Origin of the sequence: Pseudooceanicola aestuariicola (assembly GCF_045763785.1) — a bacterium.
Classification (GTDB): domain Bacteria; phylum Pseudomonadota; class Alphaproteobacteria; order Rhodobacterales; family Rhodobacteraceae; genus Pseudooceanicola.
Map to the genome: position 1 here is coordinate 1642977 of NZ_JBJGSF010000001.1, position 56090 is coordinate 1699066.

The following is a 56090-nucleotide window of genomic DNA, read 5'->3' on the forward strand; positions in this document are numbered from 1 at the left end:
CATCGCGTCGACATCAAGACCCGAGTCGGTTTCGTCCAAGATGCACATGCACGGTTGAAGCACGGCCATCTGTAGGATTTCGTTCCGCTTCTTCTCACCACCCGAGAAGCCGACGTTCACGGGACGCTTCAGCATCTCTGCGTCGATCTTCAGGTCTTTGGCCTTTTCGCGCACGAACTTGAGGAAGTCGGTCGCCGACATTTCTTCTTCGCCGCGGGCTTTACGCTGAGAGTTCACAGCCGTCCGCAGGAAAGTCATGTTACCGACGCCGGGGATTTCCACCGGGTATTGGAACGCCAGAAACAGGCCAGCGGCCGCGCGCTCTTCTGCTTCCATGTCCAGCAGGTCTTCGCCGTCCAGCGTCGCTTCGCCGCCTGTAACCTCGTAGCCGTCTTTGCCCGACAGCACGTAGGACAGGGTCGATTTACCCGAGCCGTTCGGGCCCATGATCGCATGTACTTTGCCCGCCTCGACCGTCAGGTCGACGCCTTTGAGGATCTGCTTGTCCTCGTCTTCCAGTTTGACCTGAAGGTTCTTGATTGTCAGCATCTTACGTCCTTTCCTAGCCCCCTTACAAAGGGGCGCACATCAGTTCAATCACCCGCAACAGACGATCCGCAGGGATCGGCAGGGGCGAAATATCAAACACGGCCAGACGGCCGATTTTCTCGGGTTGGCCAAGGAAATCCTCGACCGCGTGATACGCCTTGCGGGGCGTGTAATCGTCAAAGAGCAGCGTCACCGGTTTCTGCGTCCGAAACGCCGTCGCTAGCGCGCAGCCTGCACGGAACCGTCCGTCCACCAGCACCACGTCCGGGGCGATGTCGCGATCCCAGACCTTCAGTGGATAGGCCGGGAACTTGCGCCAATCTTCGTGTCCTTCGGGATGGCCCCAATCCTTGGTCGGGCCAATGTCGGCATGGACCATGTCCACCGCACTGGCGCCGGGGTTTTCCTCGAACCACGCCCGCATCATCGCCGCCCAGTCAGCATCCGACTCGACGCTGATGATCTGCTTGCCCGACAACTCAGATGCCAGAACGGTCGATCCGCCCGAGCCGTATTCAAGGATGCACGACGCGTCCTCATAGGCCATGCGCAGGGCGGCGGCCTCTTCTGCGGGCATCGTAAGCTCCGGGCGGGAAACGCCTTTATGCTGGGCGCTAGCAGACATTATTCGACGATCACCGCCGTGCCCGACACTGACACCATCAGCATGCTGTCGCCCACGACCTCATAGTCCAGATCGACGCCGACAACCGCATTGGCTCCGGCCGCGCGGGCGCGCTGTTCAATCTCGGCCATTGCGGTATCCCGCGCGTCCTGCAGCTTGGATTCGTAAGCGCCAGAGCGTCCGCCAATAATATCCGTGATCCCGGCAAAGAAATCGCGCACCACGTTGGCGCCCATGATCGCCTCACCCACGACAACGCCGCGGTAGTCGATGATCCGTTTGCCTTCGATGGAATTGGTCGTCGTGATAATCATTTATCCGCCTCCTGCTGCGCTTTGCGCGCCTTCCAGCCGTGCCAGACAAAGTTGAACACCAGAACAAGCCCGAAAAAGATCGCCAGAGCACTGGGTTTGAAATCCCCGACCATCCACATGAAGCCCGCATAGACCACGGTCGCAATGACCGACGCCAGCAGCACCTTTGGCAGCAACGCTTTGATCATCTTAAAACCCTTTCCGCCGGATCCAGACCATATGGGTGCCCGTGCCGATCAGTCGAAAATTTTTCAACGGCTCGGTCCCGTTCAGCACATTGGTCAACTGCCGCCGCGCGTGGGTCATCAGAACCCGGCCCAGAACGACCCAGATCACCGCGACCACAAGGATCGCCATGGCTATCCCGCCCCGCAGATCAGGCGCAATCCGATCCGCCAACAACAGCCCCATGGCAAAGCCAAGCGCGATCCGTACGAACCGCGACGCGCCGAAAACGGTGCGTGCGATCCATGCCGGACCCTCGGCCGCCCAAGGGGCGATATGACGGATCAGGCCTTGGCTCACCCCACGGACCCTTCCAACGAAATCGCCACAAGCTGTTGCGCTTCCATGGCAAATTCCATCGGCAGCGCCTGAAGCACCTCGCGGCAGAAGCCGTTCACGACCAGCGCGACCGCCTCTTCTTCGTCCATGCCGCGCTGGCGGCAATAGAACAGCTGATCGTCATCCACCTTCGATGTCGTCGCCTCGTGTTCGACACGGGACGAGTTATTCTTGACCTCGATATAAGGCACCGTATGCGCACCACATTCGGACCCGATCAGAAGGGAGTCACACTGGGTGTAGTTCCGCGAATCCTTTGCCTTGGGGTGCATCGACACCAGCCCACGATAGGTGTTCTGCGCCTTACCTGCGCTGATACCTTTGGACACGATGCGCGACTTGGTGTTCTTGCCAAGGTGCACCATCTTCGTGCCGGTATCGGCCTGCTGGTAGTTGTTTGTGATGGCGATCGAGTAAAACTCACCCTGGCTGTCGTCGCCGCGCAGGATGCAGGACGGGTATTTCCACGTCACGGCAGACCCGGTTTCCACCTGCGTCCACATCACCTTGGCCCGGTCGCCCCGGCAATCGGCACGCTTGGTCACAAAGTTGTAGATGCCGCCCTTGCCGTTCTCATCCCCGGGGAACCAGTTCTGAACGGTAGAATATTTCACCTCGGCATCTTCTTCGATGACGATCTCAACGACCGCGGCGTGCAGCTGCGACGTGTCGCGCTGCGGCGCGGTGCAGCCTTCAAGGTAGGACACGTAGGAGCCTTTGTCGGCGATGATCAGCGTGCGCTCGAACTGACCGGTGTTTTCCGCGTTGATACGGAAATAGGTCGACAGCTCCATCGGGCAGCGGACGCCCGGCGGCACGTAGACGAACGACCCGTCAGAGAACACGGCGCTGTTCAGCGTGGCATAGAAGTTGTCCGACACAGGCACGACCGAACCGAGGTATTTCTTGACCAGCTCGGGATGTTCGCGGATCGCCTCGGAGATCGAGCAGAAGATAACGCCAGCCTTCTTCAACTCTGCCTGAAACGTCGTGCCCACGGACACAGAGTCGAACACGGCGTCCACTGCGACCTTGCGGCCCTCAGCCGGCGCATCTTCGGCCCCTTCGACCCCGGCAAGGATCATCTGTTCCTTCAGCGGGATGCCCAGCTTTTCGTATGTGGCCAACAGCTTGGGATCGACCTCGTCCAAAGACTTCGGCTTTTCTTCCATGCTTTTCGGGCGCGCATAGTAATACTGCTTCTGGAAATCGATCTCGGGGTAATCGACCATGGCCCAATCGGGTTCTTCCAGCGTTTTCCAACGCTCGAACGCCTGCAGGCGCCAGTCGGTCATCCACTCCGGCTCACCGTTCTTTTCGGAAATCAGACGGACGATCGATTCATCCAACCCCATCGGGGCGTAATCCATTTCGATGTCGGTATTCCAACCGTACTTGTAGGTGCCGATGGCCTTGACCGCGTCGACCGTTTCCTGATCGACACCCTCTTTGACCTGTACGTCATCCATATTGCTCATCTCGTCATCCTCTCCGGGGGCCTGACAGCTTACGCCGCACGGGCCCGGTGTTTATTCCATTGCGCCAGCCAAGCCTCGGCAAAGCGCGTGATCTCTTCTTCGGTGGTCCGGGGCCCCAGGCTGACGCGGATCGCGCTGGCCGAGGCCTCGTCGCTGTACCCCATCGCGCGCAGCACCCGGCTGGCGCGCACCTTGCCACTGGAACAGGCCGACCCGGCCGACACGGCAAATCCCTTCAGGTCCATCTGCATCACCTGCGTTTCACCCTTCCAGCCCGCGTTGATGATGCAGGAGGTATTGGGCAAACGGGGTTTATCCTTGCCCGCATACATAATGTCTGGAACCTCCGCCGCAAGGCGATCTTCCAACTGATCACGCAGGCCTGCGATCCGGTCCCAGGTGCCGGTGTTCAACTCGTCCAGCGCGGCCTTCGCTGCCGCGCCAAAGCCTGCAATTCCGGCCACGTTTTCCGTGCCCGAACGACGGCCCATTTCCTGACCGCCGCCATGCTGCAACGCCTCGATGTCCAAGCCCTGCTTGATGATCAGCGCGCCGACGCCCTTGGGACCGCCGATCTTATGCGACGACAGGATCGCGAAATCCGCGCCCGACCACGCAAAAGACCACGGGATGCGGCCCACGGCCTGCGTAACATCCAGCAGCAGGGTCTCAGCGTCCTGCGCATTATCGTGCCACTTGCCGTCTTTGGTTTTCGCGGGTTCGGAAATCACACCGGTTTCCGAATTCGCCAGCCCCCAAGCCAGCGTGATACCGGGGCCGCCTTCGACCGGATCGCTCCAATCCGCGTGGGCGTAAAGCGCATCATGCGCAGTGGTCTGCGACCAAACCGGGCGGCGATTGTTCAGAACGCTGGCCGCTTCGGTCGCGCCAGAGGTAAAGACCACTTCGCGTGCCTGACAGCCGACCAGTTCCGCCACCTGCGCCCGAGCCTTTTCGATCAGCGACTTGGCCGCGCGCCCTTCGGCATGCACCGACGACGGATTCCCACTGATGTCGAGCGCGGCGATCATCGCCTCGCGCGCCTCGGGCCGCAGGGGCATGGTGGCGTTATAGTCCAGATAGACGCGGGTCATGTGGCCTCTGCCGGCTCATCCGCTTCATCCACCACGTCGAACAGGTTCGGCACGGCAGGGCACGGCATCAGACCGTTTTCAACCACGTCCGACAGCCGTGTTTGATGAAGAAAAACATACACATGCGCGCTAAGCGATTGCCACAGTCGGTTCGTCACCGATTGCGCCCGCGACCCCGACAACCCGCCCGAGGCCCCGGCCCCGGTGTGCAGCGCGTCAATGGTTTCGTCCACCGCCCCCAGCACGTCAATCACCCGGATGTCCGAAGCAGAGCGCGCCAGCCGATAGCCGCCGCCCGGACCGCGCACGGATGTCACGATATCGGCGCGACGCAGCTTGACGAATAGCTGTTCCAAGTAAGGCAAAGAGATATTCTGCCGCTTCGACACCTCGGCCAGCGTGACCAAAGCGCCTTCGGGCTGCAGCGCGATATCGGCCAACGCCACCATCGCATAGCGTCCCTTGGTGCTAAGTTTCATCGCGCATCACCCTTAACATGCCCGTATCAGGGCCCGAATTTATTGACGTCACCGGAACAACAGCTTATCCCCACCTGACGCCACTGATCGGCCCAAAGAGGTGCCGATTTAGAATCTTTCTAAAGTGCTTGATTAAATTCGTCAAGAAATCGAGCACAAGCAGGAGACATATATGCCCGAGGTCATCTTTCCCGGCCCAGAAGGCCGCCTCGAAGGTCGTTATCACCCGCAGAAAGAGCGTGACGCTCCTATCGCCATCATTCTTCATCCGCACCCGCAATTCGGCGGCACGATGAACAACAAGGTGGTCTACAACCTGCACTATGCGTTCCACCGCATGGGCTTTACAGTGCTACGGTTCAACTTCCGCGGCGTGGGCCGGTCGCAGGGTGAATACGATCAAGGTGTGGGCGAATTGTCCGATGCGGCCTCCGCGCTCGATTACCTGCAGTCGATGAACCAGAACTCCAAGCATTGCTGGGTCGCTGGTTTCAGCTTCGGCGCATGGATCGGCATGCAGCTGCTGATGCGTCGCCCGGAAATCACCGGCTTCATCTCGGTCAGCCCGCCTGCGAATACCTATGACTTCAGCTTCCTCGCGCCCTGCCCGTCCTCGGGCCTGATCATCAATGGTGGCGCGGACCGTGTGGCCCCTCCGGCAGACACCACCGCGCTGGTTGGTAAGCTGCAGGAACAAAAGGGTATTACGGTCACGCACGAAGAAGTTGAGGGCGCAGACCACTTCTTCAAAGACCCGTATATGGACCCGATGATCGGCACGGTGACGGATTACGTCAAACGCCGCCTGACGGAAAATTCCCGCTGATGTCAGCCAGCACCGACAAGATCGCATCGAAACTGGCGGATGAAACGCTGGTTGTGATGGATCAGACCGGGGACGAACGTTTCTACATGAAGGTCGCGCAAACCATCGGCGCGGCCTCTCAGACGCTGGAAGAGGCCTATTTGACCGAAATCCGCGTCCGCATGGCGGGCCGCAAGGCCATGGCGATGATTCAGGCTGCGAAGAAACAGGCAGAATGACCCGTCTGGATAGCCAAATGGCCTTTTTGATGGAGGCCGAAAAGCTGCGCCAAATCCTGCGCGCCACGCCCATCGGGGACGGATCGCGCAAGGAAAACTCTGCCGAACATTCCTGGCACCTCGCGCTCTTTGCCGCCGTTCTGGGCGAACACGCGCCTGATGGCGTGCAGATCGACCGCGTGATCCGCATGTTGCTGATCCACGATATTGTTGAGATCGACGCGGGCGACGTGCCGATTTATGCCCAGACCAAAGCCGGCCAGGCGGAAACCGAAGCGGCCGAACAGGCGGCAGCAGAACGTTTGTTTGGCTTGCTCCCCGACGACCAAGCCGCTGATTTCAAAGCCCTTTGGACTGAGTTCGAGGCCGCTGAAACCCCCGACGCAGTCTTTGCCAAATCCCTTGATCGCTTCCAGCCGCCAAACCTGAACCTCGCGTCCGGTGGCGGGTCGTGGAAAGATTACAAGGTTACCTTCGACGTGCTCGACCAACGTGTCGGCAAACCGGTCCGCCGCGGCGCGCCCGCGCTTTGGGATTGGATCGCCCCAAAAATCCGCGCCGTTTTGGGCTAAGGCACCGCCCAAATCTTCTTCTGGTTCAAAATACCCTTGCGGGGGTCCGGGGGTGCAAAACCCCCGGCGATCAGCCACACACGCAGACCTTAGGTCTTCTTCACCGCCGCAACATGTTTCGCCAGATCCTGCGCAATGGCAAAGGCGCCTTTGATCTTGTCCGCGTCCTTTTTCCAATCCCGCCGCACCACGATCTTGTTGTCTTTGACCTTCGCCAAGCCGTTCTGATCCTTGATGAAATCCACCAGACCCTGAGGGTTCGCGAACTTGTCGTTGTGGAACTGGATCGTCGCCCCCTTTGGCCCGCCGTCCAGCTTGGCGATACCCGCCTTCTTGCACATCGCCTTGATCCGCACGACCAGCAGCAGGGTGTTCACCTCGCGCGGCAGCTTGCCGAACCGGTCGATCAGCTCGGCGGCAAAGCCTTCCAGCTCAACTTTGGTGGTTAGCGTCGACAAACGACGATAGAGGCCCAGACGCAGATCCAGATCGGGCACGTAGTCTTCGGGGATCAACACCGGCACGCCCAGATTGATCTGCGGCGCCCATTGGTCGTCGCTTTCGGTCAGCCCTTCCAATTCACCCGCTTTGATCTTGCCAATCGCCTCCTCCAGCATGGTCTGGTACAGTTCATAGCCCACATCGCGCATGTTGCCCGACTGCTCTTCGCCCAGCAGGTTGCCCGCGCCGCGAATATCCAGATCCTGGCTGGCAAGCGTAAAGCCCGCACCCAGAGTATCCAGCGATCCCAGCACCTTAAGCCGTTTTTCAGCCCCCGGTGTCAGACGCATCCGCGGCTTCGTCGTCAGATAGGCATAGGCGCGCGTCTTGGCGCGGCCGACGCGCCCCCGGATTTGGTACAGCTGCGCCAGGCCAAACATATCGGCGCGGTGCACGATCATCGTGTTGGCGCGCGGGATGTCGAGGCCGCTCTCGACAATCGTCGTGGCCAGCAGCACATCGAACTTACCGTCGTAGAAGGCGTTCATCCGCTGATCCAGCTCTCCGGCCGCCATCTGCCCGTGGGCGATGACATAAGAGACCTCGGGCACCTCGCGTTTCAGGAAATCCTCGACCTCGTCCAGATCGCTGATGCGTGGCACGACATAGAAGGATTGCCCGCCGCGATACCGTTCGCGCAGCAGCGCCTCGCGCACGGTGACGCCGTCAAACTCGGAAACATACGTTCTGATCGCCAGACGATCGACCGGCGGCGTGCCGATGATCGACAGATCGCGCACACCGGACAGCGACAGTTGCAGCGTCCGGGGGATCGGCGTCGCGGTCAGGGTCAGCACGTGCACATCGGACTTCAGCTGTTTCAGCCGTTCCTTGTGGTTGACGCCAAATCGCTGTTCTTCGTCCACGATCAGCAGGCCAAGGTTCTTGAACCGCACGGATTTCGCCAGCAACGCATGGGTGCCGACGACGATATCCACCGTACCCTTGGCCAGCCCTTCGCGGGTCTTGTCGGATTCCTTCGCACTAACAAAGCGTGACAAGGGACTGACCTGTAAAGGAAAACCTCGGAACCGTTCGGCGAAGCCCTGATAGTGTTGCCGCGCCAGAAGCGTGGTCGGCGCGATCACCGCCACCTGCACGCCGGACATGGCGGCGACAAAAGCAGCGCGCAGCGCGACCTCGGTCTTGCCAAAGCCCACGTCGCCGCAAATCAACCGGTCCATCGGGTGGCCAGAGCTGAGGTCGGTCAACACGTCTTCGATGGCGTGAAGCTGGTCATCCGTCTCTTGATAGGGGAATCGAGCCTGAAATGCGTCCCAAGCCCCATCCGGCGCCTCTAGCATTGGCGCGCGCCGCAGGGCCCGTTCTGCCGCGACACGGATCAATCGATCTGCCATCTCGCGGATACGTTCTTTCAGGCGGGCCTTCTTCGCCTGCCACGCGCCACCGCCCAATTTGTCCAACAGGCCTTCTTCGTGGCCGTATTTGGACAGCAGTTCGATATTCTCGACCGGCAGGTAGAGCCTTGATTGTTCGGCATATTCCAGCAGCAGGCATTCGTGCGCGGCCCCGGCGGCGGTGATAACCTCCATCCCCAGATAGCGACCGATCCCGTGATCGACGTGCACGACCAGATCACCGGGGCTCAGGCTTTGCGCTTCGGTCAGGAAGTTTTCGGCGCGGCGACGTTTGCGCGCGCCGCGGATCAGCCGGTCGCCCAGCACGTCCTGTTCGGAAATCACCGTCAGCTTGCGGTCGTTCCACGGCCCCTCAAAGCCCGCTTCCAACGCCCAGACGGCCAGATGCAGACCCGTTTTGCCGATGCCCTTGGCGTCGCGCAGGTGGACCGCGCCTTTCAGGCCCTCATCTTCGATCAAGCCGTCCAGACGTTCCCGCGCACCTTCGGAATAGGAGGCGATGACGACCGGCCCGCCTTCCATCTTTGCTTTCAAATGGGTCGCCAAAGTATCGAAAAGACTGATATTTTCCAACTGACGCTCGGGCGAGAAATTACGCCCCACACGGCCACCCGCATCCACCACACCGGGGCCAGAAGCACGCGGCAATGGCGACATCTGCACCACGCGTAAAGGCGCAATCGCGGCCTCCCACGCGTCGTCGTCCATGTACATCAGCCCCGGGGGCACGGGCTTGTAGATGGAATCCATCCGGTCACGCTTATCAAGCGCCAGCTTGCGCGTTTCGTACTGGTCCTTGACCGCATCCCACCGCGCCAAGCGTGCAGCCGCGACTTGATCGTCCAGCATGACGGACGCGCCCGGCAGGTAATCGAACAGCGTTTCAAGCCGTTCATGGAAGAACGGCAGCCAATGTTCGACGCCCTGATGCTTGCGGCCCGCGCTGACGGCCTCGTACAGCGGGTCATCAGTGCCTGCCGCGCCAAATTCGATCCGGTAGTTCTGGCGGAAGCGCGTGATCGCGGCCTCGTCCAAGATCACCTCGGACACGGGCGCCAGTTCGACGACATCCAGCTTGTCCGTCGTCCGCTGCGTGGCCGCATCAAACCGCCGCGCCCCGTCCAGAACATCGCCAAACAGGTCCAGACGGACCGGCCCAAGCTCACCCGGCGGATAGATGTCAACGATGCCCCCCCGGATCGCGTAATCCCCCGGCTCCGTCACCGAATGGCTTTGCGAAAACCCCATGCGAACCAGAAAATTACGCAACGCAGCTTCATCGATACGTTGACCGACGCGGGCGGTAAATGCGGCCTCTTTCAGCACCGCACGTTCGGGGATCCGTTGCGTTGCGGCATTCACGGTCGTCAGCAAAACAAACCGTTCTGGCATCCCGTGAACCAGAGCCGCCAAGGACGCCATCCGCGAGGCAGAGATATCGGCATTGGGCGACACGCGATCATAGGCCAGACAATCCCACGCGGGAAAATTCAGCACCGGCATGCCGGGATCGAAGAACCGCAGCGCATCCGCCATAGCGGTCATACGCTTATCATCCAGCGCCACATGCACGACCGGGCCGCCGGATTTGGCGACCTCTTTCAGCACTAATGCCGCGTCGAACCCTTCGGGTGCGCCCCCAAGGGTGATCCGATCCGCTTTGGCCGCCATGTCAGCCTCCTAGTACGCCTAGTGAGAAGTTGGTGAACATACCCCACATAGTCGTAATGAAGATCGAGGCCATACCAATGAACTGAACGCTCATCCGGTGGATCTGCAACCGACGGTACAAATCCTCGCCCAAGGGTTCTTCGCGCCGAATGATGCGCGCCGACCGGATCGACAGCAGCCCGACGATCGTCATGGGCGCGGCCAGCAGAAACAAAGCCTGCGCAAATTCAACGCCATACCCGAAGCCAAGGATCGCCAGCATAGTCAGGACAAAGCTGACCAGCACGATCAGAACCAGCCCCGAGACCTCCGTCACATGCAGGATACGGCGGACATAAACGCGGCACAGATCTTCGACGTCCTGTTCTGCCTCACCGCCTTTGCGCTTGGCCCGCGTGACCAGATCCCACGGCACGCCCAGCACCCAATGGCTGGCGGTGGACCAGACCACGGCCAAAGCGATCCAGAACCAGAGGTTCGAAAAGCTTCGCATGTCGATGACTTCGAATATCGTGTCTGCCAGATCCAACGTGCTACGCCCCTTGTCAGGGGCCTTTGGCCCCGGTCATGTCGCGCTCAGGGATCGGCCCACTTGTGATACAGGCCATTCCATGCCACCCAATGCGGGCCGGATCAAGACAAGGATGGCCCTCATGCCCGCTCTGACAGCCCCGTTCCCCGCCGCACGCTTCCGCCGCGCCCGAAAATCGCCCGCGCTTCGGGCCTTGATGCAGGAAAACGCGCTGACGGTGAACGATCTGATCTGGCCGGTTTTCCTGACCGAAGGCGACGGCGTCGAAGAACCCGTGCCCTCGATGCCCGGCGTCGTCCGCTATTCCGTGGACCGCGTGACCGAGGCCGCGAAAGAAGCCGCCGATTTAGGCATCCCCGCCATCTGCCTGTTCCCCTACACGCCGATGGAAAAGCGCACCAAGGATTGCGCCGAGGCATGGAACCCCGAAAACCTGACCAACCGCGCCATCCGCGCGATCAAGGCCGTGCGCCCCGATCTGGCGATCATGACGGACGTGGCGCTGGACCCTTATAACATCGACGGCCACGACGGGTTCGTGGTGGACGGAGAGATCCTGAACGACGAAACCGTCGAAGCCTTGGTGAAACAGACCCTGTCTCAGGCCGAGGCTGGCGCAGATATCATCGGCCCCTCTGACATGATGGACGGGCGCATCGGCGCGATGCGGTCTGCATTGGAAAGCGCGGGCCACCACAACGTGCTGATCCTGTCCTACGCCGCCAAATACGCCAGCGCCTACTACGGCCCCTTCCGTGATGCGGTGGGCGCGACCGGCGCGTTGAAGGGCGATAAGAAAACCTACCAGATGAACGCCGCCAATTCGGACGAGGCACTGCGTCTGGTCACCCGCGACATCACCGAGGGCGCGGATTGGGTCATGGTCAAACCCGGCCAGCCCTATCTGGACATTTGCAGCCGGGTGAAGCGCGAACTTCAGGTGCCGACCTTCGCTTACCAAGTGTCTGGCGAATACGCGATGATCAAGGCCGCGGCCCAGAACGGCTGGATCGACGGGGACCGCGTGATGGCGGAAAGCCTGATGTGCTTTAAACGCGCTGGATGTGACGGGATCCTGACCTACTTTGCACCGGAGATTGCAAAAATTCTTTAATCTTCAATTGGATTTAGATGGCCAGTTTCTTCTCGCGGCTTTTCGGAACCGAAAAGCCAGACTTGCCGCAGCTTCCGCGACTAGACGACCCTGAAGACTTTTACGATATGACCTTCGCCATTACGGGCATTGTGCCCAATGGCAACATGCTGACCCTACGGGCAAGGGCCATGGTGGGTGATGCTGTTGTTGGGTTCGACGTCACGCTGCCAGAATACGTCAGCTCTGGGTTGGAGCGTGACGCAGACGGCAACGTCGGCTTGTCACGCAATGCGACCTTAAGCGATCCGGTTGTGATCAAACCCGTCCGTGATGCCTCTGCCGCACTGGCGCGCGCCCTGCCCGATCTGACCACGACCCGGCCCCAAGGGCTTGGCGCTTATCTTAACGCCCCAAAGCTGTTGCCTGCCGATCTGACCTTTGTCGGCATCCATCTGGAAGAAGGCGATCGGGTTTTGCGGGACACATGGACAAGGATCAAGCTGTTCTACGACCTTTGGATGCCTGCTGAGGATCTGGACGACGAAGACGCGCCCATTTTGTACTGGGAAGCTTTCTTGATCCCGGACCTGCCGAACGGCGTGCTGCGGCTGGACGAAAAAGACCCCACCTACCGGCAGGAAATGCTGGATACCCTGATCGCCGCTTGGACCTGACGCGGCGATCAGTGGCCTGCGCAGGGTGACGCAAGATCAATGGGCGAAGTGCTGCCCATCCTCACCACTATTGGTGACAACCCGCGCAACAGCATCTATACTTGCCTTAAGTCGGAAAACCGACGGGCCATAAGGCCGGATCGAGCACATGGGCAAAAGCCCCTTAGAACAGGCAAAACGCATGACAAAATTCTCTCGCCGCGCGCTTGGACTGGCCGCACTGGCGGCCATGGGTCTGACCGCTGCTTGCGGCAACCCGATCGGGAACACCAACCCGCAAAAGATCGACGCCCGCGTCGATGCCACGCTTGGGTTCCTTTACGAAAACTATCCCGAGGCGCGCGAAGTGCAGGCCAAATCCGTGGCCGTGCTGGTCATGCCCGTGATCACCGAAGCCGGGCTGGGCATCGGCGGGTCCTACGGGCAAGGCGCGCTGCGCATCGACGGCTATACGGTCGATTATTACTCCGCTGCTGCCGCAAACGTCGGCTTGCAGATCGGCGCGCAGCAATATGCGCATGTGCTGTTCTTCATGAGCCAGCAGTCGCTGGAACGGTTCCGCCGCAACGAAGGCTGGGCCGCAGGGGCGGATATCGAATATGCGTTCTCGCATGAGGGCGAAAACTTCCGGACCGACACCAACTCGGGCCTGTCGCCCGTGGTGGCCTATGTCTTTGCGCAGGCTGGGGCGCGGATCGGGGCGACGCTGGAAGGCGTGAAGTACACGCGCATCATTCCCTGACCACATCTCGGGGCGGCTGAGGTCGCGTGGGGGCTGTCTGCCCCCACACCCCCGAGGAATATTTGCCTGACCAAAGAAGTACAAAGTTTGACTCTCCGGTCAAATTAGCGCTGGATCTTCCCGCCGCGGCACCTGACATTGGGCGCGACTGATAGGAGGATCACATGGCAGAACAGGCTGGAAAACCGGGGGAAACGGGCGCGGACGCGCTATGCGACACGCTATTGGCAAACGACGTGGACGTCTGCTTTGCCAACCCCGGCACTTCGGAAATGCATTTCGTCGCAGCTTTGGATCGCAAGCAGCAGATGCGCTGTATACTTGGGCTGTTCGAAGGCGTCGTGACAGGTGCCGCCGATGGCTATGCACGGATGGCGGACAAACCTGCCGCAACCTTGCTGCACACCGGACCCGGTCTGGCAAACGGGCTGGCCAATATGCACAACGCCCGACGCGCCCATACGCCGATGGTAAACGTGGTCGGCGATCACGCGTCCTATCACCTGCCGTATGATGCGCCGCTGACCTCTGACATCGAAAGCCTTGCGCGGCCCATGTCGGGATTTGTGCGCCGGATCGGAAGCGCGGCGGATGTGAGCCCTGCCACGGCAGAGGCGGTCAGCGCCGCACAACGCGCGCCAGGGGCCGTGACGACATTGATCCTGCCCGCCGATTACGCTTGGGGCACCGCACCGCAGGTCGCGCCCGTAAAGGCCGAGCTGCGCGCGCCGACCGCCGCGGATCCAGACAGAGTAAAAGCGGCACATAAAGCGCTGACAAACGGCAGGAAAACTGTCGTTCTGCTAACAGGCACCGCACTGCGAGCTGAGGCACTGGAAACCGCGCAGGCCATTGCAGATGCCACCGGGGCGACGCTGATGGCGCAGCAATCCAATGGACGGATGGAACGGGGCCGCGGCCGGGTGCAGATCAACCGCGTGCCCTATCCCGTGGACCTTGCCATCGCTGCGCTGAAGGATTTCGAACAGATCATCCTTGTCGGCGCGAAATTCCCGGTGGTCTTCTTCGGCTACCCCGACAAACCGTCCTCTCCGGTGCCAGAAGGCTGCACCAGCCTGACGCTCGCGGACCCATCCGACGACCTGCCCGGCGCGCTGGAGGCGCTGGCGGATGCCGTAGGCGCCGGCAAAGCCACGATCCCTGATGCGCCTGCGATCCCAGATCTGGCGACGGGCAAGCTGGGGCCAGAGTCGCTGGCCATCACCCTTGGCCACCACCTGCCCGACAACGCCATCATCTGCGACGAATCCGTCACGACGGGGCGGGATTTCTTCCGCTTTACCTTTGGCGCGGCGCAGCACGATTGGTTGCAGGTCACCGGTGGCGCGATTGGCGGAGGGATGCCCTTGGCCGTGGGTGCGGCGATTGCCTGTCCGGATCGCAAGGTGGTGAACCTGCAGGCCGACGGCAGCGCCATGTACACCAATCAGGCGCTTTGGACGATGGCCCGAGAGAACCTTGACGTCTGCGTCGTGATCTTTGCCAACCGGAAATATCAGATCCTGCTAGGAGAGCTGAAGGGTGTCGGCGCCGGTGCGCCCGGCAAGAACGCCAGCCAGATGCTGAACCTGGACGAGCCCGCGATCGACTGGGTGTCGCTGGCCAAAGGCATGGGAGTCGAGGCCGCGCGCGCCGATACGGCCGAAGGGTTTACCGACCTGTTTGCCCGTGCGATGAAAACGAAAGGTCCGTTCTTGATCGAAGCGTCGATCTGAACTCTGCCCGGCAACATCCTGCCGGGCAATAAAAATACCGGACATTCTGTCACGGCATGAAAAAAGGGGCCTCCGCAGAGGCCCCTTAGTCTTTGGATCAAGCTCAGTCGTAAGTACCGCCCGAAATTTCTGCCTGCAGGCTTGATCCAATTAGCGCGGCGAACGAACCAGCCGCCGCGCTATTCCTTAGCTGCACCCGGACGTCGCGCCGCAGGTGTTGCATTTCATGCAGGTGCCGTTGCGCACCAGCGTGTAGTTTCCGCAATCGCCGCAGGCCTCGCCTTCATAGCCCTGCATCTTGGCTTTGGTCCGTGCGTCCATCGACACCGTTCCGCTGGCCATGGCGGTCGTGCTTTCCATCGTCACAGTCGTGGTGGACCCGGCGGTTTCCGGCACCAGCGTGTTCAGCGCCTGCACCGGATCGGTGCCCGTCATGCCACCTTGCAGAACGACCAGTTCCTGAGGAAGACGCTTGCGCAGATACCCGGTAGAGGAGATTTGCTTGAGCACTTCCAAGGACTTGGAGGCCGCAGTTTCACTTAGCTCTTCTAGGTTCGACACGCCTTCCTTGTCAGCGCCCTGACCGATGCTGTCGAAGGTCTCGCCCGAGGGTTTGACATGCGCCAGGTCGGTCCGGTCCAGATAGGACACCGCCAGTTCGCGGAAGATGTAGTCAAGGATCGAGGTCGCGTTCTTGATGCTGTCGTTGCCCTGCACCATGCCCGCGGGTTCGAACTTGGTGAAGGTGAAGGCGTCGACAAACTCCTCCAGCGGCACGCCGTACTGCAGACCAACCGACACGGCGATGGCAAAGTTGTTCATCATCGCGCGGAAGCCAGCGCCTTCCTTGTGCATGTCGATGAAGATCTCGCCCAGGGCGCCATCGGCATATTCGCCCGTCCGCAGATAGACCTTGTGACCGCCAACGACCGCCTTCTGGGTGTAGCCCTTGCGGCGTTCCGGCATCTTGGTCCGGCCAGCGGCCTTCTGAACCTCTTTGATGACGATCTTTTCGACGATCTTCTCGGCCAGTACGGCAGCTTTTTCGTGCTGCGAGCCGGATTCCAGCACCTCTGCCGCGTCGTCATCATCCTCGACCAGAGCGGAGGCCAGAGGCTGCGACAGTTTCGATCCGTCACGGTACAGCGCGTTCGCCTTGATACCCAAGGACCACGACAGTTCGTACGCCTTTTGGCAGTCAGCGATCGTTGCGTCGTTCGGCATGTTGATCGTTTTGGAGATCGCGCCAGAGATGAACGATTGTGCCGCCGCCATCATGGTGATGTGGCTCTCCGTCGACAGGAAGCGCTTTCCCTTTTTACCGCAGGGGTTGGCGCAGTCGAAGATGTTCAGGTGCTCTTCCTTCAGGAAGGGCGCGCCTTCCAGCGTCATCGTTCCGCAGACGTGGTCGTTGGCCGCGTCGATTTCCTTCTTGGTGTAGCCAAGGTGACGCAGCAGGTCGAAGCCCGGGTCGTTCAGTTTGGCCGCAGGGATGCCGAGGGTCTTGGTGCAGAAATCCTCGCCCAGGGTCCACTGGTTGAACACAAAGCGGATGTCGAAGGCCGAGGCCAGAGCCGCGTCTACCTTGTCCAGCTCGCGCTGACCAAAGCCGTGACCGATCAGGGACGTGTGGTTGATCCCCGGCGCATTGCCGATGGAGCCGTGACCGACCGCGTAGGAAATGATCTCTTCGATCTGAGCGGAGCCATAGCCCAGCTTTTCCAGCGCCGCAGGAACGGAGCGGTTGATGATCTTGAAATACCCACCGCCTGCAAGCTTCTTGAATTTCACCAGCGCAAAGTCAGGCTCGATCCCCGTGGTGTCGCAATCCATGACCAGACCAATCGTTCCGGTAGGTGCAATAACGGTCGCTTGTGCGTTGCGATAGCCGTGTTTTTCACCCAGACGCAGCGCTTCGTCCCAGCTGGATTTTGCCAGATCGATCAGTTTGGCATCAGGGCAGTTCGCATGGTCCAGCGCGACCGGCTTGATCGGCAGCTGTTCGTAGTTGCCAGTGGCATAGGCCGCTTCACGGTGGTTCCGAATGACGCGGAGCATATGCTCTTTGTTGCGCTCGTAGCCCGAGAAGGCGCCAAGTTCGCCAGCAATCTCGGCCGAGGTGGCGTAGGACACACCAGTCATGATCGCGGTCAGTGCACCGGTCAGGGCGCGGCCTTCGTCGCTGTCGTAGCCAAAGCCCATGTTCATCAGCAACCCGCCGATGTTGGCATAGCCCAGACCAAGCGTCCGGAAGTCGTAGGACAGCTGCGCGATCTCCTTGGACGGGAACTGCGCCATGGTGACCGAGATTTCCAGCGTCAGCGTCCACAGACGGGTGGCGTGGATGTAATCTTCGGCTTGGAACACGCCGTCCTTGAGGAAGGTCAGCAGGTTCATCGACGCAAGGTTACAGGCCGTGTCGTCCAGGAACATGTATTCAGAGCACGGGTTGGAGCCACGGATCGCGCCGTCTTCGGGGCAGGTGTGCCATGCGTTGACGGTGTCGTGGTACTGGATGCCCGGGTCGGCACAGGCCCATGCGGCGTGGCCGATGTTTTCCCACAGATCGCGCGCCTTGATCGTCTTGGCGACAGACCCATCGGTGCGGCGGATCAGTTCCCAGTCACCGTCGTTTTCGACGGCCTTCAGGAAGGCATCGGTGACGCGGACAGAGTTGTTGGAGTTCTGGCCCGACACGGACGCATAGGCTTCGCTGTCCCAGTCGGTGTCATAGGTCGGGAATTCGATGCTGGCATAGCCCTGCTTGGCGTAATCCAGCACGCGCTTGATGTATGTCTCGGGGATCGCAGATTTCTTCGCCTCACGAACGGCCGTCTTCAGGCTGTCGTTTTCGTTCGGGTCATAGGCACCCTCTTCGCTACCATCAAAGCTACGGATCGCTTTGAAGATCGCGTTCAGGCAACGCTCGTGCATCTTGGAACCGGCGACGATCGAAGCAACCTTCTGCTCTTCTTTGACCTTCCAGTTGATGTATTCCTCGATATCCGGGTGGTCCGCATCGACGATCACCATCTTGGCCGCGCGGCGCGTGGTGCCGCCCGACTTGATGGCGCCAGCAGCGCGGTCACCGATCTTGAGAAAGCCCATCAGGCCCGAGGATTTGCCGCCACCCGACAGCGGTTCGTTCGCCGCACGGAGGGAGGAGAAGTTGGTGCCGGTGCCGGAGCCGTACTTGAACAGGCGTGCTTCGCGAACCCACAGGTCCATGATGCCGCCGTCGCCCACCAGATCGTCACCCACAGACTGGATGAAGCAGGCGTGCGGCTGGGGATGTTCGTAGGCGGATTTCGACTTCGTCAGCTTACCGGTGACGTGATCGACATAGTAGTGACCTTGGCTCGGACCATCGATGCCATAAGCCCAGTGCAGGCCGGTGTTGAACCACTGAGGGGAGTTCGGCGCGGCGCGCTGCGTCGCCAGCATGTAGCGCATTTCGTCGTAATAAGCGCGGGCGTCGGATTCCGTGGTGAAATAGCCACCCTTCCAGCCCCAGTACGCCCAGGCACCTGCCAGACGGTCGAACACTTGGCGGGCAGAGGTTTCACCGCCGAATTCCACGTCACCATCGGGGGCAGACCGCCACAGGAACTCGGGCACGCCCTTTTCCTTCACGCGCTTCAGTTTCGACGGTACGCCGGCCTTGCGGAAATATTTCTGCGCAATCACGTCGCTGGCGACTTGGCTCCAGCTTGCGGGGACTTCGCAATCGTCCAGTTTGAAAACGATGGTCCCGTCAGGGTTCCGAATCTCGGACGAGGTCGTGGTGAATTCCACGGCGTCGTATGCATCCTTGCCAGCCTTGGTGAATTTGCGCTCGATCTTCATAATGAAACAGCCCCTGATCGCGTTTGCTTGGCCCTATTGGCCGATGGTTCGTGCCGTGAAAGGATCACCAGACAAGGGGCTGCCAGTCAGGCCCCCGGGGGGCCTGCCACATGTCAGTTGGCTGACGTTGGTTTTCTCTGTCCCTTGACCGGCGAGCCGCACCTATATGTGGTGGGTGATCCTTCCGGCCCCCACAATCTGCGGTAAAGACACCTACAAGGTCAACGTGATTTTAGGACAAGTTTCGCTTGACGATGTTCTTCACAGAATCACGTCTGACCCTACGTCCCAAGGACGGTATGGAAACGTTTGAATATCAGCGAAATTCCACCGACGCCCAAAAGTTCATCCACAGATGTACGCAGGTTAAAGCCTGTTAACCTTTGCTGGATCTCGGGCCTTATCGGGTCTCGAATCACAGAATCGCACCAAAAAGACACACAACATATCTTGTGGATAACTTGGGCGCACACCACACCTTGGGGCCACTGCCGAAGAGCACCCCCTAGATATAGTAAAAACAGCCCATCGCGGTACAAGCCACCGATCAGCCGGACGCCTCATCACGACCGCCAATAAACCCGGCAACCGCACGATATATAGTGGATGGAAGAAAGTGGTCGGGGCGGCGAGATTCGAACTCACGACCCCCTGTACCCAAAACAGGTGCGCTACCAGACTGCGCTACGCCCCGGACCGTGGCGCGTCTCTACCCTCTGATTGCGGCAAAGAAAAGGACCAAACCGATTATTCGGTGCACGACCACGCAGGAGTTTCGATCGCGGGGTGCCGAAGCTCGGTCCCCGGCGCGATCCCGATCGACTTGGCCAGCCCGCCGTTGATCTCTAGAACGTACTGGATGCCCGGTCCGCCCGGCAGCAGCGTCTCATCATATGGCACTGCCTGATGGGCAATGCGCTGCACGACGCCCGCGCGATCCATGTAGATGATGTCGAGGGGAATGCGCGTGTTCCGCATCCAGAAGGCGACCTGACGCTGCGGGCGCGGATAAACGAACAGCATCCCTGCCCCGCGCGACATCTGATCGCGATTCATCAGACCCTGCGCGCGTTCGCCCGAGTCGTCGGCGATTTCCACGGTAAAGGCCGCCTGCCCCCAGTCGCCACGCAGCTCGACCCGGTCATCACGGCACGCAGCCACGACCAGCGTGGCCGAGGCCACCAGACCCATCACCGCCAAACCGACGGTGCGCAACACTCTTACTGACTCCGCAGAGCGGCTTCCCATGTGGACACTTCCGATGCCATTTTCCCGCGACGCCCGTCGATCACACGGATCGACACCGCCTCACCGGGTTGAAGATCAGCCAGACCAGAGGCGCGCAGCACCTCGATATGGACAAAGATGTCGGCATCATCGCCGAAGATGTTGGCAAAGCCAAATCCCTTATCTTTGTTGAACCATTTGACACGCGCGGGCTGCAGCGGGGTGCTGCGGATCTCTTCCGGGGTCAACGATTGGAAATCTTCCAGACCGGGCGTGTCATTCGCGGCGACCGATTCGACGGTCACGACAGCCACAGCCTGAACGCCGCGCTGCGTCGATTGAACATCCACCGTAATCTTCGCCCCATCCGCAACCGAGCTTTGCCCAAAGTTACGCAACACGTTGGCGTGCAGCAGAATATCCGGTCCACCTTCCTCAGAAACCACGAAGCCGAAACCGCGACCCGGGTCAAACCACTTAACTATACCATCAATCCTGCGGGTCTCGTTATTATCCAGTTCCACTTTCTTCCCCGCGAGTTTCCGTTGTGTGGGCGTAAACAAAACCAACGCGAACCTACACCCCCTCTTTAGGATAGAAGGCAGTGTTTCCAATCAGTTGACAGTAAACCTTGATGTCACTTCATGGATTCAGTCGCTGAACATGCCACTCGCTACCCGCGCCATCGCGCGTCCACCGGAACCTGTCATGAAGCCGGAATGCACCGTCGGCCCAGAACTCGATCTCAACCGGAGAGATACGATATCCCCCCCAGAATTCCGGCCGGTCAGGATCCGTGCCTTTTTGCGCGGTGACCTTGGCCACCTCGGCCATCAACGCCGTCCGTGAAGACAGCGGCTCTGACTGGCGCGACGCCCATGCCCCCAACCGGGACTTGAGCGACCTAGACCGATAGTATTCATCCGCAGCAGGTCCATCTTCGCGGGTCACATGGCCGCGAACGCGAACCTGACGCCGTAATGATTTCCAGTGCATGACAAAAGCTGCTCGGCCTGACGCGTCGATTTCTTGCGCCTTGACGCTTCCGTAATTCGTGAAAAACACAAAAGCATCCTCTTCGATCTCTTTCAAGAGCACCATACGAATATTGGGCATCCCAGATACATCTATGGTTGAAAGAGCTATCGCATTGGGATCGTTGACTTCGCTGGCCTCGGCCTCTTTCAGCCAGGCGCGCGTGATCTCAAACGGGTTGTCGCCAGCAAAAATGCCTGTTCTGTCGCTCATCTTCTTTCCTCTGTCTGCCTCTGACCGACCGCCACCAGACTTGAAGCGTCCGGGGGTATCGCCTAAAGGAACCTGACGGTTAATCAATGGGCGGGATTGGCGAGATGTCAAATCAGCTGCTGGCAGGCAAGCGCGGTCTTATCATGGGACTGGCGAACGATAAATCCATCGCATGGGGGATCGCCAAGGCTTGCGCCGACGCCGGTGCCGAGATGGCCTTTACCTACATGGGCGATCAGTTCAAAAAACGCGTTGTTCCATTGGCGGAACAGCTGGGCGTCGAAGTGCTGATCGATTGCGACGTCTCGGACGAAGAAAGCATCAACGCCGCCTTTGCAGAAATCGAAGAGAAGTGGGGCAAGCTCGACTTCCTCGTTCACGCCATCGGGTTCTCGGACAAATCCGAACTGCGCGGGCGCTACATCGACACCAGCCGCGGCAACTTTGCCATGACGATGGATGTGTCGGTCTATTCCTTCACGGCCGTGGCGCAGCGCGCCGAAAAGCTGATGGGCGACGGCGGATCGATGCTGACGCTGACCTACTACGGCGCCGAACAGGTCATGCCGCATTACAACGTCATGGGCGTGGCCAAAGCCGCGCTTGAGGCGTCGGTCAAATACATGGCCGAGGACCTTGGCAAAGACGGCATCCGCGTGAACGCCATCAGTGCCGGCCCGATCAAGACACTGGCCGCCAGCGGCATCGGCGATTTCCGCTATATCCTGAAGTGGAACGAATACAACTCGCCCCTGCGCCGCAACGTGACCATCGACGATGTGGGCAAATCCGCGCTCTACCTGCTGTCTGACCTTGGCAGTGGCGTCACGGGCGAAAACCTGCATGTCGACGCAGGCTACCACGTGGTCGGCATGAAGGCCGTGGACGCCCCGGACATCGAAAAAGGCTGACGCCTTGACACTGACTGCCTTCGCGTCCGTCGTTCTGATCCACCTGGTGGCTGCCATGTCACCCGGCCCCAGCTTTGTCGTCTGTATCCGCACGGCTATTACCCAAGGGTTCCGCACCAGCGTCGGCCTTGCCGTAGGCTTTGGCCTTGGTGCGGTACTTTGGGCCACTGCCGCCATGGCAGGCCTTGCCCTGCTGTTCGAATTGGTGCCGCAACTGTTCACCGCGTTGAAACTGGTGGGCGGCGCGTTCCTGTGCTGGATCGGATTTCAGATGTGGCGCCACGCGAAAGAGCCGCTCGACATGCAAGCCAGCGCGCTGAACGCCATGTCGATACGCCGCGCGATCCGCTACGGTTTTCTGACCTTCGCCGCCAACCCGAAAACTGCTGTCTTCTTTGGCGCGGTCTTCGTGGGTCTCGTCCCGCAGGGCACGCCCCTGCCCGTGCTGGCACTGCTTGTGACGGTCATCTTCCTGAACGAATGCCTGTGGTATATCGTGGTCGCACGGCTGTTTTCGCTGTCGCACCCACGGGCGATTTATATCCGGGCCAAAACCTGGATCGACCGCGCCTTCGGGACGCTGCTGGCTGTCTTTGGCCTGAAAATCGCGCTTGGATAATAGAAAGGTACCCGATGTCCGACCTGCTGCCCCATGAGAAAGGCTTCCACGTCAGCTGGGATCAGATCCACCGCGACAGCCGCGCGCTGGCATGGCGGCTGGACAAACACGGCCCCGGCGAAGACGGCGCATGGAAAGCCGTCGTTGCGATCACCCGCGGCGGCATGGCCCCCGCGATGATCGTCGCGCGCGAACTCGACATCCGCTTGGTCGATACGATTTCCGTCAAATCCTACCACCATCAGGCGCAGGGAGAGGCCGAAGTCCTGTCCCGCCCCGATGATGAAATGATGGGCGACGGCACCGGCATCCTGATTGTCGACGATCTGGTCGATAGCGGCAAGACACTGGAATTGGTGCGAAAAATGTATCCCAACGCGCATTTCGCCACCGTCTACGCCAAACCAAAAGGCAATGCGCAGGTCGACACGTTCATCACCGAAGTCTCTCAGGATACGTGGATTTTCTTCCCCTGGGACATGGCGATGCAATACGTAAAGCCCTATCGCGGCTCCGACTAAACCAATGGCGGGGTGATCCCCGCCTCACACTGTCCCGGCATGGTGGGTTACAAACCCACCCTACGCAGGCTCATATCTTCTTCTGGTTGATAAATACCCTCGGGGGAGTCCGAAGGACGGGGGCAGCGCCCCCACCCGTCACCGCGACTTGAACAACCCACCAAGGATGCCGCGCACGATACGCCGTCCGGTCGTTCCGCCCAATTCCTTGATCACCGCTTTTCCAAGCGCCTCACCGAGTGAGTCAGACTTACGCGACCGCGACGAAGACCTCGACACGCGCGTCCCGGAATAGCGGCGCGCCGCGCGATATTCCCGCTCTGCCGCTTCCAGCTCTTCTTCCTTGCGCTCCGCCTCTTCGGCCTCGCGCGCGGCTTCCGCAGCCCGGCGGGTCAGGATTTCATAGGCGCTTTCGCGGTCCACCAGCGTTTCATACTTCCCCGCGATGGGTGAGGTGTCGACCACCTGCTTGCGCGCGCCCTTCTCCAAAGGGCCCAGCTGAGACGACGGAGGCCGGATCAGCGTGCGTTCCACAATCCCCGGCACGCCCTTTTTCTGCAAAAACGATGTGACCGCTTCGCCTACGCCGACCTCGCGAATCGCGTCTTCGGTGTTGAAGCGCGGGTTTTCGCGATAGGTCTCCGCCGCCATCCGCAGCTCTTTCCGGTCTTTCGCCGTAAAGGCGCGCAAGGCGTGCTGCACCCGGTTGCCCAACTGGCCAAGGATATCTTCGGGCACATCCGCGGGGTTCTGGGTGACGAAATAGACACCGACCCCTTTGGACCGGATCAGACGCGCCACCTGTTCTACCTTATCGACCAGTGCCTTGGGGGCGTCGTCGAACAACAGGTGCGCTTCGTCGAAGAAGAAGACCAGCTTGGGTTTGTCCGGATCGCCGACCTCGGGCAATTGTTCGAACAGCTCTGACAACAGCCACAACAGGAAGGTCGCATAAAGTCTGGGCGCGCCCATCAGCGTGTCGGCCGCAAGGATCGAGATCATGCCGCGCCCGTCCGTCTCGGTGCGCATCATATCCGACAGCTCCAGCGCCGGTTCGCCGAACAGCTTGGTCCCGCCCTGATTTTCCAGCACCAGCAGCCGCCGCTGAATCGCCCCGATCGACGCCGGAGAGATATTGCCATACCGCAGACCCAGCTCGGCCCGGTTTTCCCCGACCCAGACCAGAAGCGCCTGCAAATCCTTCAGATCCAGCAGCGCCATGCCCTGATCGTCCGCCACGCGGAAGGCGATGTTCAGAATGCCTTCTTGCGCCTCGGTCAGTTCCATCAGGCGGGACAAAAGCAGCGGGCCCATGTCCGATACGGTTGTGCGGATAGGATGCCCCTGTTCGCCGAAGAGGTCCCAGAACAGCACCGGAAACTTTTCATAGACGTAATCGTCGAACCCGATCTTTTCGGCGCGCGACGTAAAGGCCTCGTGCAGTTTGAACGTTTCGCTACCCGCAGCCGCCAGCCCAGACAGATCGCCTTTGACGTCGGACAGAAACACCGGCACGCCCGCAGCGGAAAACCCTTCGGCCATGATCTGCAGCGTGACGGTTTTACCTGTACCAGTTGCGCCCGCCACCAGCCCGTGGCGGTTGGCGTAACTCAGCGACAAGCCCTGTTTGACGCCATGGTCCTCTCCACCGCCGCCGATGAAAATGTGCCCATCCATATTGCCAGCCATACCAGCCCCCAAACTAATCCCTTGGCCGAACATACAATTTTAACTTCTGCCTGCCAGTATCAAATCTGTCGCCGGCATGTCCTCTTGCGGCGATCAACTTCCTCCCTGTCAGACTGGTCGTGCCTTCTTGGCACGGCCCTTTTTTGTTCCGCATTGCGATACAGCGCGCCTTGTGCCGATCGCGCAGCTGTCAAGGCAAACAGTTCAAACCATTCCGCTTTTTGTGAAATATTGCCTGTTGACGGACCGTCACAAACCGCCTAGCGTCTGGTCAAACATAAGTCGGCCAGTCCGACAGGGAGAATGAAAGGGGGTCTTCGGGCCCTCTTTTCTAATTCTGGGGTTTGGTTGTTTGTGCGCCCTACAGCCCCGCATCGGCCATCACCCGCCACTGCCTGAAATGTGAGCGGCGCGTCCCAACACCCCCCTGACAATCTTAGTTTTTGATGCTACGCCCGAGGCAACGCATTCATTACGAACGGATTCACGATGAACACGACCAAGACCTTTTTGTCCGTCCTCGCCCTTGCCGCATTCTCTGGCGCGGCCATTGCGCAGGACACGACCACCGCGGCTCCGGCAGAAGAGCAGACCACCGAAGAAGCGCAGGCCGCACCGGCCACCGACCCGACGCTGGACACCGGCGTTGCCGATGACGAAACGGTCGGCGCAGGTTACGTGCGCGAAGAAAACGGCGACTGGCAGACCCAGTGCGTGCGCGCCGAAGACCCGGCGACCGAGCCCTGTCAGCTGTACCAGCTGCTGCGCGGAGCCGAGAATAACCCGGTGGCCGAAGTGATCATCGAAAAGCTGCCCGCGGGCGGTCAGGTTGCAGCAGGCGCCACGATCCTTGTGCCCCACGGCACGGCGCTGGCACGTGACATGCGCATCGCCGTCGATGGCGGCAAGGGCAAGGTCTACCGCTACGCCTTCTGCGACAGCAACGCCTGCTACGCGCGCATCGGCCTGCTGCCCGAAGACATCGCATCGTTCAAGCAGGGCGCAGGCGCGACCGTCACGCTGTTCGCGTTTGAACGTCTGGACAACCCGGTTGAGCTGAGCCTGTCGCTGTCCGGCTTTACCGCGGGCTACGACGCCCTGCCGGCGAAAACCGCCCCGTAAGATTTAAGGTTCAAACCTGATGATCACCCCCGTGCGCAGCGGCGCGCGGGGGTTTTCTTTTGCGCGAAGATCAGGTTGCAACCAAATGACAACATTGCACTTTTGACGGCCCAAACAAAAACGCCCACCAAAATTGGCGGGCGCTTTTGAAACCATGTCTGGGCTTGGTGGCTTATGCGCCCCAGGACCGAACCGGACCACAATCCATGTGGACGAAATCAGAGCCGCTGTAGCGCCCGACACCACCAGCCCGGCAGGCCGCCGCCGCCTTGGCCATCTGGTTGACCGAGCGAGAGGAGAGCCGAAGATCCGCCGCCTGCCCCTTGAGGTGCAGAGAATTCTTTGCCACGCCCGAAGACCGTGACCGCAGCATCGCGTTGGTCTGCGGCGACCGGTAACCGGACAGCAGCATGTAGGGTTCTTTGCAATCCAGCAGGTTGTGAGACGCTGCCATGATGTCCACCGTCCGCAGATCGATTGAATGCGTAAGGTCGTTACGCCAATCCCGCATGAAGTGTGTGATTTCTTGAACAGCGTCCTTGATGTAGGATCCTTCGACCCAATAGATCATGTCGATCTTTTCACCCGTGCGGGCAGAGTACATCTTAATACGTCGGATATCGCCTGCATTACGCAGGAATCCTGCTGCCTTGGTGTATGTCGGAGCTGATACTAGAGCTGTCGCTGCGAACGCACCCAATAGTGCGCGCCGCGAAATGCTCGATGAGCTTTCGAATGCCATGTTTCGCGCCTGTCCCGTCGCTACCTGTGCCGCGATGTTACGCGGCTGTTCATGCACCTCATCCCCAGATGCATCTGCTTTATCGCATACAACGGCGTATGGACCAAGTCGCAACTCGTAAGCATTTTAATCAAAACGAGATTTCGGCAAAAAATTGCCAGTTCCATCAATTAGGCAGTTATTTTCCGCCAGCGTCACCTCTGTGCATCACCCGCAAAAGGTTTGTATAAATAGCACTTTTGTGAATGGACAGGATAAGCAACAAGTTGCCACGCTGTATGCAAAAGCTTTTTACGAAGGACGATTGAATGCCCATTGCTGCCCGCGCCCGACATTTGACTGCCTCGACCCTGATTGCCTTGGCGGTTTCCGTCGGCCCCGTTTTTGCCCAGCAGGCAGAGACAGCGATCCGGGTCACGGCCTTCCAACAGACGATTGCTGAAACCGCCGCGACCGATCGCGATCTGGCGGCCTTCTATCGTCAAAACGATTTCGCGCCGATCTGGACCGGCGAAGGCGAACCCTATCTGGCGCGGCGTCAGGCGCTGTTCCAGATGCTGTCCAAGGCAGACGACCACGGCCTGCCCGGCGCGTCCTACGACATGCCCGGCCTGATCCAAGCCATGCAATCCGCCCAGACCGGCGCCGACCTTGGCGCGCTGGACGTTCGCCTGTCGCGCCTATTCCTTGAGTTTGCCACCGATCTGCAGACGGGCGTCCTGACGCCGTCTAAAGTCGACAGCCAGATCGTCCGCGAAGTGCCGCTGCGCGACAAGATCGGCTATCTGCGCGGTATCACCAGTGACGATCCCAAAGGCTTCGTTCAGTCCCTGCCCCCGCAAAGCGCGGAATACGCCCGCCTGATGCGGGAAAAACTGCGGCTGGAATCGCTGATCTCGGGCGGTGGCTTTGGCCCCGCCGTGCGCGCCGGCAGCATCAAACCGGGTGACACCGGCAATGCGGTGATCGCGCTGCGCAACCGGCTGATGACCATGGGCTACCTGCCCCGCCGCGTCGACGCCACGTACGATTCGGAGATAGAAGGCGCAGTCCTGCAGTTCCAGATCGACCATGGCCTGCCCGAAGACGGCGTGGCCGGTGGCGCGACCCTGACCGAAATTAACACTCCTGCCGAAGACCGCCTGAAGTCCGTCATCGTCGCGATGGAGCGTGAGCGCTGGATCAACCGAGATCTGGGCGACCGCCACGTTCTGGTGAACCTGGCCGATTTCCACGCCCGTATCATCGACGACGGCAAGGTCTATTTCAAAACCCGGTCCGTGATCGGCAAGAACGTATCGTCCCAACGCACGCCCGAGTTTTCGGACGTCATGGAACATATGGTCATCAACCCCACTTGGAACGTACCGCGCTCGATCGCTGTGAATGAATACCTGCCCGCACTCAAGCGGAACCCATACTCCAACGGGCACTTGAACCTGATCAACAGCCGTGGTCAGGTCGTGAACCGTGGGTCGGTAAACTTCAGCCAGTATAACGCGCGGAACTTCCCCTTTGACATCAAGCAGCCGCCGTCGTCGCGCAATGCGCTTGGTCTGGTGAAGTTCATGTTCCCGAACAAGTACAACATCTACCTGCACGACACCCCCGCCAAGAGCCTTTTCCAGCGCGACGTCCGCGCCTTCAGCCATGGCTGTATCCGCCTGCAGGAGCCGTTTGATTTCGCTTATGCGCTGCTGTCGTTCCAGACCGACGATCCGGAAAGCTTTTTCAAGGCGCGTCTGAACACTGGCCGCGAAACCCGTGTCGATCTGGTAGAGCCGCTGCCCGTTCACCTGATCTATCGCACCGCGATGAGCCAGGCGAAGGGTCAGATGACCTATCGCCGCGACGTCTATGGCCGGGATGCGACCATCTGGGGCGCGCTGTCGCGCCAAGGGGTGGAACTGCGCGGCGTTCAGGGATAACTCATCCCGGACCACAGCCGGTCCGGGAGAGCCTGATGCCCTACACGATACAACAGATCGCCGACGCGCTTGGCGCGACGCCTGTGGGCGACGCGTCCCTGACGGTCACCGGTGCGGCTGAACCTGCGCAAGCCGGCGCGGACCAACTGGCGCTTGCGATGAAGCCCGCCTTTGCCAAGACGCTGCCCGACGGCAGCGCACAGGCGGCGCTGCTCTGGGAAGACGCGGATTGGCAGTCGATGGGGCTGGAGGCCGCGATCCTGCTGGCCCGTCCGCGCGTTGCGATGGCCACTTTGACCCAGCTGTTCGACCCCGGTCAGGGCTACACGCGTGGCATCCATCCAACGGCTGTGATCGAACCCTCGGCCAGCTTGGGCAAGGACGTGACCGTCGGCCCTATGGCCTATATCGGCCCCAACGCCCGCATCGGCAACAACGCCATGATCGGGCCGCAGTGCTACATTGGCACCGACGCGATCCTTGGGGACGATGCCCTGTTGAACGCGGGCGTGCGGATCATGGCGCGCGTCCGGATTGGCGACCGGTTTATCGCCCAGCCCGGCGTCGTCGTCGGGTCGGACGGTCACAGTTTTGTCACCGCCGAGGAATCGGTGGTCGAACAGGCCCGGGCCACTTTGGGCGAAGAGGTCACGGCCCAAGCGCAAAGCTGGATCCGACTACATTCGCTGGGATCGGTCGTCATTGGCGACGATGTCGAACTGGGCGCGAACACCTGTATCGACAGCGGTACCATCCGGCCCACGCGCATCGGCAACGGCTGCAAAATCGACAACCTGTGCCACATCGCGCACAACGTAACCATCGGGAACGATTGCCTTTTCGCGGGTCAGACCGGGATTGCCGGGTCGACCGTCATAGGCAATAACGTCACCTTTGGCGGTCAGGTCGGCGTGACCGACAATACCACCGTCGGCGACAACGTCGTGGCTGGGGGCGCGACCAAGATATTCTCCAAGGTGCCAGCGGGCCGGGTGATGCTCGGCTCTCCTGCCGTGAAGATGGAGCAGCACCTAGAGCAATACAAAGCCCTGCGCCGCCTTCCGCGCCTGTTTGAACAGGTTGCCGAGATACAGAAAGCGGTTTTCAAGTCGGGTCAGAAAGATTAGATCCCGGCGCAACACACCCTGGGGGGAGATCGTGACATGGATATTCAGGCCAAGGTTAAAGAAATCATCGCCGATCAGGCCATGGTCGACGCCTCTGACGTGACGATGGATCAGACCCTCGAAGACCTCGGCATCGACAGCCTTGGTCTGGTCGAGTCGATCTTTGCCATCGAAGAAGCCTTCGACATTCAGGTCCCCTTCAACGCCAACGAACCCGAGCAGAGCGATTTCGATATCTCCTCGGTGCAGTCGATCGTTGACGGCATCAAGAAACTGGTGGCGGAACAGCACGCGTGAAACGGGTTGTCATCACGGGCGCTGGCACGATCAACGCCCTTGGCCATACGGTCGCAGAAACGCTCGAGGCGTTCCGCGAAGGCCGCTGCGGGATCAGAGAACTGGAGTTCCGCGATGTGGACCGTCTGGCCATCAACATCGGCGGCCAGATCAAGAACTTTGAAACCGAAGGTCTGTTCAATCGGCAGCAGATGTCGCTCTACGACCGGTTCACCCAATTCACACTGATCGCCGCCCGCGAAGCCATCGCGCAGGCCGGGCTGGAATTTATCGGCGAACTGGCCGCGAAATCCGGTGTCGTTCTGGGAAATTCCGGCGGTGGGATGACCACGTTGGATGAGAATTATCGGCAAGTCTATGAGGACGGCAAAAACCGGGTTCACCCCTTTGTCGTGCCCAAGCTGATGAACAACGCCGCCGCGTCACACGTGTCGATGGAGTTCAACCTGAAAGGTCCGTCGTTCACCGTGGCGTCGGCCTGTGCGTCGTCGAACCACGCCATGGCGCAAGCCTTTACCATGGTCCGCACCGGTATGGCCCCTGTCATGGTCACCGGTGGATCGGAATCCATGCTGTGCTTTGGCGGCGTAAAGGCTTGGGAAGGGCTGCGCGTCATGTCCAAGGATGCCTGCCGCCCCTTCAGCGCCAACCGCAACGGCATGGTGCAGGGCGAAGGTGCGGGCATTTTCGTGTTCGAAGAATATGAACACGCCAAGAAGCGCGGCGCCGAGATTCTGGCCGAGGTGATTGGCTTCGCCATGTCTTCGGATGCCAGCGACATCGTCATGCCGTCCAAACAGGGCGCCGCACGGGCGATTGCAGGCGCGATGCAGGATGCCCGCGTGAACCCCGATCAGGTGGGATACATCAACGCCCATGGCACCGGGACAGCGGCCAACGACAAAACCGAATGCGCCGCCGTTGCTGACGCGCTTGGGCCGCACGCGGATAAGGTGATGATTTCATCCACGAAATCCATGCACGGCCACCTGATCGGCGGTACTGGCGCGGTGGAACTTCTGGCCTGCATCATGGCCCTGCGCGATGGCGTGATCGCCCCCACCATCAGCTATGAAGAACCCGACCCGGAATGCGCGCTGGACGTTGTCCCGAATGAAGCGCGCGAAGCCAAGGTCGAGGTCGCGCTGTCCAACGCCTTTGCCTTTGGCGGTCTGAACGCAGTACTGGCCCTGCGCGCGGTCTGAACCGTGGCGACGATGCAAATCACTCAAGGCTACTACGATCCCCAACCGCTGATCGACCTGTACCAGCGCACGTTCACCGCCTCTGACGGGGCCGACGAGGGCGCTGTGATCGGTGATCTGGTCAAGCACCTGCTGTCCGACACCGCGGCTCAGGATATCCACGTATTACAAGGCCAGATCGACGGCGCCCCAATCGCTGCGGCGATCTTTACCCGCCTGACGTTCCCCGACGACCCGCACCACGTGGTGATCCTGTCACCCATGGCCGTTGCGCCTGACCACCAGCGCAAAGGCCACGGTCAGGCCTTGTTGCGACAGGCGTTGGATGCATTGGCGAAAGACGGGGTGCAGGTGGCCATCACCTATGGCGATCCGGCGTATTACGGGCAAGTCGGGTTCGCCCCGCTGACCACGGATCAGGCGCAACCGCCCCTGCCCCTGTCGATGCCCATCGGTTGGATCGGACAACCCCTGAAGGAGGCAACGATGCCCACGCTCATCGGCCCGTCCCGCTGCGTCCGCGCGCTGAACCGGCCCGAGATCTGGTGATCAGGCCATCGACCGGCTCATCCGGTCGGCCATGGTCAGCGCGACGATCATCGACGACGCATCGGCAATCCCCTTGCCCGCGATATCGAACGCCGTGCCATGGTCGGGCGACGTCCGCACAAAGGGCAAGCCAAGCGTGACGTTCACGCCCTTGTCCAGCCCCATGTACTTGATCGGGATCAGCCCCTGATCGTGGTATTGGGCAACCACCACATCGAACTTGCCTTCGCGCGCCTGCATGAACACCGTGTCGCCCGGATAGGGGCCGCTGACGTCGATGCCTTCGGCCTTGGCCTCGGCGATGGCGGGGGCGATCACCTCGATCTCTTCCCGGCCAAACAGCCCGCCTTCGCCCGCATGGGGGTTCATCCCCGCCACCGCCACGCGAGGAGAGCCGATACCGAACGCCCGACACCCCTGATGCGCCAGCCGGATCGCCCGCAATTGCGCCGCATGATCCGCCTGCAGCACCGCGTCCTTCAGCGACACGTGGATCGTGACCAGCACCACACGCAGTTCTTCATTGGCCAGCATCATCGCCACCCGGCCGCCCTGATCCAACACGCCAGAGTACTTCTCTAGCATCTCCGTATGGCCGGGAAACGGTACCCCGGCGAGCGCCAGCGCCTCTTTGTGGATGGGGGCGGTGACGATCCCGGCAACGCGTCTAGCCTTGGCCAGAGACACGGCCGTCAGCACCGCGTCATGCGCCATCTGCCCAGCCTCGGCCGAAACCTCGCCGTAAGGATGCACCTTTGACTGGCTCGACGCGATCATCGACACGGTTCCATGTTCGGCCACCGCCTGTTCCGGCGCATCGACCATCCTGATCTGCGTATTCGGGGCGACCAGATCGCGCGCACGGGACGCGGCAGCGGCATTGCCGATCAGCACGACATGCGGCGCGTTGGGCCGGGTCACGGCGCGCAAAGTAATCTCGGGTCCGATCCCGGCGGGATCACCCAATGTCACAGCAAGAGGCAAGCGGGGCGAGTCGGTCATCATCCCTGCAGCCTACCCGAGTATCACCGGATAAAAAGCCGAAAACACAGCACCTTGGACGCAAAACCGTGACTGCGCTGCAACCATTTCACACCCCACCGCGAAAGCGCGCGGAACCAGCCCCTTGGGCGGGCGTTGGTCCCGTACACCGACGCCGGACAGTTGAATGCCTTTGGAAATGCCTCATCCCACCTCCCTTGCGCCTCAGGCGTCTCAACTCTCCCGCGTTTTTATCGTCGCCAATCCCGGATCGGGCCGTCGTGATCCGGACCTGTTTCCCCTGATCGAACGCACGCTGGCCGAGGACTCGGACCAGCACAAACTGGCCGTAGCCGATGACGGGGCCGACCTGACCAAGCTGGCCAAATCCGCCATTGATCAGGGCTATGACACCGTTGTCGCGGCTGGCGGCGATGGCACGATTGCGGCCGTCGCGCAGGCCCTGTTCGATGCGCATCAATCGGGCCAGACACCCCCGTCACTTGGCGTCATCCCCTTGGGAACCTTCAATTATGTGGCCCGGTCGCTGAACCTGCCGCTAGAGGATCCCGAAACCGCCACGCGCACCCTGCTGTCCGGCACGCCCAGCCCCTTTGCCTTGGGAGAGGTCAATGGAAAGGTCTTTCTGAACAACGCCTCTTTGGGCGCGTACCCTGCGATTTTGGACCAGCGCGAAGACATCTATCGCCGCTATGGCCGGTCCCGCGTTGCGGCCTATTGGTCGGTGCTGCGCACCCTGTCGACGCTGCGCTATCCCCTGTCGCTACAGATCGACGTCGACGGCAAAGCGATCCGCCGAAAATCTGCGCTGGCCTTCATCGCCAACTCTTCTTACCAGATCGAACAATTCGACCTGCCCGGGGCAGAGGACGTGCGGAAAGGCAAATTTGCGGTCTATGTCGCGCCAGACACCGGCCGCTACCGCCTGATCCTGAGTGCGATCCGGCTGGCCGGACGCCGCGCGCAACTGGGCCGGGACATGGAGATGGTTACCGGCAGCTCTGTCACGATCGAGACGCGGCAGAAAAGCCGACTGATCGCCCGTGATGGCGAGAAAGAGAAGATGTCGGGCCCTTTCCGGTTCCGTATTCATACCGACGCCCTGAAAGTGATCTGCCCGACCTGACGCATGCCCACCCGACTGATCCACATCTCTGACCTGCATTTTGGCCGTGACCGGCCCGAGTTGATGCGCCCGCTGATTAGCACGATCAACGATCTGGCCCCGGATGTCGTCGCGATATCCGGCGATCTGACACAGCGTGCGCTGTCCAGCCAGTTCCGCGCCGCCCGCGCCTTCATCAATCATATCGAGGCGCCGGTGCTGTGCGTGCCGGGCAATCACGACCTACCCGTGCATCTGCCTTTTCGTCGGTTTTTCAAACCCTTCGACAAATACCGCAAACATATCAGCCGCGATCTGTCGCCGGTCTGGATGTCGCCCGATCTGGCCCTGATTGGCATCAACACCATGTCGCCCTGGCGCTGGCAAACCGGCTGGGCCACGCGACGAGAGATCAAGGAAGCCGCGGCCCATTGTCAGGAAGGCCCCGCCGCCCGCCTGAATGTCATCGTCGCGCATCATCCCTTTCAACTGCCCGACGACAGCGACAAGAAAGACATGATCAATGCTGAATGGGGCCTCAGCACGCTGGCCGAAGCGGGCGCCGACATCATCCTGTCGGGCCACCTGCACCGCTGGCGTGTCGTGGACCCGTCCACCCCCGGCACCCCATCGGTGTTGCAAATCCACTGTGGCACCGGGCTGTCGACACGCAAACGCGGCGAAGAAAACGATTTCGCCGTGATCGATCTGGGCGAGCCGCAGGCGCAAAGCAGCCTTAGCATCACCCGATGGGTCGCGCAGGACGACCACAGCTTTGCCCCCGCTCAGGCGCAGAAATTCCTGCGCGGGGCCGATGGCTGGTCCAACCCCGGACTGCTGCCCGCGACAGACGCGGTTTTGCTGGCGTGAAAAATCCGCCATAAGCGGGCGCAACAGCAAAACCGAATCCGGGCCAAGACCATGCATGACATCCGCGCTATCCGCGAAAACCCCGCCGCTTTCGACGCAGCCCTTGCCCGTCGGGGCCTTGATCCGGTGACGCCGGATATCCTCGCCCTCGACGAAAAGCGCCGGTCCTGCATCCATGCCGCGGAAACCGCACAGGCGGAACAGAACGCCAGCTCCAAGGATATTGGTAAGGCAAAGGCCAGCGGCGATGACGCCGAATTCGAACGTCTGCGCGGCCTTGTCGCCGACAAAAAGGCCGAGGTCGCCAAGATGCAGGCCGAGGCGAAAGAGCTGGACGCGCAACTGACGGACCTGCTGATGCGCCTGCCCAACCTGCCCTATGACGACACGCCCGACGGCACGGACGAAGACGACAACGTCGAGTTGCGCCGCGAAGGCACCCCGCCCGAATTTGACTTCAAGCCCTTGGAACACTTCGAAATTCCCGGCGTTAAACAAGGCATGGACTTTGAAACGGCGGCCAAGCTGTCTGGCTCGCGCTTCGTGGTGCTATCGGGCGGCGTCGCCCGCGTCCACCGCGCGCTGGCGCAGTTCATGCTGGACACCCACACCACCGACAACGGGTTGACCGAGACATGGACCCCGGTGCTGGTCAAAGAGGAAATGATGTACGGCACGGGCCAGCTGCCCAAGTTCGGCGAAGACAGCTATCAGACCCGCGAAGGCTGGTGGCTGGTGCCCACGGCTGAAGTGACGCTGACCAATATCGTCAACGACACGATCATCGACGAAGGTTACCTGCCCCGCCGTTACGTCGCCCACACCCAGTGTTTCCGGTCCGAAGCCGGCAGCGCGGGGCGCGACACCTCTGGCATGCTGCGTCAGCACCAGTTCGAAAAGGTCGAAATGGTGTCGATCACGAAGCCCGAAGACAGCCGCGCCGAACTGGACCGCATGACCGATTGCGCAGAAGGCATCCTGCGCCGCCTTGGCATCGCCTTCCGCACCGTTGTTCTGTGCACCGGCGACATGGGTGCAGGGGCGCGCCGGACGCATGATATCGAGGTCTGGCTGCCCGGTCAGAACACCTATCGCGAAATCTCGTCCTGTTCGGTCTGCGACGATTATCAGGCGCGCCGCATGAACGCCCGTTATCGCCCCGGCGGCGGCAAGCCCGAATTCGTGCACACGCTGAACGGATCCGGTCTGGCCGTGGGCCGCTGCCTGATCGCCGTGCTGGAAAACGGTCAGCAGGAAGACGGGTCCGTCAAACTGCCCGAGGCGCTGCATCCGTGGCTCGGCGGCAAGACGACCCTGACCGCAGACGGCACTCTGGTCTAAACGAAAAAACCGCGTCCGGGATGTCCGGACGCGGCCCTCTGGGGATACGAGGTATGTGGTCGTTCAGCCCTTGGTGGCCAGAACGCCCGCTTCAAGTGCGGCGGTCAGCTCTTCTGGCGTGACATCACCGCTTTCGTCCGTGTCGACCTCGGCGAACTGTTCTTCCGTCAGATCGGGATAGGCCACCTGCATTTCTTCCATCGAATAGGTGCCGCTGGAATCCGTGTCGTCGATCATCGTTTCCGCCATCAAAGGGGCGGCCGACAGGCCGAGGATCGCGCTGATGCTGAGGAGTGTCTTGGTCATCTCATAGTCTCCGTTCTTGAGGTTCACGGCACGCTCATCGCGCCGCTGCGCAATAGGTGACAACCTGAGGAGCGCCCCGCAAGCCACTGAAATCACGACATCAAAGCGAATCCCAAAAACGGCTGTAAGCCGCCGTTTTGCCCCCGACACCAGCCAAGCACCGCCGATCGGCTGCCCCCTGTATCAGCCAAAATCACCGCAATCCGGCAGCCCATTGCCGACCCATCGGCCAAGACCCGCACCACCAAATCGCATCCCGGCCAAATCGCAAAAACCGGCAACAGGCCGCGTACACATGTCGAAAGGTTTACCGCAGAGGAAACCAAAGCCGCCCGTCGCGCGTAGTACTGGCATGAGAAAAATCTTTGCCATCTTCACCCTCACCGCCGCCATCGCCTTTGTGGTTTCGCCAATCGTGTCACCCGGTTTCGCGGGCTTTTCGCCTGACCAATTCCCCGTGCCGCAAAACGACCCGCCGATCCAGCCGGCGGGCTGGGCGTTTTCGATCTGGGGGGTGATCTACCTATGGCTCATCGCATCAAGCTTGTTTGGCCTGCTCAAGCGTGACGACGATCCCGATTGGCATCCGGCCCGCCCGTGGCTGACCGTGTCGCTGATCGTGGGTGCGGCGTGGATCCCGGTGGCGCAAATCTCTCCGCTTTGGGCGACCGTGCTGATCTGGATCATGTGGGCCACCGCCGTGGTTGCCCTGCTCCGCACACCGGATTTCGATCAGTGGTGGCTGCGCGTGCCGGTGGGTCTATACGCGGGATGGCTGACGGCGGCCTCGTCTGTGGCAACGGCGATTCTGCTGACAGGCTATGGTGCCACCCCCGTGCTGCCGATCCATGCGATGTTCGTGATCGTCGCGCTTGGTCTGTCGACACTGATCCTGCGCCGGATCAATGCGCCATCCTATGCGCTGGCGGTGATCTGGGCGCTGGCGGGGATCATCGCGGCCAACCTTGGGGCTGACCGCGTTCTGATGATTATCCTGTCCGCCGTCGGTATCCTGCTGCTGGCCGTTCCCGCAGTGGTGCAGATGCTGCCCCCGCAGAAACGGCCCGCGTAACCTAGCGCCGCGCGAACATGTCGACCGGGATCGTCACCTGACCGGTGTATCCCGCGTCGACAGACCCCCGCATCGCCAGCGTCTGCTGGGCCAGTTCAGCGTCAGAGTTGTTTCTGAAGATCCCGTCACGCCGCAGGCTTAGCCGGCTTAGGTTACGGGTGCCGTTGGAATAAGTCGGATCGCCCGCATAGACCGCTGCGCACTCCGCCTCGGGCAATGCGATCTGCGCCGTCAGGAGTGAGGCCTCACCGTTAACGGCAGCCTCGGGCGAGGCAAAGATCTCAAAATGGAAATGTGGCCAGCGACCGGGATAGCAGCCGGGAACAATCGTCGTGAACTGTACGACTCCATTCGCATCCGCCACCCCGACACCACGCAAGAAGTTCTGGTCGGGCAGGTTGTACAGCGAATAAGCCCCCACCGCATCGCAATGCCACAGATAGATCGCGTGCCCCGCCAGCGGCGTACACCCATCCGCGTTCTGCAGAACCATCTCCATGCGTAGCGGGACGCCCTGTGCCACGCCGGACACCCCGTTAAAGCTGGGGCGCAGGTCTTCGCGGATCACGCCCGCCTGCGTCAATGCGTTGACCACCTGACCGGCCCGAACATTGGTGCCATCCGCCGGGAACGGCCCTGCGGTTTCCCACGGCAAGGCGACGCATTCCATCGCAGACGCCGCCCCACCCGAGGCACTGGCCAAGCCGATCCCGCCCATCAGCGTCAAAAGACGCCGCCGCCCGATCAGGCGGGGCAGATCGTGGGCAAAGCCAAGGTCGTGGTCGTCGTGGTGATCGTCATGAGACATGGAAAACTCCTGTTGCGTGTCAGAAGCTTAACGCATGACCCGCCGGGTTCCGTCGTCACGCAGGCTCACATCCTTGTCAGCCAAGTCAGTTAGCCGGGTTTGCCCTTGCCCAAATGCTTGCGCAGCCGCGATGGCGTCGATTTCTTGCGCCCCTTGTAAGGGTTCTGATCGGCCTGCGACCGCATATACAGGCGGATCGGCGTGCCGGGCATGTCGAAATCGGCGCGCAACCCGTTGACCAGATAGCGGGAATAGCTGTCGGGCATCAGTTCGGGATGGGAACACATCACCACGAAGGCTGGCGGACGCGTTTTGGCCTGCGTCATATAGCGCAAGCGAATACGCTTACCGCCGGGCGCGGGCGGCGGGTGCTGTTCCAGCATCGCCGTCAGCCAGCGGTTCAGTTTCGCGGTCGAAATCCGGCGGTTCCAGACCGCATGCGCCGACTGGATGGCCGCGTTCAACCGATCCAGCCCCCGGCCCGTTTTGGCCGATACCGTCACCAAAGGCGCACCGCGAAGCTGCGGCAGCAGCCGTTCGAACGCTTCTTTCAGGTCACGCAGCTTAGCCTGTTTTTCGTCTTCCAGATCCCATTTGTTCACCGCAATGACGACCGCACGGCCCTCACGCTCGGCCAGATCGGCAATCCTAAGGTCCTGTTGTTCAAAGGGAATCGCCGCGTCCAGCAGAACGACCACGACCTCGGCAAATTTGACCGCGCGCAGACCGTCCGACACCGACAGCTTTTCCAGCTTGTCCTGTACCTTGGCGCGTTTGCGCATCCCTGCGGTGTCAAAGATCCGCATGGGCATCCCGTCCCAGTCGGTCTTGAGAGAGATCGAATCGCGGGTGATCCCGGCCTCTGGCCCGGTCAGCAGGCGGTCTTCGCCAAGGATCTTGTTGATCAGCGTGGATTTGCCCGCGTTCGGGCGGCCCACGACGGCGACCTGCAAGGGCTTCGCCTCGCTCGGGCGCCAGCTTTCGTCTTCTTCCTCGGGCTCTTCATCCACGTCGATATCGACGTCAGGCGTCAGGCCTTCACGTTCCATGACCCGCGCGGCTTCGGCCTCGCGCTCTTTGAAACCTTCGGCAATGGGATCAAGCACTTGCAACAGCTCGCTCATGCCCTCGCCATGTTCGGCGGACAGGCGCAGCGGTTCGCCCAGACCCAATTCATAGGCCTCGAAAAGCCCCGCCTCTCCGGCGCGGCCCTCGGCCTTGTTCGCGGCCAGCACCACATGGGCAGACCGTTTGCGTAGGATGTCGGCAAAGATGTGATCGGCAGGCGTGACGCCTGCGCGCGCGTCGATGACGAACAGGCAGATGTCGGCCATATCCACCGCGCGTTCGGTCAGCTTGCGCATCCGGCCCTGCAGGCTTTCGTCTGTGGCCTCTTCCAGACCGGCCGTGTCGATGACGGTGAACCGCAGATGCCCCAGACGCGCGTCGCCTTCCCGCAGGTCGCGGGTCACACCGGGCTGGTTATCCACCAGCGCCAGCTTTCGCCCGACAAGCCGGTTGAACAGCGTGGACTTGCCCACATTGGGCCGTCCGACAATGGCAAGAGTAAACGACATAAGCGTCCGATCCGTAATTCACGGGCACCAAAGCGGCACCAAGCCGCCCCGATACCCTATTCCGGGATCAACGGAAAGCCAGCAACTGACCCTTTTGCGACACGACATACAGCGTACCGCCCGCCACTACCGGGTTCGACGTCGCGCCACCGGGGATCGCAGCCGTTCCGATGATATCGCCCGAGGCCGGATCCAGCATCCGCAAATACCCATCGCCCGAGGCAACGATCAACCGACCGCCCGCCAACACGGGTCCGTAATGCGCATAGACCGCTTTGATCCGGCGCGCCCGCTCTGCCGTGAACAGCGGCAGTTTGACCGCCCAGACCCGTTCGCCGGTGTCGGCATCGACGCGCACCACTTCGTTCAGGTCAGACACAAGGAAGACCGCATCGCGCGTGGCCCAGACCGGCGACATCGCGCCCTCTTTCACGGTCCACAGCGGCTGGCCACTTTCCTGATCCAGCGCCACGGTCGCGCCGGACTGCACGCCGACATAGACCTTGCCGTTCGACACCACCGGATCACCCGAGATGTCTTTGACCACCGACTTGGCAAAGTTCGGACGGCGGCCCGCAACCAACGCGCCCCAGACCTGAACGCCACCCGTCCGGGTCACGGCCTGAACCTCACCACTGGAATGGGCAAAGATCACGTTGTCGCCTGCCACCGCAGGCGCAGGCCCGCCCAGCAGGTTATTGTTGTTGGGCGTCGCGGCCATCTGCCAGCGGATACGCCCGTTCGACGTGTCGATGGCCCAAGCCGTCGCATCGCCGGAAATGATATAGACAAGATCACCGATCACGGTGGGGGAACCGGTGCCGTTGGCGTCCAGATCCTGTTCCCACAGGATCGCGCCCGTTGCCGGGTCCAGCGCGGTCAACAGGCCAAAGCCCGTCGACACGAACAGCTTACCACCGCCGTAGGCCAGACCACCGCCCGTCGCATCGCCCGAATTATCGGTCGGCGGCGTCAGGTCGCGGGACCAGACGACCCCGCCGCCCGTTGTGACCGCGGTGACCTTGGCAGCACTATCCAGCGCAAAGACACGTCCGTCCGCGACCACGGGGTCTGCGGTGATACGCGCCTTGCGGGTATCACCTGCGCCGATGTTCACGGCCCAGATTTGCGACAGGTTGCCAGACAGCGCGGCGTTTTCCACGCGGGTCGCGGGCGTGCCGGGACGCTGCAACCAGTTGGCGTTGTTCGTCGCGCCCGGGATGGCCACGGGTTCGCTGCGATTGACGAAATCTTCTTCGACCAGCTGTTCAGAGCCGGTCAGCACCGATTCCAGCGGTTCGCGTTTCCCGGGCAGGATCACGTCGCGTTCGCCGCAGGCCGCCAAAAGGGTCAGGGCACCGATCAGCGTTCCCCGCAGCGCCAGAGCTGTCATTCCGCCCGCGCCCGACATTGCCAGTAAGTTCATGCCCCGTGTCCCCATCTTAGTCACCAGCCGCCTCGGTTTCGCCCGGGGTGGCCCCAAGCGCCACAATCAACTGAGAAACCCTGCGAAGCAAGTCCGGCGTGGCCCCTGCCTCTTCCAGAAGCGCGTTCAGGCGGCTCAGCGCCTCATCGCGGTTGCCGTCTTCGATATATGTGACGGCGATCTGTTCCTCGGCCAACAGCCGCAGCGGCGACCCTGCGCCTGCCAAATCTTCGTAACCTGCGCGGCGTTCTTCAATGCTCAGCGTGTCGCCCTGCAGTGCCAGCGCGCGGTACTGGGCCAAAGCACGGTAAATCGGCGGCGTGTCCTGATTTTCGGCAACCGTGTTCAACGTGGCAACGGCGGCAGGCACGTCATCTGCCGAGGCCAGCTCCGCCGCCTCAAGAAACGCCAGAACGGCGCGGCCTTCAGGCGTGGCGGCATCGATGCTTTCCAGCGCCGTGGCGCGTTCGGCCGGATCGCCCTGCTCCAACGCGGCCAAAAGCGCGTCGCCATAGGCTTCGGCCTGCGCGGTTTGCTGGGCTCGGTTGTATTCGAAATAGGCCGCGCCCCCGACGATCAGAAGAACGGCGAGGATTGCGATCCAACCGTATTTCTTCATATTGGCATAAAGCTTCTCGCGGCGGACCTCTTCGGTCACTTCCTCGATGAATGAATCCGACTGGCTCAAGACAGGCTCCCTATTCCCGGTCGGCCCGTCTTAACCCGTTGGATCGGGCCTGCCAAGGGCGGCTGGGGGAATGATCTGACCTAAGGATCAAACAGGCCGACATGTGCCGGAATGATTGCCCGGCACGCCTCTTTAATCCGGCGTCTGATCTGTTGTCTGATCCAGTGTGGACGGGCCTGCGTACCAAGGGTATCGCGACTCAATGCGGCATTGCAGAAAACAGAAACTAAACTATACAGTTCAGAAATATCTGCGCCGCATCTTGCAAAGCCCCTGCGCGTCGCCGATGTACGACAAAGTAGTTTACCCAATCGGCGGTACAGGTCCCCATGCGTATTATCCCGATCCTCAGCGCAATTCTTGTCACAGCCTTTCTATACGGCATCATCATTCAGCGTGACGCCCTGATGGCCTTTGCCCGCGGCGAAGGCGTCGACGCGGCGCTGGCCGAGTTGAACGACGACGATACCAGAACCGCAGCCGTCGCCCCCGATACCACGACCGATGCCGTGCTGGTGGCCGAGCCAGAGGCAGAGGCGAAAGCCGACACCACCGCCGAGACCGAAGAATCTGCACCGCAGCGCGCCGTAGGCGTGGTCACGGTGATGAGCACCGCGCAGGAAATCGACAGCGCTGTGATCCTGCGTGGCCAAACCGCCGCCGATCGCTCCGTCGATCTGCGGGCGGAAACTGCGGGCACCGTGATCTCCGACCCGATCCGCAAGGGCGCACGCGTCGAAGAGGGCCAGTTGCTGTGCCAGATCGATCCTGGCACCCGTCAGGATTCACTGGAAGAGGCCGAAGCGCGACTGGAGGAAGCCATCGCCTCCGTCCCCTCGGCCGAGGCACGGGTCGAAGAAGCCAAGGCCCGCGTGGCCGAGGCCGAGATCAACCAGAACGCCGCACAGAAATTATCGCAGACCGGCTATGCCTCTGACACCCGTGTCGCCTCGTCCGAGGCGTCGACCCGGAGTGCCGAAGCCGCGCTGGCCCAAGCCGAAGGCGGGCTGGCCACGGCGCAGGCCGCCATCCGCTCTGCGGAGGCCGCCGTGGCATCGGCCAACCGCGAAATCGCCCGCACCAAGATCACCGCGCCGTTCGGCGGCCTGCTGGAAAACGACACCGCCGAAATCGGATCGCTGCTGCAAAACGGCAGTGTCTGCGCCACGATCATCCAGTTGGACCCGATCAAACTGGTGGGCTTTATCCCAGAAACCGAGGTGAACAGGGTGGAAACCGGCGCACAGGCCGGCGCCCGTCTGGCCACCGGAGAAGAGCTTTTGGGGCAGGTCACCTTCCTGTCCCGCGCGGCAGACCCGCAAACCCGCACCTTTCGCGTGGAAATCGAAGTGCCCAACCCCGACCTGAAAATCCGCGACGGCCAGACGGTCGAAATCGGCATTCAGGCCGATGGTGTGCTGGCGCATAAGGTGCCGCAATCGGCCCTGACCCTGAACGACGACGGCGATCTGGGCGTACGCACGGTGACCGACGACAACATGGCACTGTTCGAAAAGGTCACCATCCTGCGCGACACGATTGACGGCGTCTGGATCGAAGGCCCGCCGGAACAATCGCAGATCATCATCATCGGTCAGGACTTCGTGGTCGATGGCGTGCCCGTCAAACCCACCGTGCAAGAGGCCGCCCAATGACCGGGATCGTCAACTGGGCCGCGGAACGTGCCCGCATGGTGCTGGCCTTTATCGTCCTGTCGCTGGCGGCGGGCGCTTTGGCCTATGCAAACCTCCCCAAGGAAGGAGAGCCGGACATCGAAATCCCGGCTCTTTTCGTATCCTTGCAGTTCCCCGGCATCTCGGCCGCGGACAGTGAAACCCTGTTGGTCAAACCGATGGAGAACGAGCTTCAGGACCTCGACGGCCTGAAGAAGATGACCGGCACCGCCGCCGAAGGCTATGCCGGTGTCGCGCTGGAATTCGAATTTGGTTGGAACAAAAGCCAGATCATGGCCGACGTCCGCGAAGCCATGTCCACGGCCGAAGCGAACTTTCCCGAAGGCGCGGAAAAATACACGATCAGCGAAATCAACTTCTCTGAGTTTCCGATCATCATCGTCAACCTGACCGGACAGGTGCCCGAACGCACCATGGCCCGCGTCATAAAAGACCTGCAAGAAGCCGTCGAAGGCATCGATTCCGTGCTTGAGGCCGGGATCGCTGGCAACCGGGACGAGATGGTCGAGGTCATCATCGATCCCCTGCGGCTGGAAAGCTACAACGTCACCGCGGTCGAGTTGATCAACGTCGTCGTCAACAACAACCAGCTGATCGCCGCCGGAGAGATCGAGACCGACCAAGGCGCCTTTGCCATCAAGATCCCCGGGTCTTTTGATGAACCGCGCGACATCTATTCCCTACCCGTCAAGCGCAACGGCGACCGCGTCGTCACCCTTGGCGATCTCGCGGAAATCCGGCTGACCTTCGAAGACCGCGCAGGCACCGCGCGGTTCAACGGCGAAAACACCACCGCCCTGCAGGTTGTGAAACGCAAAGGCTTCAACATCATCGACACCGCCGATGAGGTTAAACGCGTCGTGGCTGAGCAGCAGGAAACATGGCCCGAAGAACTGAAGGCCGCCGTTCAAGTCGGCACCTCGAACGACCAAAGCCGCGTGGTCGGGTCGATGGTCAGCCAGCTTGAAGGGTCTGTCCTGACCGCTATCGCGCTGGTGATGATCGTCGTTCTGGCAGCACTTGGCCCCCGGCCCGCGTTGCTGGTGGGCTTTGCCATCCCGACATCCTTCCTGTTGTGTTTCGTCCTGCTGGGCCTGATGGGCGTGACGATTTCCAACATCGTGATGTTTGGCCTGATCTTGGCCGTGGGGATGCTGGTCGACGGCGCGATCGTGGTCGTCGAATACGCCGACAAACGCATCTCTGAAGGCTCGGGCCCGATGCACGCCTATGTAGAGGCCGCACAGCGCATGTTCTGGCCCGTCGTGTCGTCCACGGCGACCACGCTTTGCGCCTTCCTGCCGATGCTGTTCTGGCCCGGCGTTCCTGGTGAATTCATGGGGATGCTACCCGTCACACTGATCTTTGTTCTGTCGGCATCGCTGATCGTGGCGCTGGTCTACCTGCCCGTCATGGGCGGCGTCACGGGCCGCTTTTCCCGCACGCTGAACCACATGTCCGACGCCCTGTCGGCCCGCGCGCCCTATTGGCTGCGCGCCATTCTGGCCATCGTGTCCTTGTACGCCGTTTTCATCGGCGCGATGCAGACCCTGAATCCCAGCTATCTGCTGGGTGACACCGGCGCGACCGGCATCATGGCGATCCTGCCCGGTGCCGTGATCTTTATCCTCGCTGCCTTCGCCGCGTCAGTCACCATCGGCGCGGCCAAGATCACGTGGCGCAAGGAAAAGATCCGCGCAGGCCGCCGCCGCACGCCTTTCGGCCATGTCATCAAGCTGCTGACTGGCAACCCGATCATGCCGCTGGTCATGGTCGGCGTGGTCGTGGCCTTCGTGATCGCCGTCTTCACCACCTATGGCGAAAACAACAACGGCACCGAATTCTTTGTCGAATCCGAGCCCGAGCAGGTCATCGTCTACGTCCGCGCCCGTGGCAACCTGAGCCTTGCCCAAAAGGACGAACTGGTCCGCGAGGTCGAAGAGATCGTGCTACAGCACCCCGGCGTGATGAACGCCTTTGCCTTTGCAGGCGACGGCGGGCTGAATTCGAACACCGGCGGCGCGCAACCGCCGCTGGATACCATCGGTCAGGTCCAGCTGGAAATCATCCCGTGGGAAGACCGCCAGAACCGCCCCGACCTTGACGGCAACGTGGTCATCGACGATCTGACCGACGCCATCAAGGACATCCCCGGCATTCAGGTCGAAGTGCTGGCCCCCAACATGGGCCCCGCCTCGGCCAAGCCCGTGCACCTGCGTTTGATGGGCGACGATTTCGACACGCTGCGGTCGGCCACCGAAACCACCCGCGCCTATTTCGAAGACCTCGACGGTCTGCGCCTGATCGAAGACACGCTGCCCCTGCCCGGCTTTGACATGCAGATCGACGTCGACGTGGAAAAGGCGGGCCGCTTTGGTGCCGACGTGGCCACCGTGGGCGCGATGGTCCAGCTGGTGACCCGTGGCTTGCTGCTGGATACCATGCGCGTCGACACCTCAGACGAAGAGATCGAGATCCGCGTACGATTGCCCGAAGAAGACCGGGTGCTGTCGACCCTGTCGACTCTCAAGGTGCGCACCAGCGACGGCCTTGTGCCTCTGTCAAACTTCATCTCGTGGCAGCCGGTTCCGAAACTGGCCAAGATCGACCGCGTGGACCAGAAACGGTTCTACGACGTCAAGGCGGGCGTCGCTGACGGTCTGACTAAAACTGTGACCGAGGACGGCGAAACCCGAGAAGTCCCCATCACCGCGACAGAACGGATTGAAACGATCGAGGCCTGGCTGGCCAGCGGCGCGCTGCCACCCGAGATCAGCTATGAATGGGTCGGTGACATGGCCGACCAGCAGGAATCGCAGGCCTTCCTTGGCCAAGCCTTCGGCGCGGCCTTGGGCCTGATGTTCATCATCCTGCTGGCGCAGTTCAACTCGATCTACAACTCCGTGCTGGTTCTTCTGGCCGTGGTCCTGTCCACCACCGGCGTGCTGATCGGGATGCTGGTGATGGATCAGACCTTCTCGATCATTATGACGGGGACAGGGATCGTTGCGCTGGCGGGGATCGTGGTGAACAACAACATTGTTCTGATCGACACCTATCAGGAATATTCCCGCTACATGCCGCGGATCGAGGCGATCATCAAAACCGCCGAAGACCGCATTCGCCCGGTTCTGCTGACCACCATCACCACGATGGCGGGCCTTGCGCCGATGATGTTCGGCCTAAGCCTCGATTTCTGGGCCGGCGGCTATTCCATCGACAGCCCCACCGCGCTTTGGTGGAAACAGCTGGCCACGGCGGTCGTCTTTGGCCTTGGCATCGCGACCGTGCTGACGCTGATCGTGACGCCATCGCTGCTGGCGCTGCGGGTCTGGTTCTACACCTACGTGCAATGGGTCGCGCGGCTTCTGGCGTCGCTGTCCTTGGGCAAACAGTCCCGCGCCGCTCAGGACTGGGCGCTGCGCCGCGCCGCCCGCCGCGTCAAAGCGCCGGAATTGATCTGGCCGATCGAAGACGACCTGCCGCAGCCGAACCTGCGCGCCGCCGAATAGGCCTTCAGATACCGCCTAGCGCGGCGACCCGTCCGTCAATCGCCCCGGACGCCGCCGCGCGGGCCATTCGCCCATCACCATGCCCGCCACCACAAAAAGGCCCCCGATCAGGGCACTGATCGGCAGCACCTCGCCCGCGATACGGCCGATGATGGCGGCCCAAACCGGCTCTCCTGCATAGATCAGCGTGGACCGCGTGGCCGACACCGACTTCTGCGCCCAGTTCATGGCCAGTTGGATCAGCGCGCTGGCGATGCCCAGCCCAAGCGCAAACCACAGGATGCGCCAGTCCCACGCGGGCACGCCTTCGCCCGACAACCCCATGGCTGCGAAACAAAAGGCCGAAGCCATGACAAGCTGCACAACCGTCACCCGCGCGGCATCCACACGCAGCGCAAAGCGGGAAATCAAAACCACCTCGGACGCGATGGCCACGACAGACAGGATGGTGATCAGCTCTCCGAAGGAAAAGCCAAAGCCGCCCGCTTCGGGCCCCGCGATCAGCATCAAGCCAATCGTCGCGCATCCGACACCCGCCCATGTCAGGACGCCCGGCGGACGGCCCAGAACCAGCCATTGCAGAATGGGCACCAAGGGCACGTACAGCGCGGTGATAAAGGCGGATTTCGACGACGCGATGGTCTGAAGCCCGACGGTCTGCATCCCGTAGCCAAGCGCAATCGCCAGCCCGATCCAGCCCCCGGCCCAAAGCTCCAGCGCCGTCAGCCCACGCAGCCGTGGCCCGGCCACCAAGGCCAGACAGACCGCCGCCAGCGCGAACCGCAACCCCACAAAGAACAACGGCCCCGACCAGGTCAGAGCCGTCTGCACCGCCAGAAAGGTGCCACCCCAGATAAAGGTGACACCCGCCAGCACCCATTCCGGACGCATCAGAGCATCGCCATGCCGCCGTTTACATGCAGCGTGGCGCCGGTCACATACCCGGCCTCGGCCGAAGACAGGTACAGAACCGCCGCCGCGATCTCTTCGGGCTTGCCCATGCGGGCCGCAGGGATCTGCTGGTTGATCTTGTCCTTCTGATCGTCGGTCAGCTTGTCGGTCATGGCTGTGGCGATGAACCCCGGCGCAACGCAGTTCGCGGTGATTCCGCGGCTGGCGACCTCATAGGCGATCGATTTGGTCATGCCGACCATACCGGCCTTGGACGCGGCATAGTTCACCTGACCCGGGTTCCCCGTCGCCCCGACGATGGACGAGATATTCACGATCCGCCCCCAACGCGCCTTCATCATCGGGCGCATCACCGCGCGGCACAGACGCATGGTCGATGTCAGGTTGACCTCGATCACCTGCGCCCAGTCGTCGTCGGACATGCGCATGAAAATCTGGTCGCGCGTGATGCCTGCGTTGTTCACAAGGATGTCCAGACCGCCCATCGCCTCGATCGCCTGCTTGGGCAGCGCATCCACCTCTTCGGCATCGCCAAGGTTGCAGGGCAGCACATGCGCCCGCTCACCCAGCCCTGCGGCCAGCGTCTCCAAAGGCTCAACCCGCGTGCCAGACAGCCCCACGGTCGCGCCCGCGTCATGCAGCGCCTTGGCAATCGCGCCACCAATCCCGCCAGAAGCGCCGGTTACCAGCGCCGTTTTCCCAGTCAAATCGAACATCCCAGTCCCCTGCTTCTTCTGGTTAATAAATACCCTCGGGGGTCCGGGGGCAGCGCCCCCGGCCTTACCGATATCTCAGCCCTTCAGGCTTTCTGCCGCGGCCGTCACGTCATCGGGCGTGCCCACGGCCTTGCAGTCGATGCTGCGCTCAATCCGGCGGATCATGCCCGACAATGCCTTACCTGCACCGATTTCCCAAACCTCGGTCACACCTTCGCCCGCCATATAGGCGACGCTTTCACGCCAGCGCACCGATCCGGTGACCTGTTCGATCAGCAGCGCCTTGATCTCGGCCGGGTCCGTCACGGCAGAGGCCCGCACGTTCGCCACCAATGGCACCGCCGGGACGTTCAGCGTCACGCCATCCAGCGCCTCTGCCATCACCTGCGCGGCAGGCTCCATCAGGGCGCAGTGGAACGGTGCGGACACCGGCAGCAGAACCGCCCGCTTGGCGCCCTTCTCCTTGGCGATCTCAACCGCACGCTCGACGGCGGCCTTGTGCCCCGATACGACCACCTGTCCGGGGTCGTTGTCGTTGGCGGCCTGACAGACCTCGCCCTGCGCGGACTCTTCGGCGACCTCGGTCGCGGCGGCGAAATCCAGACCCAGCAGCGCGGCCATGGCGCCCACGCCCACGGGAACAGCCGCCTGCATCGCCTGACCACGGGTGCGCAACAGACGCGCCGCATCGCCGATCGTCAGCGTGCCAGCCGCCGCCAGCGCGGAATATTCACCAAGGGAATGGCCAGCCACAAAGGACGCATCCGTCACCGAAACACCCTCGGCCTCCAGCGCGCGCATCGCGGCCAGAGACGTCGCCATCAGCGCAGGCTGCGCGTTCTGCGTCAGGGTCAGCGTGTCCTGCTCACCTTCCCAGATCAGCGACGACAGGCTTTCGCCAAGCGCGTCGTCTACCTCTTGGAACACGGCCCGCGCGGCGGGATAGGCGTCGGCCAAAGCCTTGCCCATGCCAATGGTCTGGGCGCCCTGCCCGGGAAATACGAATGCGCGGCTCATGCGGCCCCCCTGTCTGCGTAAACTCTTCGCCGGGATAGCCAAAGCGCGCCCATTACGCAATCCGCGCCATGGCATCACGTGGGAACGCCCCATCGGGCACAGACGGTAACGCAGGATCGAAAGACCCTGCGCGACATTCAAAATAAGGGAAAAAGCTTACTGCGGACGGCGCAGCATGTGGCCTGATTGATCGGCCACCGGACCTTTGCGGCGCAGCGCGATATGCACGACATAGCCCATCAGACCAAGGGCGGCCAAAACCTTGCCTTCGAACGGCAATACCACAACCGCAGCGAGACCAAAGAGAACATAAGAAAAGATGACCAATGACACTCCGCGACCGCGCGCTGCCTCTTTGGCATTGCGATCGGATGCAGTTTCCTGCGCCGGTTCGTAGGAGCGTCCAACTAGGGACGGTACCGTTTGAAGTGTATTGGTCATCTGCCTCAGGCCTTCTTTTGTGCGCCCAGCTTCGTTACCCGAAAACTCTGAAAGGGACGCTTGTTTGCGATGCTTACAATCAATAAGGGAAATAAGGCGGAAACAAGGCAGTTACCCTAGGGTAACGCACCTAATAGTTGTAAGACCGAACTTGCAGAAATCGTGACGCCGATCCGCAAAACATCCACGCCATATGACGCAATCCGGCGTCAGGGCCGACGCGGGTTTGCTATGCCTTGCCTTTCCGTCCGATCGGGTCTAAGGGAACGCTTCCTTCCGTAAAGTATTTCACCGCGCGGACTCTCGTGGATGGGCCACGGAAGGATCAGGCCCTCCTATGAAACGCGCCTTGATAGAAGTGGAGCAAACATGCCGCTGTATGAGCATGTCTTTATTGCGCGCCAGGATCTTTCCAACGCGCAGGCCGAAGGTCTTATCGAACACTTTGGTGCTGTCCTGTCCGACAATGGCGGAACGCTGGTCGAACACGAGTACTGGGGCGTCAAGACGATGGCCTACAAGATCAACAAGAACCGCAAGGGCCACTATGCCTTCCTGAAGTCGGACGCACCTAGCGCTGCCGTTCAGGAAATGGAACGCCTGATGCGCCTGCATGACGACGTGATGCGCGTTCTGACCATCAAGGTCGACGAACATGCCGAAGGTCCGTCGATCCAGATGCAGAAACGTGACGAACGTGACGATCGTCGTCGCGAACGCCGCTGATCTTGTAATTTAGGAAAGGAGCCTAACCCATGGCCGCAAAACCGTTTTTCCGTCGCCGCAAGGTCTGCCCGTTCTCCGGGGACAACGCGCCGAAAATCGACTACAAGGACACGAAACTGCTGCAGCGCTACATCTCTGAGCGTGGCAAAATCGTTCCCTCCCGCATCACCGCCGTCTCGGCAAAGAAGCAGCGTGAACTGGCCCGCGCCATCAAGCGCGCCCGCTTCCTCGCCCTGCTGCCCTACGCCGTGAAGTAAGGAGATCTGACAATGGAAGTTATCCTTCTCGAACGCGTCGCAAAGCTGGGCCAGATGGGTGACGTCGTCACCGTCAAGCCGGGCTACGCCCGTAACTACCTGCTGCTGCAGGGCAAGGCGCTGACCGCGTCTGACGAGAACATCAAGCAGTTTGAATCGCAGAAAGCCCAGCTGGAAGCGAACAACCTTGAGACCAAGAAAGAAGCCGAAGCCCTGGGCCAGCGCCTGGACGGTGAAGTCTTCGTCGTGATTCGCTCCGCCTCTGACGGCGGCAACCTCTACGGCTCTGTCACCCCACGTGACGTTGCTGCTGTTGCCACCGAAGCTGGCTACACCGTTGAGCGTAAGCAGGTCATCATCCCGCTGCCGATCAAGGAACTGGGCATGCACAAGGTAGACATCTACCTGCACCCCGAGGTCGAAGTTCAGATCACTCTGAACGTCGCCCGTTCCCCGGAAGAAGCTGAACTGCAGGCCTCCGGCAAGTCCATTCAGGACGCCGCCGCAGAAGAAGAAGCCGCCGCAGAATTCGAGATCGCCGAACTGTTCGACGATCTTGGCTCTGCCGCTGGCGACGACTTCGACGACGCCCCCGCAGCAGACGCGGCCCCGGCCGAAGAAGGCTCGGACGAAGAACAGAACTGATCTTATCGATCAGTCGAATGACAAGGCCGCGCAGTCCAAGCTGCGCGGCCTTTTTCTTTAATATCAATTTATTAGCTGGGTAATTAGTGACAATGACCATTCGACATATCGCAGCCATAACGCTTGCCGTGCTTCCCCTGTTTCCCCTGCCCGCCACTGCCGACCGCACCAGCGACGCCGCCCGGGTTGAGGCCTTGGGCACCGCCGAAATCCAGTTCGACCTGACAGGCCGTGCCGAACACCGGATGGAAACGCAGGTCGACGAATGCACCCTGACCATCAGCCACTATAAGATCGCCGCTGATGGCTCTAAGCAGTTGGAATGGCGCGACACGATCCCTATGGCGGGCCTTGTCTTCCCGGATGCCTTGCCAGACGGCACCGTGGCGCAGCGGATCCTGATGCCAATCGATGACACCACGACCTCTGCCATCCATAACCTGCGCTATCGGACCGAAGCGCCGCTGGCCATCTCGCGGCTGGTCCCCGCGGACAAAGACCCGTTGCCGCCGTTTGCGCCAGGTCCAATTATCGATGGCACGGCCTACGTGATCGCAACACGTCACCGGGGTGGCGTGACCTATATGGACCTGAACCCGGACAACACGGCCCCGGATGATTTCGCCAATGCGGTCATCCAATACAGGGCCCAGCACTGCACCCTGATCGGTTAACCCGCTTCCAGCCGACGTTTCGGCGGGTTCATCACCTGTTTCATCAGGGGAAACCGTTCAATCACCTCGGCAATCTCGGCGTCGGACGCGGGCTGCGCCTCGTCCACCAAGGCGCGACTGTCGTTGGCACCGTGGACCACGCGCAGGTAATAGGGTTTGAGGTCGTTGTAGACGAGCGTCGCAAACCGCCGCGCGACCTTTTTATGGGCCACCGCATAGGGGCTGACCCGGTCGCTGATATCCGACACCAGCGCCAGCCCAAGGTTCGTATAGGGCACATCGCGGCGATACAGCTTGGGCACGGGCGATCCCTGTTCGTAAACGACGCTGACCCCCTTGGAAAAGGACACGAAGAACCGCCGCATGTCCGGCGGCAGGCGGTCACGAAAGGCCCCGGCCTCTTCCCGCAGCTTGCCGATGAAATCCGTCGACAGCGCGTCGTCGTCATCCAGCACGATCTGCATCAGGACCGAGTCACCCGGCAGGAACGACCGGCAGTGGGTCAGGAAATGGTTGCCCACCGGCCCCTCTTGCGCACCGATCACCGCGCCCCGATCGCCAAAGCTGTCGCCGACGAAATCGCGAACCTCGCGCAGGTGATCCGCGGGAATATCCGATGAGGTCAGCATGACGAAGTGAAAATACTGGTCCTCTTGCATCACCAAAGAGTTCACGGCGAATTGCTGCAATAGGTTAAACCTGTGCCGCAAGCGACTGGGATCAAACAGCAATTCTTTCGACTTCGACGCATCCGACCGCCAGCCGGATTGCCCGAAATAGGAATAACGCATCTGTACGATCGGGATCATCTGCTCAGCCCTCTTATCGTTTGTCCCAAGGTGCCATAGCGCGACCTCGCCTGCCAACAGGTCAAATAGGATGCATTTTAATCCGTTGCTGGCCTGTCACGGACCGCAGTGGGCCAAGGCCCTATTCCGCAAAATTCTGCCCCACCTCCAACGGCTCCATCCGGATCAGGCGGCTGTCGGAACACCCGGCCTGACGGTGCAGCATCGCCTGCCGATACGCAGGGTCAAAGATCATCTCAACAAAGGCATCGGCCGACGGGTATTCAGCGATGAAACACAAATCCCACACCTCGTCCCGTGGGCCGATCAGCATATGTTCCATTCTGCCACGCCAGACGATGCGACCTCCCAGACGCTCCAGCACCGGCTGGCTTTCCCGTCCATAGGCGGCATAGGCCTCCGCCCCCGTCGCCTCGCGCCCGTCGTCGTATTCGGCACGGTCGCGCAGCCGGACAAGGTTCAGCATGTGGATCGGCCCCTTGCGCGGCACCTCTCGGAACTGGGTAAAGCTGTCCTTGTCGAATGCGGTATGGGTCATGGTCTCTCCTCCTGTTGCGGGCAGCGTGGCGTGACATAGCTGCAAGGACAAGTCTTGACGCGCCGCGCCCGCACCCGCATCTGTCTGGCTGACAAGGAACCCCCATGGCCGACGATTTTCTGAAACCCGTCCACGATTGGTACAGCCGCCGCAAGATGCGCCGCGGCCAAAAGCTGCTGGGGCTGGAAGATACCCGCGCCGTCGACAGCTATATCCGGTGGAGCGATCACGGCCTGTTCCGAGAGCTGTGGACCAACCTCTATGAAATCGCGCCGGGCGTCTGGCGGTCGAACCATCCGCCCTCGGGTCGCTTCAAGGCGTTGAAACATCTGGGGATTCGAACGATCCTGTCGCTGCGCGCCGAAGACCATACCGTGCCACACCGACGCGAGGTGCAGCTGTGTCAGGCGCATGACATCACGCTGGAGGGCGTCAACCTGAACGCCCGCCGCGCGCCTGATGCTGCACCGCTGGTCCGCGCGCTAGACGTCCTGCGCACCGCCGAACGCCCGGTGCTGTTCCACTGCAAGTCCGGCGCCGATCGCGCAGGGCTGGTCGCCGCGCTGTACCTGCTGGAGGTCGAGGGCAAATCCCCTGACGACGCCCGGGCCATGCTGTCGCGGAAGTACCTGCACTATAAAGGGACGCGCACGGGCATCCTGGACGCGTTTCTGGAAGCCTTCATCGCCGCGAAAGAGGCGACCGGAGTGCGGTTCGAAGATTGGGTGACAACGCAATACGACCCCTTATCCCTACAGGGCGAATTCGACACAAGCCGCGCATAGACGGGCCGCGGAACGGCGGGACAGGCCCATGGACATCTTGATTTATGCAAGTCGTGGTAGCGACCACGTCAACCGGGCCACCGACAGCGACGAATAGCCGGGCCCGGGGGCGGCCCGTCTATGCGCGGCGGCGCTGCGCGCCTCGACTCCGCGCGAAGGCATCGACCAGCCCCAAAGAAAAAGGCCGCCCCGAAGGAGCGGCCTTTTCAATTCCATAAGAAAACGACTTACTCGTCTTCTTCCAGCTTTTCGACAGCCGCCTGAAGGTCCTCTTTCGAGACTTCCTTCTCGGTCACATCGGCCAGTTCGAAAACGTAGTCGACGACTTTGTCTTCGAAGATCGGGGCGCGCAGCTGCTGCTGCATCTGCTGGTTCTGCTGAACGAATTCAAAGAACTGACGTTCCTGACCCGGGTACTGACGTGCCTGGTTCATGATCGCTTGCGTCATCTCAGCGTCGGTCACTTCAACCTCGGCGCGCTGACCCAGTTCTGCCAGCAGCAGGCCCAGACGCACGCGACGCTCGGCCAGTTTGATGTGCTCGTCCGTGGTTTCGATCTCACCGTGGTCGTGGCCCTGAACCTCGGGGTTCTCTTCGTGCCACAGCTGGTGCGCGATCTGCTTGGCTTCTGCGTCCAGCAGCGACGGCGGCAGGTCGAAGGACACGGCTTTGTCCAGCTCGTCCAGCAGGCCACGCTTCATCACCGCACGGGCGGCGCCAGCGTATTCGGCTTCAAGACGCTCACGCACCTGAGCTTTCAGGGCGTCCAGATCCTCGGCACCGTATTTCTTGGCCAGCTCATCGTCGATCTTGGCGGCGACGGGGGCTTTGACCTCTTTGATGGTGCAGTCGAACACAGCCGCTTTGCCGGCCAGATGCTCTGCGCCGTATTCCTCGGGGAACGACACCTCAACGGCCTTCTCTTCACCGGCTTTCACACCGACCAGCTGGTCTTCGAAACCGGGGATGAAAGAGTTGGAGCCCAGAACCAGCGGGTAATCTTCGGCGGAACCGCCTTCAAACGCCTCACCGTCGACCTTGCCGACGAAATCGATGACGACCTGATCGCCATTTTCCGCCGCGCCGTC

The 56090-nt window shown here is 61.3% G+C and carries 56 protein-coding genes and 1 tRNA gene (2 of these 57 cut by a window edge); 27 read left to right on the forward strand and 30 right to left on the reverse strand.

Translation table 11 applies throughout. The features are described from left to right. The 8 genes in view from sufC to iscR are tightly spaced (at most 47 nt apart) and all read right to left on the reverse strand, a layout consistent with a single transcriptional unit that may run on beyond the window. Positions 1–549, reverse strand: the 5' portion of a protein-coding gene (gene sufC / locus ACI3GR_RS07580) for a Fe-S cluster assembly ATPase SufC (protein WP_407493490.1). The gene continues 207 nt to the left of window position 1, outside the view; only the first 549 of its 756 coding nucleotides appear in the window; the start codon lies at positions 547–549; its stop codon lies beyond the left edge, outside the window. 22 nt (positions 550–571) lie between these two features. Then, positions 572–1126, reverse strand: coding sequence for a hypothetical protein (locus tag ACI3GR_RS07585; protein WP_407493491.1), 555 nt, complete (start codon positions 1124–1126; stop codon positions 572–574). A gap of 47 nt (positions 1127–1173) precedes the next feature. Continuing rightward, positions 1174–1488, reverse strand: coding sequence for a heavy metal-binding domain-containing protein (locus ACI3GR_RS07590; RefSeq protein WP_407493492.1), 315 nt, complete (start codon positions 1486–1488; stop codon positions 1174–1176). Beyond that, positions 1485–1676, reverse strand: coding sequence for a hypothetical protein (locus tag ACI3GR_RS07595; RefSeq protein WP_407493494.1), 192 nt, complete (start codon positions 1674–1676; stop codon positions 1485–1487). The genes ACI3GR_RS07590 and ACI3GR_RS07595 overlap by 4 nt, the downstream gene beginning before the upstream one ends. Position 1677: 1 nt before the next feature. Next, on the reverse strand, positions 1678–2013 hold the full coding sequence (locus ACI3GR_RS07600) for a hypothetical protein (protein WP_407493496.1): 336 nt from the start codon (positions 2011–2013) through the stop codon (positions 1678–1680). After that, entirely contained in the window at positions 2010–3530 is a 1521-nt protein-coding gene (gene sufB / locus ACI3GR_RS07605) for a Fe-S cluster assembly protein SufB (protein WP_407493497.1), read from the reverse strand. The genes ACI3GR_RS07600 and sufB overlap by 4 nt, the downstream gene beginning before the upstream one ends. Positions 3531–3559: 29 nt before the next feature. Beyond that, positions 3560–4624: a cysteine desulfurase family protein gene (locus tag ACI3GR_RS07610; RefSeq protein WP_407493499.1), complete on the reverse strand. Its 1065-nt coding sequence runs from the start codon at positions 4622–4624 to the stop codon at positions 3560–3562. After that, on the reverse strand, positions 4621–5103 hold the full coding sequence (gene iscR, locus ACI3GR_RS07615; RefSeq protein ID WP_407493501.1) for a Fe-S cluster assembly transcriptional regulator IscR: 483 nt from the start codon (positions 5101–5103) through the stop codon (positions 4621–4623). The genes ACI3GR_RS07610 and iscR overlap by 4 nt, the downstream gene beginning before the upstream one ends. Positions 5104–5275: 172 nt before the next feature. Here iscR and ACI3GR_RS07620 point away from each other — a divergent pair, with 172 nt between their 5' ends. Genes ACI3GR_RS07620 through ACI3GR_RS07630 form a run of 3 tightly spaced genes read left to right on the forward strand, consistent with a single transcriptional unit; the run spans position 5276 to position 6719 of the window. Then, the gene (locus ACI3GR_RS07620) at positions 5276–5929 is read left to right on the forward strand and encodes an alpha/beta hydrolase (RefSeq protein ID WP_407493502.1); all 654 of its coding nucleotides are present in this window, start codon (positions 5276–5278) and stop codon (positions 5927–5929) included. Then, positions 5929–6147, forward strand: coding sequence for a hypothetical protein (locus tag ACI3GR_RS07625; protein WP_407493503.1), 219 nt, complete (start codon positions 5929–5931; stop codon positions 6145–6147). The genes ACI3GR_RS07620 and ACI3GR_RS07625 overlap by 1 nt, the downstream gene beginning before the upstream one ends. Further along, entirely contained in the window at positions 6144–6719 is a 576-nt protein-coding gene (locus ACI3GR_RS07630; protein WP_407493505.1) for an HD domain-containing protein, read from the forward strand. Before ACI3GR_RS07625 ends, ACI3GR_RS07630 begins: the two co-directional genes overlap by 4 nt. 89 nt (positions 6720–6808) lie before the next feature. On the opposite strand, the gene mfd is transcribed toward ACI3GR_RS07630, so the two are convergent. Together mfd and ACI3GR_RS07640 are read right to left on the reverse strand one after the other, a co-directional pair. Next, complete coding sequence (mfd, locus tag ACI3GR_RS07635) at positions 6809–10270, reverse strand: transcription-repair coupling factor (RefSeq protein ID WP_407493507.1); 3462 nt, start codon at positions 10268–10270, stop codon at positions 6809–6811. Position 10271: 1 nt separating this feature from the next. Next, the gene (locus ACI3GR_RS07640) at positions 10272–10799 is read right to left on the reverse strand and encodes a component of SufBCD complex (RefSeq protein WP_407493508.1); all 528 of its coding nucleotides are present in this window, start codon (positions 10797–10799) and stop codon (positions 10272–10274) included. Between the two features lie 124 nt (positions 10800–10923). Here ACI3GR_RS07640 and hemB point away from each other — a divergent pair, with 124 nt between their 5' ends. The 4 genes from hemB (at position 10924) to ACI3GR_RS07660 (ending at position 15050) form a co-directional block, all read left to right on the forward strand. Next, entirely contained in the window at positions 10924–11916 is a 993-nt protein-coding gene (gene hemB / locus ACI3GR_RS07645; RefSeq protein ID WP_407493510.1) for a porphobilinogen synthase, read from the forward strand. A 17-nt stretch (positions 11917–11933) separates the two neighbouring features. Further along, positions 11934–12572 carry a hypothetical protein gene (locus ACI3GR_RS07650; protein WP_407493512.1) on the forward strand — a complete coding sequence of 213 codons (639 nt, stop codon included), beginning with the start codon at positions 11934–11936 and terminating at the stop codon, positions 12570–12572. Positions 12573–12753: 181 nt separating this feature from the next. Further along, positions 12754–13314, forward strand: a complete 561-nt coding sequence (locus ACI3GR_RS07655) for a lipid-binding SYLF domain-containing protein (RefSeq protein WP_407493514.1) — start codon at positions 12754–12756, stop codon at positions 13312–13314. 164 nt (positions 13315–13478) lie between these two features. Continuing rightward, complete coding sequence (locus ACI3GR_RS07660) at positions 13479–15050, forward strand: acetolactate synthase large subunit (protein WP_407493517.1); 1572 nt, start codon at positions 13479–13481, stop codon at positions 15048–15050. Between the two features lie 186 nt (positions 15051–15236). Here ACI3GR_RS07660 and ACI3GR_RS07665 read toward each other — a convergent pair whose 3' ends face one another. The 5 genes from ACI3GR_RS07665 to pdxH all read right to left on the reverse strand — a co-directional run bounded on the left by ACI3GR_RS07665 (position 15237) and on the right by pdxH (position 21371). Beyond that, positions 15237–18896: a vitamin B12-dependent ribonucleotide reductase gene (locus tag ACI3GR_RS07665; protein ID WP_407493519.1), complete on the reverse strand. Its 3660-nt coding sequence runs from the start codon at positions 18894–18896 to the stop codon at positions 15237–15239. Between the two features lie 617 nt (positions 18897–19513). Continuing rightward, a tRNA-Pro gene (locus ACI3GR_RS07670) sits at positions 19514–19590 on the reverse strand. Positions 19591–19643: 53 nt separating this feature from the next. Further along, positions 19644–20087, reverse strand: a complete 444-nt coding sequence (locus tag ACI3GR_RS07675) for a DUF192 domain-containing protein (RefSeq protein WP_407493617.1) — start codon at positions 20085–20087, stop codon at positions 19644–19646. Positions 20088–20116: 29 nt separating this feature from the next. After that, positions 20117–20647, reverse strand: a complete 531-nt coding sequence (locus ACI3GR_RS07680) for a cold-shock protein (protein ID WP_407493521.1) — start codon at positions 20645–20647, stop codon at positions 20117–20119. 118 nt (positions 20648–20765) lie between these two features. After that, positions 20766–21371 carry a pyridoxamine 5'-phosphate oxidase gene (gene pdxH / locus ACI3GR_RS07685; RefSeq protein ID WP_407493522.1) on the reverse strand — a complete coding sequence of 202 codons (606 nt, stop codon included), beginning with the start codon at positions 21369–21371 and terminating at the stop codon, positions 20766–20768. 104 nt (positions 21372–21475) lie between these two features. On the opposite strand from pdxH, the gene fabI reads away from it, so the two are divergent. The 3 genes from fabI to gpt are packed head-to-tail and all read left to right on the forward strand — an operon-like array spanning position 21476 to position 23422. Continuing rightward, a complete protein-coding gene (fabI, locus tag ACI3GR_RS07690) occupies positions 21476–22282 on the forward strand; it encodes an enoyl-ACP reductase FabI (RefSeq protein ID WP_407493523.1) in 807 nt (268 codons plus the stop codon). Between the two features lie 4 nt (positions 22283–22286). Next, positions 22287–22901: a LysE family translocator gene (locus tag ACI3GR_RS07695; RefSeq protein WP_407493524.1), complete on the forward strand. Its 615-nt coding sequence runs from the start codon at positions 22287–22289 to the stop codon at positions 22899–22901. A gap of 14 nt (positions 22902–22915) precedes the next feature. Further along, the gene (gene gpt, locus ACI3GR_RS07700; RefSeq protein WP_407493525.1) at positions 22916–23422 is read left to right on the forward strand and encodes a xanthine phosphoribosyltransferase; all 507 of its coding nucleotides are present in this window, start codon (positions 22916–22918) and stop codon (positions 23420–23422) included. Between the two features lie 138 nt (positions 23423–23560). On the opposite strand, the gene ACI3GR_RS07705 is transcribed toward gpt, so the two are convergent. Continuing rightward, complete coding sequence (locus ACI3GR_RS07705; protein ID WP_407493618.1) at positions 23561–25099, reverse strand: helicase HerA-like domain-containing protein; 1539 nt, start codon at positions 25097–25099, stop codon at positions 23561–23563. 501 nt (positions 25100–25600) lie between these two features. Here ACI3GR_RS07705 and ACI3GR_RS07710 point away from each other — a divergent pair. Next, positions 25601–26233, forward strand: coding sequence for an invasion associated locus B family protein (locus tag ACI3GR_RS07710; protein ID WP_407493526.1), 633 nt, complete (start codon positions 25601–25603; stop codon positions 26231–26233). 172 nt (positions 26234–26405) lie between these two features. Here the strand turns inward: ACI3GR_RS07710 and mepK are convergent, their stop codons facing one another. Then, complete coding sequence (gene mepK, locus ACI3GR_RS07715; protein ID WP_407493527.1) at positions 26406–26975, reverse strand: peptidoglycan L,D-endopeptidase MepK; 570 nt, start codon at positions 26973–26975, stop codon at positions 26406–26408. Positions 26976–27283: 308 nt separating this feature from the next. Between mepK and ACI3GR_RS07720 the strand changes: the two genes are divergently transcribed. The 5 genes from ACI3GR_RS07720 to ACI3GR_RS07740 are packed head-to-tail and all read left to right on the forward strand — an operon-like array spanning position 27284 to position 32081. Further along, positions 27284–28903 (forward strand): L,D-transpeptidase family protein, encoded by a 1620-nt coding sequence (locus tag ACI3GR_RS07720; protein WP_407493528.1) that lies wholly within the window; start codon positions 27284–27286, stop codon positions 28901–28903. 35 nt (positions 28904–28938) lie between these two features. Continuing rightward, a complete protein-coding gene (gene lpxD, locus ACI3GR_RS07725) occupies positions 28939–30030 on the forward strand; it encodes a UDP-3-O-(3-hydroxymyristoyl)glucosamine N-acyltransferase (protein WP_407493529.1) in 1092 nt (363 codons plus the stop codon). A 36-nt stretch (positions 30031–30066) separates the two neighbouring features. Next, positions 30067–30327, forward strand: coding sequence for an acyl carrier protein (locus ACI3GR_RS07730; protein ID WP_407493530.1), 261 nt, complete (start codon positions 30067–30069; stop codon positions 30325–30327). Next, on the forward strand, positions 30324–31532 hold the full coding sequence (locus ACI3GR_RS07735; RefSeq protein ID WP_407493531.1) for a beta-ketoacyl-[acyl-carrier-protein] synthase family protein: 1209 nt from the start codon (positions 30324–30326) through the stop codon (positions 31530–31532). The genes ACI3GR_RS07730 and ACI3GR_RS07735 overlap by 4 nt, the downstream gene beginning before the upstream one ends. Before the next feature lie 12 nt (positions 31533–31544). Further along, positions 31545–32081 (forward strand): GNAT family N-acetyltransferase, encoded by a 537-nt coding sequence (locus tag ACI3GR_RS07740; protein ID WP_407493532.1) that lies wholly within the window; start codon positions 31545–31547, stop codon positions 32079–32081. Here the strand turns inward: ACI3GR_RS07740 and pdxA are convergent, their stop codons facing one another. Further along, entirely contained in the window at positions 32082–33083 is a 1002-nt protein-coding gene (pdxA, locus tag ACI3GR_RS07745) for a 4-hydroxythreonine-4-phosphate dehydrogenase PdxA (protein ID WP_407493533.1), read from the reverse strand. A 166-nt stretch (positions 33084–33249) separates the two neighbouring features. Between pdxA and ACI3GR_RS07750 the strand changes: the two genes are divergently transcribed. From ACI3GR_RS07750 to serS, 3 genes are read left to right on the forward strand one after another with little or no spacing between them, the layout of a single operon-like run. Then, the gene (locus ACI3GR_RS07750; RefSeq protein WP_407493534.1) at positions 33250–34209 is read left to right on the forward strand and encodes a diacylglycerol/lipid kinase family protein; all 960 of its coding nucleotides are present in this window, start codon (positions 33250–33252) and stop codon (positions 34207–34209) included. A gap of 3 nt (positions 34210–34212) precedes the next feature. Beyond that, positions 34213–35058 carry a metallophosphoesterase family protein gene (locus ACI3GR_RS07755; protein ID WP_407493536.1) on the forward strand — a complete coding sequence of 282 codons (846 nt, stop codon included), beginning with the start codon at positions 34213–34215 and terminating at the stop codon, positions 35056–35058. A gap of 51 nt (positions 35059–35109) precedes the next feature. Further along, complete coding sequence (gene serS, locus ACI3GR_RS07760; RefSeq protein WP_407493537.1) at positions 35110–36399, forward strand: serine--tRNA ligase; 1290 nt, start codon at positions 35110–35112, stop codon at positions 36397–36399. Between the two features lie 63 nt (positions 36400–36462). Here the strand turns inward: serS and ACI3GR_RS07765 are convergent, their stop codons facing one another. Then, positions 36463–36705, reverse strand: a complete 243-nt coding sequence (locus ACI3GR_RS07765; protein WP_407493538.1) for an EF-hand domain-containing protein — start codon at positions 36703–36705, stop codon at positions 36463–36465. Positions 36706–37057: 352 nt separating this feature from the next. Here ACI3GR_RS07765 and ACI3GR_RS07770 point away from each other — a divergent pair, with 352 nt between their 5' ends. Then, on the forward strand, positions 37058–37777 hold the full coding sequence (locus ACI3GR_RS07770; RefSeq protein WP_407493540.1) for a TspO-related membrane protein: 720 nt from the start codon (positions 37058–37060) through the stop codon (positions 37775–37777). Between the two features lies 1 nt (position 37778). Here the strand turns inward: ACI3GR_RS07770 and ACI3GR_RS07775 are convergent, their stop codons facing one another. The 4 genes from ACI3GR_RS07775 to ACI3GR_RS07790 all read right to left on the reverse strand — a co-directional run bounded on the left by ACI3GR_RS07775 (position 37779) and on the right by ACI3GR_RS07790 (position 42276). Further along, positions 37779–38585: a dioxygenase family protein gene (locus ACI3GR_RS07775; RefSeq protein ID WP_407493541.1), complete on the reverse strand. Its 807-nt coding sequence runs from the start codon at positions 38583–38585 to the stop codon at positions 37779–37781. 89 nt (positions 38586–38674) lie between these two features. Then, positions 38675–40162: a ribosome biogenesis GTPase Der gene (gene der / locus ACI3GR_RS07780; protein ID WP_407493542.1), complete on the reverse strand. Its 1488-nt coding sequence runs from the start codon at positions 40160–40162 to the stop codon at positions 38675–38677. A gap of 67 nt (positions 40163–40229) precedes the next feature. Further along, positions 40230–41588 carry an outer membrane protein assembly factor BamB family protein gene (locus ACI3GR_RS07785; protein WP_407493543.1) on the reverse strand — a complete coding sequence of 453 codons (1359 nt, stop codon included), beginning with the start codon at positions 41586–41588 and terminating at the stop codon, positions 40230–40232. Positions 41589–41604: 16 nt separating this feature from the next. Then, on the reverse strand, positions 41605–42276 hold the full coding sequence (locus ACI3GR_RS07790) for a tetratricopeptide repeat protein (protein WP_407493544.1): 672 nt from the start codon (positions 42274–42276) through the stop codon (positions 41605–41607). A 329-nt stretch (positions 42277–42605) separates the two neighbouring features. On the opposite strand from ACI3GR_RS07790, the gene ACI3GR_RS07795 reads away from it, so the two are divergent. After that, positions 42606–43931, forward strand: a complete 1326-nt coding sequence (locus tag ACI3GR_RS07795; RefSeq protein ID WP_407493545.1) for an efflux RND transporter periplasmic adaptor subunit — start codon at positions 42606–42608, stop codon at positions 43929–43931. After that, the gene (locus ACI3GR_RS07800) at positions 43928–47482 is read left to right on the forward strand and encodes an efflux RND transporter permease subunit (RefSeq protein WP_407493546.1); all 3555 of its coding nucleotides are present in this window, start codon (positions 43928–43930) and stop codon (positions 47480–47482) included. The genes ACI3GR_RS07795 and ACI3GR_RS07800 overlap by 4 nt, the downstream gene beginning before the upstream one ends. 15 nt (positions 47483–47497) lie before the next feature. Here the strand turns inward: ACI3GR_RS07800 and ACI3GR_RS07805 are convergent, their stop codons facing one another. From ACI3GR_RS07805 to ACI3GR_RS07820, 4 genes are all read right to left on the reverse strand, one after another. Further along, a complete protein-coding gene (locus ACI3GR_RS07805; RefSeq protein ID WP_407493547.1) occupies positions 47498–48373 on the reverse strand; it encodes a DMT family transporter in 876 nt (291 codons plus the stop codon). After that, complete coding sequence (gene fabG / locus ACI3GR_RS07810; RefSeq protein ID WP_407493548.1) at positions 48373–49110, reverse strand: 3-oxoacyl-[acyl-carrier-protein] reductase; 738 nt, start codon at positions 49108–49110, stop codon at positions 48373–48375. The genes ACI3GR_RS07805 and fabG overlap by 1 nt, the downstream gene beginning before the upstream one ends. Before the next feature lie 75 nt (positions 49111–49185). Then, positions 49186–50127: an ACP S-malonyltransferase gene (fabD, locus tag ACI3GR_RS07815; RefSeq protein WP_407493549.1), complete on the reverse strand. Its 942-nt coding sequence runs from the start codon at positions 50125–50127 to the stop codon at positions 49186–49188. A 156-nt stretch (positions 50128–50283) separates the two neighbouring features. Then, positions 50284–50568 (reverse strand): hypothetical protein, encoded by a 285-nt coding sequence (locus ACI3GR_RS07820; protein WP_407493550.1) that lies wholly within the window; start codon positions 50566–50568, stop codon positions 50284–50286. 369 nt (positions 50569–50937) lie between these two features. On the opposite strand from ACI3GR_RS07820, the gene rpsF reads away from it, so the two are divergent. The 4 genes from rpsF to ACI3GR_RS07840 all read left to right on the forward strand — a co-directional run bounded on the left by rpsF (position 50938) and on the right by ACI3GR_RS07840 (position 52870). Continuing rightward, positions 50938–51294 carry a 30S ribosomal protein S6 gene (gene rpsF, locus ACI3GR_RS07825; RefSeq protein WP_407493551.1) on the forward strand — a complete coding sequence of 119 codons (357 nt, stop codon included), beginning with the start codon at positions 50938–50940 and terminating at the stop codon, positions 51292–51294. Positions 51295–51323: 29 nt separating this feature from the next. Beyond that, positions 51324–51551, forward strand: a complete 228-nt coding sequence (rpsR, locus tag ACI3GR_RS07830; protein WP_008328567.1) for a 30S ribosomal protein S18 — start codon at positions 51324–51326, stop codon at positions 51549–51551. A gap of 12 nt (positions 51552–51563) precedes the next feature. After that, positions 51564–52196, forward strand: a complete 633-nt coding sequence (gene rplI / locus ACI3GR_RS07835) for a 50S ribosomal protein L9 (protein WP_407493552.1) — start codon at positions 51564–51566, stop codon at positions 52194–52196. 92 nt (positions 52197–52288) lie between these two features. Further along, a complete protein-coding gene (locus tag ACI3GR_RS07840) occupies positions 52289–52870 on the forward strand; it encodes a hypothetical protein (protein WP_407493554.1) in 582 nt (193 codons plus the stop codon). Here the strand turns inward: ACI3GR_RS07840 and ACI3GR_RS07845 are convergent. Next, positions 52867–53679 (reverse strand): glycosyltransferase, encoded by an 813-nt coding sequence (locus ACI3GR_RS07845; protein ID WP_407493555.1) that lies wholly within the window; start codon positions 53677–53679, stop codon positions 52867–52869. The two genes, ACI3GR_RS07840 and ACI3GR_RS07845, sit on opposite strands and share 4 nt — an antisense overlap. Positions 53680–53800: 121 nt before the next feature. Then, positions 53801–54217, reverse strand: a complete 417-nt coding sequence (locus ACI3GR_RS07850) for a DUF1330 domain-containing protein (RefSeq protein WP_407493556.1) — start codon at positions 54215–54217, stop codon at positions 53801–53803. A gap of 104 nt (positions 54218–54321) precedes the next feature. On the opposite strand from ACI3GR_RS07850, the gene ACI3GR_RS07855 reads away from it, so the two are divergent. Next, positions 54322–55002: a tyrosine-protein phosphatase gene (locus tag ACI3GR_RS07855; protein ID WP_407493557.1), complete on the forward strand. Its 681-nt coding sequence runs from the start codon at positions 54322–54324 to the stop codon at positions 55000–55002. Between the two features lie 227 nt (positions 55003–55229). Here the strand turns inward: ACI3GR_RS07855 and tig are convergent, their stop codons facing one another. Further along, positions 55230–56090 carry the 3' portion of a trigger factor gene (gene tig, locus ACI3GR_RS07860; protein ID WP_407493558.1) on the reverse strand. The gene runs 471 nt beyond the window's last position, so 861 of the gene's 1332 nt are visible here — the last part of the coding sequence; the start codon falls outside the window, past its right edge — the gene reads right to left on this strand; its stop codon occupies positions 55230–55232.

Excerpts from the sequence above, each read along its gene's own strand:
- ACI3GR_RS07625 (WP_407493503.1), top strand. The coding sequence starts at position 5,929 with ATGTCAGCCAGCACCGACAAGATCGCATCGAAACTGGCGGATGAAACG.
- hemB (WP_407493510.1), top strand. The coding sequence starts at position 10,924 with ATGCCCGCTCTGACAGCCCCGTTCCCCGCCGCACGCTTCCGCCGCGCC.
- ACI3GR_RS07770 (WP_407493540.1), top strand. The coding sequence starts at position 37,058 with ATGAGAAAAATCTTTGCCATCTTCACCCTCACCGCCGCCATCGCCTTT.
- ACI3GR_RS07855 (WP_407493557.1), top strand. The coding sequence starts at position 54,322 with ATGGCCGACGATTTTCTGAAACCCGTCCACGATTGGTACAGCCGCCGC.
- ACI3GR_RS07785 (WP_407493543.1), bottom strand. The coding sequence starts at position 41,588 with ATGAACTTACTGGCAATGTCGGGCGCGGGCGGAATGACAGCTCTGGCG.
- ACI3GR_RS07655 (WP_407493514.1), top strand. The coding sequence starts at position 12,754 with ATGACAAAATTCTCTCGCCGCGCGCTTGGACTGGCCGCACTGGCGGCC.
- ACI3GR_RS07750 (WP_407493534.1), top strand. The coding sequence starts at position 33,250 with ATGCCTTTGGAAATGCCTCATCCCACCTCCCTTGCGCCTCAGGCGTCT.
- ACI3GR_RS07630 (WP_407493505.1), top strand. The coding sequence starts at position 6,144 with ATGACCCGTCTGGATAGCCAAATGGCCTTTTTGATGGAGGCCGAAAAG.
- ACI3GR_RS07775 (WP_407493541.1), bottom strand. The coding sequence starts at position 38,585 with ATGTCTCATGACGATCACCACGACGACCACGACCTTGGCTTTGCCCAC.
- ACI3GR_RS07800 (WP_407493546.1), top strand. The coding sequence starts at position 43,928 with ATGACCGGGATCGTCAACTGGGCCGCGGAACGTGCCCGCATGGTGCTG.
- gpt (WP_407493525.1), top strand. The coding sequence starts at position 22,916 with ATGTCCGACCTGCTGCCCCATGAGAAAGGCTTCCACGTCAGCTGGGAT.
- ACI3GR_RS07740 (WP_407493532.1), top strand. The coding sequence starts at position 31,545 with ATGCAAATCACTCAAGGCTACTACGATCCCCAACCGCTGATCGACCTG.
- ACI3GR_RS07595 (WP_407493494.1), bottom strand. The coding sequence starts at position 1,676 with ATGATCAAAGCGTTGCTGCCAAAGGTGCTGCTGGCGTCGGTCATTGCG.
- ACI3GR_RS07620 (WP_407493502.1), top strand. The coding sequence starts at position 5,276 with ATGCCCGAGGTCATCTTTCCCGGCCCAGAAGGCCGCCTCGAAGGTCGT.
- ACI3GR_RS07610 (WP_407493499.1), bottom strand. The coding sequence starts at position 4,624 with ATGACCCGCGTCTATCTGGACTATAACGCCACCATGCCCCTGCGGCCC.
- ACI3GR_RS07845 (WP_407493555.1), bottom strand. The coding sequence starts at position 53,679 with ATGATCCCGATCGTACAGATGCGTTATTCCTATTTCGGGCAATCCGGC.
- ACI3GR_RS07820 (WP_407493550.1), bottom strand. The coding sequence starts at position 50,568 with ATGACCAATACACTTCAAACGGTACCGTCCCTAGTTGGACGCTCCTAC.
- mepK (WP_407493527.1), bottom strand. The coding sequence starts at position 26,975 with ATGGCATTCGAAAGCTCATCGAGCATTTCGCGGCGCGCACTATTGGGT.
- ACI3GR_RS07585 (WP_407493491.1), bottom strand. The coding sequence starts at position 1,126 with ATGCCCGCAGAAGAGGCCGCCGCCCTGCGCATGGCCTATGAGGACGCG.
- der (WP_407493542.1), bottom strand. The coding sequence starts at position 40,162 with ATGTCGTTTACTCTTGCCATTGTCGGACGGCCCAATGTGGGCAAGTCC.
- rpsR (WP_008328567.1), top strand. The coding sequence starts at position 51,324 with ATGGCCGCAAAACCGTTTTTCCGTCGCCGCAAGGTCTGCCCGTTCTCC.
- ACI3GR_RS07710 (WP_407493526.1), top strand. The coding sequence starts at position 25,601 with ATGAACACGACCAAGACCTTTTTGTCCGTCCTCGCCCTTGCCGCATTC.
- iscR (WP_407493501.1), bottom strand. The coding sequence starts at position 5,103 with ATGAAACTTAGCACCAAGGGACGCTATGCGATGGTGGCGTTGGCCGAT.
- ACI3GR_RS07665 (WP_407493519.1), bottom strand. The coding sequence starts at position 18,896 with ATGAAGATCGAGCGCAAATTCACCAAGGCTGGCAAGGATGCATACGAC.
- ACI3GR_RS07765 (WP_407493538.1), bottom strand. The coding sequence starts at position 36,705 with ATGACCAAGACACTCCTCAGCATCAGCGCGATCCTCGGCCTGTCGGCC.
- ACI3GR_RS07840 (WP_407493554.1), top strand. The coding sequence starts at position 52,289 with ATGACCATTCGACATATCGCAGCCATAACGCTTGCCGTGCTTCCCCTG.
- ACI3GR_RS07675 (WP_407493617.1), bottom strand. The coding sequence starts at position 20,087 with ATGGGTCTGGTGGCCTCGGCCACGCTGGTCGTGGCTGCGTGCCGTGAT.
- pdxA (WP_407493533.1), bottom strand. The coding sequence starts at position 33,083 with ATGACCGACTCGCCCCGCTTGCCTCTTGCTGTGACATTGGGTGATCCC.
- ACI3GR_RS07650 (WP_407493512.1), top strand. The coding sequence starts at position 11,934 with ATGGCCAGTTTCTTCTCGCGGCTTTTCGGAACCGAAAAGCCAGACTTG.
- lpxD (WP_407493529.1), top strand. The coding sequence starts at position 28,939 with ATGCCCTACACGATACAACAGATCGCCGACGCGCTTGGCGCGACGCCT.
- rplI (WP_407493552.1), top strand. The coding sequence starts at position 51,564 with ATGGAAGTTATCCTTCTCGAACGCGTCGCAAAGCTGGGCCAGATGGGT.
- fabG (WP_407493548.1), bottom strand. The coding sequence starts at position 49,110 with ATGTTCGATTTGACTGGGAAAACGGCGCTGGTAACCGGCGCTTCTGGC.
- mfd (WP_407493507.1), bottom strand. The coding sequence starts at position 10,270 with ATGGCGGCCAAAGCGGATCGGATCACCCTTGGGGGCGCACCCGAAGGG.
- fabD (WP_407493549.1), bottom strand. The coding sequence starts at position 50,127 with ATGAGCCGCGCATTCGTATTTCCCGGGCAGGGCGCCCAGACCATTGGC.
- sufB (WP_407493497.1), bottom strand. The coding sequence starts at position 3,530 with ATGAGCAATATGGATGACGTACAGGTCAAAGAGGGTGTCGATCAGGAA.
- pdxH (WP_407493522.1), bottom strand. The coding sequence starts at position 21,371 with ATGAGCGACAGAACAGGCATTTTTGCTGGCGACAACCCGTTTGAGATC.
- rpsF (WP_407493551.1), top strand. The coding sequence starts at position 50,938 with ATGCCGCTGTATGAGCATGTCTTTATTGCGCGCCAGGATCTTTCCAAC.
- ACI3GR_RS07805 (WP_407493547.1), bottom strand. The coding sequence starts at position 48,373 with ATGCGTCCGGAATGGGTGCTGGCGGGTGTCACCTTTATCTGGGGTGGC.
- ACI3GR_RS07705 (WP_407493618.1), bottom strand. The coding sequence starts at position 25,099 with ATGGATGGGCACATTTTCATCGGCGGCGGTGGAGAGGACCATGGCGTC.
- serS (WP_407493537.1), top strand. The coding sequence starts at position 35,110 with ATGCATGACATCCGCGCTATCCGCGAAAACCCCGCCGCTTTCGACGCA.
- ACI3GR_RS07755 (WP_407493536.1), top strand. The coding sequence starts at position 34,213 with ATGCCCACCCGACTGATCCACATCTCTGACCTGCATTTTGGCCGTGAC.
- ACI3GR_RS07795 (WP_407493545.1), top strand. The coding sequence starts at position 42,606 with ATGCGTATTATCCCGATCCTCAGCGCAATTCTTGTCACAGCCTTTCTA.
- ACI3GR_RS07660 (WP_407493517.1), top strand. The coding sequence starts at position 13,479 with ATGGCAGAACAGGCTGGAAAACCGGGGGAAACGGGCGCGGACGCGCTA.
- ACI3GR_RS07720 (WP_407493528.1), top strand. The coding sequence starts at position 27,284 with ATGCCCATTGCTGCCCGCGCCCGACATTTGACTGCCTCGACCCTGATT.
- ACI3GR_RS07590 (WP_407493492.1), bottom strand. The coding sequence starts at position 1,488 with ATGATTATCACGACGACCAATTCCATCGAAGGCAAACGGATCATCGAC.
- ACI3GR_RS07850 (WP_407493556.1), bottom strand. The coding sequence starts at position 54,217 with ATGACCCATACCGCATTCGACAAGGACAGCTTTACCCAGTTCCGAGAG.
- fabI (WP_407493523.1), top strand. The coding sequence starts at position 21,476 with ATGTCAAATCAGCTGCTGGCAGGCAAGCGCGGTCTTATCATGGGACTG.
- ACI3GR_RS07730 (WP_407493530.1), top strand. The coding sequence starts at position 30,067 with ATGGATATTCAGGCCAAGGTTAAAGAAATCATCGCCGATCAGGCCATG.